The following is a 57671-nucleotide window of genomic DNA, read 5'->3' on the forward strand; positions in this document are numbered from 1 at the left end:
TATTATTTTTTGGAATGAAAAATAAATACAGAATAACTAACTATAAAGTGAACATCTAATATCCAATTAAGGTGTACTTTTTTATTGAAAATAATTGTTATTATCAGTGTTGGTTAATTAAATTCAATATTGAGAGTGATAGATTGAGCAAAACCTGCTGGTGGCTTACCGACAGAGCGGCTTTTTTGTACTGCAAGTAAAGCGGCTTGATCTAATAAATCATTTCCTGAACTGCTTGCTAAGCGAATTAAACTAATTTCTCCGGTTTGGCTTAATTGAAATTGAATAGTTGCGATACCACGGTTTTTCATTTTTTTTGCGCGGCGAGGGTATTGCTTGTTTCGCTCAACTTCTTGGCGCAGTTTTTCTCGATAGGCATTAATTAGTTGGCTATTCGTGTCACTAGTCGCATGTTGGTTTTTGGGGCCTTTAATTCCTGCTGATTGAGAAGAAACAAGGTCACCGGCTTTTTGTTGTTGTGCGATTGGCAAATCATTTTTAATTTCGGAATCAGCTTGTTTGCTGGGGTTTTCAGTTCTTTTAGTGAGTTCTTTGGGTTTTACGGGTTCTTTTTGTGTTTTGATCACCTTTTTTTGCTTTTTAGGCACAACAACGGCGGCATTTTCAATAATTGGGCTGGGTTCTATTTTTACCTCACTAGGGAGTTCTATCGGTTGAAGGAGCTCTTCAGGTTCTGCAACGTTAACCGCTTGAGTTAATGCGATCGATATAATCGGCGCATCCTGTTGTGCTTGGTTTTTTAAGGATAATGATTGAGCCGTAACATAGGTTAAGTACCCAATAACAAGAATATGCAGGGTTATGGATAGCGTAAAAGTGATTAATTTTCGACTCATCATAAGACCTCAATATTCTTTCTTGTTGAACCTAAAGAGGGTAGACCAAAACAGGTCTTAAGTAGTTATGCTTGAGTTATAACTCATAAGATAAAATAACGATTCGAATTATATGTTAATAATTATCAATTGCAAATGATAGTTATTATCAACTTTGATGGGTATATGTTATTTACTATTAATGCATTGATTTTTAATAATATAATTTTAAAATGAAAAAGGCTTGGTGAGTCACCAAGCCTTAATAAGATTAATTGTGTGATAAATCAGTTAAATATCATTCTCTATTTTATTATTTTGTCTGGCTCCTGCTTAAGTGTTGCTGTACAGCGTATTTGATAGAAGGGGATTGGTTGTTTTCGGTAAAACTCAACGCGACTGCGGCTTTTTCATGTCCATCCATTGCTAAAAAACTTTTGCTGATACCATTAATTTTATCTGTTGCTAAATTACCAGCTTTTAGATGTGAATTAATGGCTGCTTGGTTCGCTGCGGACATATTATTTTCATTAAAACTTAATGCAGTAGTGGCTTTTTCATGCGAATTCATCTGTGCAAAAGATTTCGTAATACCTTGGATACCATTAGGTGATAAATTAGCGGCTTTTGCATGGTTAGCAATAGCGATTTGGTTTGCATAAGCGGTATTATTTTCAATAAAACTGAGTGAAATAATGGCATTTTTATGGGTGGTTACGTCTGCTTGAGCACTTAAATTAAATACCAGAAAAAGTGCAGAAGAAATAAATAGTTTGTTCATCTGAATACCTTTAAATAACATTGCCTAAACTTTGGACAAAATAATGGATAACTTTATATAAATGAGTTCTAAAAAATGAAGGAATTTAATGTTTAACTTCTATTTACTGCACTCGAACTTAGGTCTGTTATTGATAGATAAACGCATCTAAGTAGTATTTTTATAAAGTTATCGTAGGACTAATCATTACGATGGCGTCAATATAGGTGATCATGTTCAATGATGAAATTGACATCTATGCATATGATGAGTGCATAAAACGCATTCATCATTTTGCAAAAAAAAAAGAGAGAATTATTTCGGCGTGTTTATCGTATTTATGATACATAAATAACACCGTATAGATAAGCTACACGGTGTTTGAATATTTAATTAAAATTAAGAACGTTTAACCGCTGTTTCTGAGACGCGTATTGCATTTTCTTTATTCGCAAACCAACGCTCACGTAAGATGTCATATACAAGATTAAACGCATAAGTATAAAATAAGAAAAAGGCAAAAAAGCCGATTTCAAGTAAGAATGCGTCTAAGAATGACATTTTAAGTAAAAACGCCAGCATTGGTACACCCATGATCACAAAGCTCAATTCAAATCCAACGGCGTGAAAAATGCGTACTTTGGCTGGGCGAGGCCCTTTGGATAAGGGCCAATAACGATCAAAGACCATGTTATAAAATAAGTTTAATAGCATTGCCAGTGTCGACAAGACAATAGCGACTGTTCCCATTTGGAAAATTGAGCGTCCTAAAAGCCACGCACTGACCGGTGCAGTTATCGCGATCGCGATGACTTCAAATGAAACTGCATGAAAAATTCGTTCAGTTAATGTTTTTGTATACTTGCTCATAACTACCTCAAAGATATGGAAAATTATTTTTTGGGTAAAAATCGGGTGCAATTATTTGCTTTTTTTTATATATATACAAAATGGCAGCCATCGGAAAAAGCGATACCTTATGAATTATTCTATAGAAACATTGCGTACCTTTGTGGAGGCGGCATCCCTAAGGTCATTCTCTGCTGCGGCTCGTAAATTAAATAAAAGCCAATCAACTGTGAGTACGACAATCAGTGGTTTTGAAGACGACTTGGGCTTTTTGTTATTCGATAGGCAGGGACGTGAATCAACATTAACTTTTGCAGGTAGAAAAGTTTTGAGTTTAGTTGAGGATATTTTATCGGCAGATGAGCGTCTTCAAGCGCTTCGAGTTGAACTGCTACCAGATATAGAACCAAGATTAAGCTGCGCTTTTTCAGATATTTATCAGCCCCCTCATGCTGAACATATTGTAACGACATTAGATAGACAATTTCCGCATCTTGAGTTCGAGTTTTTAATTGCAGAAAATAATGCCGTTATTGAAATGATCCAAAACCAACAGGCTCATGTTGGTATGATGGAATCTCGAACAGAATATCCTGCAGATATTTCTTTTTCTCGTTTACCTATTCAAGGTGAATTAGGTTTATATGTATTAAATAGCCATCCATTAGCTAAAGAGAAAAAAATTACTTATCAGCATTTAACAATGACACGCCAACTACGGCTAAGCAGTAGTAGCCAAATTATTATTAATAGTGAAAAGAACTGGTTTGCGCCAAATTATTTACTATTATTAGAAATGGCAGAACAAGGAGCTGGATGGGCAATATTACCGACATGGTTAGTTAAGCAATTTGGCCATAACCGTTTAGTGAGTATTAATTATGATTTATGGCCACGTAAAATTGATGTGGATTTAGTTTGGTCTAAGAATAATCCACCGGGAAAAGCGGGTTACTGGCTGATTAATAAATTACTTAATAGCTAAATTTAAGGAGATTAATTTTAAAATCAATGTGTTTGTGCTATATTTTATTTTGTAAAACAGTCTATATTAAATGTAATAAGATGTTATCTTGTAAATAAACGTAATATAATTTTTAAAGTTGGCTTTATATCGCTAATCTAAACTTAATCAAATTGTTGTTTGAGTTAATTTATTAGAGGATAAAAATGAAAAAATTATTAGTACCTACACTTTTTGCTGTTGTATCTACTATGTCATTTGCTGTTAATGCAGCTACAACTCCAGCAGCAAGCCAATCACAGAAGGCAGAACATAAATTAAATGCTTACGAAGAAATTATGGTAGGCAAAGTCTGGGTAACGACAGAAGCTTTAGATCAAGATAAAAAAGAAGTTAATGCAGAAGATAAACAAGTTGCAAACTTCTTTGGGGTTGCCGAATATTATCCAGACGGGACTTTTAATATGACCACGTTCGATGGCAAACCCAAAATGAAAGGTGACTGGTCATTTGATGAAAATGGCAAAAGCCGTTCATTAACAGCGAAAGATGATGACGGTAAAGTTTTATTTACTCGTGTTGTTGAAAATGTGACAGTAACACCTGAAGAATATACGTATCGTATTTATCCAGAGCAAGATAGCAAAGATAAGTACTTTGATATTGTCCATAAAGTTAAAAAATAACATTTAAACCAATGCCGCAGTCTAGATATAAAGCTCATTGATTGAGTAATTTATTCTGCGGCATTATTGCTCTATTGTAGCTTTATTTAAAACAGGTTTCTGCCCAGCGCGTTAGTCCAGCAGTAACGGAACCAAAATCATCTCCACGTATTATCGGAATATTAGGTAATTCTTGGCTAATTGCTTGGTGTAATACTGGTGAGCGAGCACTTCCACCTGTAACGTAAATAGCATCAGGTTTGACCCCACCTTGGTTGACAGCCTCTTTAACTAATTCAATCATTTTACTTTTTGGTGATTCAATTGATTCCACCATTTGTTCATGTGGAATATTCACTTCTAGTTTTTCAGAAATTAATTTAATTTGAGCTAAATAACTGGAAGCGTCCGATAAAGCAATTTTAGCTTCTTCAGCTTTACGTACTAAGCTATAACCTAATGTTTCATTATAAACTTCTAACAATCGAGATATTATTTGAGGCTCTTTTGCATCTTGTTTTAAGCGTGTTAATGCAGTCAAATTTTGTCGTGAGTAAAATTCTTTTTGCGCTTCAACATTATTGATAGCAATCGGGTTCCAAAATTGTAGAAATGGCATTTTAATGCCTGATAAAGATTGGCTTTCCATTCCAAAAAGTGGCATTAATTGTTTTAATGCTAGGTAAATATCAAGGTCGTTTCCACCCACTCGTTGGCCACTATGTGCAAGTAAGGATTGTGTTCTGTCCTGTGCGCCTCGATAAGTTGGTCCCATTTGAATCAATGAACAGTCTGTTGTTCCACCGCCAATATCAACGACTAAGATGATCTGGTCTTTACTTAATGTGGATTCATATTCAAGCCCGGCAGCAACAGGTTCGAACTGGAAAGCAATATGATTAAAACCTGCGCGTTTTGCCGCACGATAGAGTATGGATTCTGCTTGTTGATTTGAAAGTTCCCCGCCACGCCCATGAAAGTTAATTGGCCGGCCAATGACTGTGTCATCAATAACCTGCTGTAAAGAATGTTCTGCAGTATCCTTTATATTTTTCATCATCGCGCAGACAAGGTCTTCAAAAAAACTAATTTGAGTATCATGTAAGCCTGAAGCCCCTAAAAAAGATTTTGGGGATTTTACATAATAAACATCTCTAGGGGCGCTCAGATATAAATCTAAAGCAGCTTGCCCAAATACAATGTCCTCGGGTAGTAAATCGATCCCTTCATCACGGTTAAACGCGATAGATCTTTTTAAAATTTGTTGTCCGATTTCATTCGAGGGGGAGATTTTACAATGGCGAAATAAATACTCAGAAACTGATTCTCTTGTTGGCGCGCATAAGGTTGATGGAATATAAACGTTATCGCCTTCTAATGGTAATAGTGTGGGTATCCCGTTTTTCATGACTGCGACAGCACAGTTAGATGTACCGTAATCAAAACCAATAAACATTTCGCCTCCAAGAGTAACGACTTTGAAAAAAGGCAGAGACTTTATATCAAGCAGGAATGAATTACTATCGAAAAAATAGTTCGATGCGAAGGGAAAAATCCAAAAGTAGATAGCTTGAATTGATTGTATGTTGTCTAGATGCTCTGAAAGCACAGAGGCTCTATAACAAAATGCAAGCATTATTGAAAGATTGATTTATTGATGTTCATAAAAAGGGCGTAATTAATTTAGCTTAAGGTGGATAAATAAAAATACATATCGATAATATTAAGGTTATTTAAAGCTATTTTTATTTAGAGTGTGGTTTGTGATGTAATATTTTATTTCTCTTCCTCTTTAACATTCTAATGTAATGTTAAAGAGATTCTCAGAAATATCTTATTTAAACAGTTGGGTTTTATATATATTTAACTATTACAATACTTATTCCAAATTATATTAAAATCATTATTAGGAAATTCTTTATCATCTCTATCAATTAATGGAATAGAAACAACATTACGGCCGTCATTATGAAGATAGGTTTTGACCACAAAACGTTTAAATGAATATGAGTTTTGGCTAGTGAAAATAAGCACTTCACCGCATACATAACCTAGCATACCATGGTCTAAGGTTTCTCTTATCTCATGATATTTAACATTTTTATACTCGGCCGTTTTGGGGAATGCTAAAAAATCCTCAACCGCTTTTTGAGATTTTTCTACAATATCTAAATCAGGTGTATAGTTACTTACAACGCCTCCTATAAAGGAAGCGCCTGCAATTAGGCCAACGACTAAAAATGAAAATATTTTATTTTTCATAGTATTTATTTCTTATGTTATTAGTTTTGAATCTCCCAATGAATGCCAAAATATAAAAATTGAATAAAAATTCATTGCCATAGGCTAACTTTTAATTGGTGATTTCACTTACGGAGATATACTTGGATTACATTTGGGATAATTAACGGTTACCAATCTAACATAAGATTATTTGAAGTAATATAGAAGGGAAACAATGGTAACCAATAAGAAACGAAAAATTACACATTTAAATAAATAGACATTTCATAAAAGGATACTTTATCACTATTGTGATAATTCAGTATGTATTAATCCCTAGAGTAACGAAAATATATAGAATAAGATTATTATTTTTTGTTCTTCATTATTTTTGCCATATGAATAGCTTCAATGAGTTGAGAACGATTAATACGAGAACTATTACTATCTAATAATTTTTGCCAAATATCAATTGCTTGTTCATAATTTGCATTCATAAAAGCATCTGAAGCGACTAGCATTAAAGCAGTAATTTCTTGTTTATCAAGGTTTAATGCTTTGTTGATTACCGCTCTGACATCTTCTGTTAGTTGTTGACCTGCTTGGTAATATAAAACGGTTGCAATCGCTGAGTATATCTGAGCATTTTCTCCTCCATATTTTAACGCTCTATGATAAGCAATTAATGCGTTATCATAACTATTTTGATAGAGATAGTATTCACCTAGTGTAGCCCAAAGCTCACTATTTTTAGGAGATTGGCGAATATCATCTTGCAAGCGGAATAAATCATTTTGTTCTTGCTGTAATGGTGTGAATGAGAGTAGAGGATCTGAAATACGTTGGTATTCCTGGTAGGCTAATTCAAACCGAGGCGAAAAAAAGTAACCAATAACAACTGACACCATTAATATGGCGAGTAATTTATTAATATGCCATTGCTTTGCAACTGATGGCGCTGTTACATCATCTGACAATAATTGCTCGAATACCTGCTGATGGTGAAAATTGTTCTCTAAAATCGGCTGTTTTTGTGAGCGATAAAATTTGAAAATGAAATAAAAAATGCCAACTAGAGCAATGCCCGGTAATCCCCAAAGCAGTGCGGTGCCAATAGTCAAGGGAGGGTTATACAGCACGAAATCGCCATATCGCTCGGTCATATAATGCATGATTTGCGCTTTATCTTTCCCCTCTGCAACCATTTTAAAAACTTGGTGGCGCATACTTACTGCAGTGGGTGCATTGGATTCGAGTAAGTTTTGGTTTTGGCACTGCGGACAACGTAATTGTGAGGCTATTTGCAAAGAATATTCTTGTTCTTCAATAGAATTAAATTGCCACACATCAACAATCTGAGCATTGGATATAAAAGAGCAACATAGGAAAAATAGTGCTAATAGGGTTTTAAGCATTTTTTATCCTCCCTTTTATCCAGCTTATTAATAGGCCAAAACACATTACAAACGCACCGCTCCAAATCCATTGAATGCCATCTTGTACGTAAAGGCGTATTGCATAGCTATTTGTTCCCGTTTTCTCACCTAATACCGCATACCAATTACGTAGCCACCCCCAATATATACCGGGTTCAATCATTAATTGCTGGCGAGCAGTATAAAAGCGGCGCTCGGTGATTAGCTGGTGTAATGGTTGGTTAGCTTTGCTAATTTGTATAATGGCTTTTTCGGTAGTGTAATTAGATTTAGCTTCAAGTTGCAACTCGTTGAATTGAAATTGATAATCTGCGAGTGAGATAGATTGCCCAACAGAAAGACTAACACTGGTTTCATGGTGACTACCAATGGATAAGGCAATGCCAGCCGCAAAAATCACAACCCCTGTATGAGCGATAAGGGAAGGGAATTGTTGACGAATAACATCGATGGGTCGTAGCCAAAAGATAAGTAAAATAGCAAATAAAAAACCACAAGAAAGAGCGATAATAATCCCTTTAGACCAAAGAGATAAGCTTACTAATACACTGAGAGGTATAATGAAAAGAATACGCCATTGGGCTTTAATCCGAGTTTTGTTAAGCGGATAAATGGCACTTACCGCCATTATGATTAGCATCAAAATACCAAATGGTAGTAATGCTTGGTTAAAATAAGGTGCCCCAACCGATATTTTTCCCCAACCAAATAACGTGTAAATCATCGGGTAAAGTGTGCCCGTCAGGACAATGAATAATACAGTAGAAAATAGGATTAAAGTGAGTAATAAATAAAGCTGACGGCGATTAGTTTTGGTTGGTAAATTATCAATGTTTTTAGCTTTCCAACCATATATACATAAAGCACCGAAACTCAGGAAACTGAATAGTAAAAAGAGGGGGACAGCCCTAACGTTATCTAAAGCAAACGCATGGACAGACATTAAAATACCTGAGCGTACAATCAACGTGCCCAATAGAGATAAAATAAACGTGAGGATCGCCAGTAATATTGACCAATGACGATAATGACCCGTTTTGTATGAAATGGTAAGGCTATGGAATAACGCAGTTGCACTTAGCCATGGTAACAGTGATGCATTTTCAACTGGGTCCCAAAACCACCATCCCCCCCAACCAAGTTCACTGTATGCCCACCATGAACCCAGTGTGATACCCAAAGTGAGTATGCACCAACTAGGAACGACAAAGCGCCAACAGAGCCTTGCAACTGTTTGGTTAAATTGCGTGCACAGCGTGGATGCAAGTGCTAAGGCGGTCACGACCATTAACCCGCTATAACCTAAATAAAGTAGTGGAGGGTGTAATATCAACCCCCAATGTTGCAGCATTGGGTTGAGATCTCGCCCTTCAATAGCAGGAGGGAAAATGCGAACAAAGGGGTCCGAATAAAAGACGATAAACAGTAATAATGCGGTACTAATAATAGCGAGTAGGGTTAATGTGAGAGGAAATACGGGGTGAGTTTGCCGACGATAACACCATGCAAATAGGCAACTCCAAGCAGAGATAAACAGTAGCCAAAGAAATATTGAGCCTTCATGGCCTCCCCATACTGCGGCAATTTTAATATATAGCGGCGATAGCCGGTGGCTATGTTGCGCCACATACACGACTGAAAAATCACTTTGAATAAAGCTGAGAGTTAAACAAACATAGGCAACGAGCAAGAAAAGAAACTGTAAGTAGGTCCAAAGAATATTCCGAGGCATTTGCCTCGGAATATGGCGGAAGAAACCAATAACTCCAAACAATGCTTGGAAACAGGCAATACAGAGTGCCAATGCGAGGCAGAGAAAGCCAATTTCTGGGAGTATTAGTTCCAATGATTACCCTTATTTTTGAGTGAGTTATGCGACGGTCAACTGCCCTGCGTATAACACAAAGAAGCGTAAGCAGAAGACACCCAGTAAGCTTGCACCACTGATAATCAATACTCTTGCTGCACCTTGTCCTTTATCCATCCATTTTTTGAATAGCAGAGGAATAATAAAACCACACCCGACAACGCCAATCCAAAACCACCAAGTCCAGAAACCACCGCCTAATGCGGCAATTAATGAACGAATTTTCCCGTCATCCCCTAACGCTAGCCCGACAAAAAAGGCTGCTAATAGGAATATCTCGAGCCAAATAACAAAGCCTTCGATACGGTGTAAAAATGCGGTTTCGTCGTTATGGATATTTTTACGGTAGCGTAATGCTATTGCCATTAATGATACCGCGATACCTGACGATATTCCTGAAAATAGGAATAAAGCTGGTAATAATGGATTGTTTAAGAATGGATAAGATTTTAATGCTGAAAGTAAAAATCCGGTATAAGCCCCAAGCAAAACAGCCAAGACTAGCATTACAATATCCAGAGAACGCATCGCACGATTTAGCAGGGTTAATATTCTTGGGATAAGCGTAAACTTAGGCAGCCATTTTTGCTGTAAAACCATGAGCTCTTTTTCATAAATTTTAGCAAGCCAAATAACAAGTACAGCCATATACACTTGGAATAACATTACCCCCATCGACATCACCGAAGTTGGGCTGTAATGAAACATTAATTTCCAGAATGTCCATGGACGCGTCAAATGGAGAATTAAGATCAATAACCCAAAGATGATTGTTGTCGGAGCTAAAATCAGTGTTGTGCGCATGAGAGTGCTATCACTGCCAGCCGCAGTGGGATAATACTGGCGCATAAGTACCGCAAGTACCACGAGCCCAGCTGAAATACCAATTAAGAATAAGTAAACGGCAATGGGCCAGTCCCACACTAAGGATTCAAAATGGAAAGCAGAAGCTGTTGTCATTGGCTAACCTCCCCATATTTGAACGGGACTCGATACATTTTGGGGTGAGTACCGAGTGCAATCTTGAATCGATAAGTCGGTTTTTCTTTTAGCATCAACGAAATATCGCTCTTAGGATCATCTAAATTACCAAAGGTTAATGCTTTGGTCGGGCAAGACTCGACACAAGCTGGTTGCTTACCCTTTTTTAGATTCGTTTTACGACAAAAATCACATTTATCCGCAGTTTTATTGATAGGGTGAATGAATCTGACACGATAAGGGCAGGCAGCAATACAGTATTGGCAGCCGACACATAAGTCAGGGTTTACATCAACAATCCCCGTTGTTTTGTCGATAAAAGAGGCACCAGTAGGGCAAACATCAACACAAGGCGCACTTTCACAATGTTGACAGGAATGGCGAAAAAAACGGTATTTAACATCAGGAAATTGGCCTATGGGCTCACTACGGATGATGGTTAACCGTGAAACACCTTCCGGTACTTGGTTAACCTCTCGGCACGCATCCATACACGCCGTACAGCCGATGCACAGATTTTCATCGTGCACCATGCCGTAGCGAACGCCATCTATTTTCATGGTGTTAGCTAGCGTATGGCTAGCAACCCCTCCTACCGCCGCCAGTGCTCCTGTGTAGATAATGAATTGACGACGAGAACAACTCATGGCTGCTCCTTACGCAATTTCACCGCTGCTGGATTGAAATCAGGGTTATTGCGTTGATCTGAGTGACAGTCGACACATATTTTTACTTTGCCCTTATCAGTCAGTACCTTCATCGTATCTTGTTTCGGATGAAGGTCATGGCAACTGGCACAGGCCACTTTGGTGACGTGGACATCATGAGGCCAGAACGCTTTTTGTAGTTGCTCTGGTAAGTGACATGACAGACAGACACTGTTTTGTTGTTCAACGTTATACATTGGGTTGTTAAAGCGCATGACATCTTTGACGCCTTCACGGTGATCAGGCCCTGGGTTACCGTGGCAGTTGGTACAAGTCACGGGTAAATTATTGTTAGGGTTAATCACTTCTGCGTGAGTGCCATGCATGCCTTCTTGGTCTGGTTTATGACAGTCTAAGCATGCGCTGTCAGCACTGCGTTGCTGCGTGACAACCCAACGGCCTTCTGCATTTTCTTGTGCCATTTGTGGGGTTGCGGATGCGGCTGTTGCCCATAATAAGCCTGTTGCCAGCACCCCAGCAGTTAATAACGAACGTAGTACGCTCATATTCACTCCATTGGTTGTATTGCCCCATTATTTGGGGCAAATCATGGTTATTTGGCTAATAGGTCATTTTTACGAGCTTGGTCATCCCATTGCGGAACGACAGTTTTTAAGAACTCTTGTTTCTCCGCATTGATTTTTTGCATATCTAAACCAATGGCTTGTTGTGCTTTTTCCTTGGTTGAAATATCTGGAATGGCAATTTCATGGGTGATGCCTTTAGAGCCTAACAGGCGAGCGAGTTTGGTACGTGCATCTGCCGCTTTATCCATCGAACCACCTAACATACGTAGGCCTTCATCTGGTGCGTGCATATGAATACCGTGGGAGGCGATAGCTAAATCCCAGCGCCATTGTGCATGGCGAATATCGGTTAAAATTGGTTTCATTTCATCTTCTGTTGCGCCTGCATCCCATGCGGCTTTCGCTTCAAAGTGAGCGCGAACCAATTGGTCTTCCGCTTTGATTTTCATCTCTTGGATAGCGACTTTACGTTCAGCAACCACATCTTGCAGTTGTTGTTTGCTTTGGGTATGGCAAGTGCTACAGGTTTGTTCGAAATTGTCGAATGGATTACCAATTTTATGGCTGGTATACAGTTCGCCTTTTTCGTTTTGCAGTTTTGGCATATGGCAATCAATACAGGTCACGTTATTTTTGCCATGAATACCCGCACTCCAAGTTTCATATTCTGGGTGTTGGGCTTTTAGCATTGGAGCTTTCGACAGTGAGTTGGTCCAGTCAGAGAAACCAATGTTGTCGTAGTAGACTTCCATATCTTCCACTTTGGTGCCGTTATCCCATGGGAATTTCACGGCTTTTTTATCACCAGAGAAATAATATTCTACGTGGCATTGGCCACACACCATGGACTGTTGGTCGAACCGGCTGGCTTTATCAAACGGTTTGCCAATCGCTTCCATTGCACGCTCTGCATAAGGGCGAGAAAGTGTTAGCTCTGGTTTACCTTTTGCAAAATCCTCTGAGTCGGTTTTATGGCAATCTGCGCAACCTAAGACATTCACCACTTCTGGGCCACCTTTTGCCCACTTACCTTCGAAATAGCCATCTTCGCCATGTTCTTGGATAAGCCTAGCCACATCGGGACTTTTACAGCTCCAACATGCCATCGGAAGCGGGCCATCTTGGGCATCTTTCGGAGCACCAGTTCGTAAGGTTTCACGGACGTCGATGATGGCATAGGCGTGACCACGAGGTTTGTTGTAGTCGCGTGAGAATGGGTATCCAGCCCAGAGAACGACTAAGCGAGGGTCTTCCGCTAATGCGTCTTCTCGGTTTGATTGCTCGGATGTTGCTCGCCAAGAGTGGTATTGATCAGGGTGAGCAGCTTCGAAAGTTTCATTTCGAGCGTTGATGGTAGATGTACTATCTTTAGTCGGAGTTTGAGCATGAACAGAGGTAAAGAGAAATATTCCTGCAACCAGACTCAATAAGCATAGTGCATTATTTCTTATGTTTGCCATAAAAAGGGCCTCGAGTAATTTTAGCCAGTCATCCCTTCATTTTTCGAGTTGTTGTTGTAATGTGACCTGTGACTCGAACTATTTTGGGTATCTTTTTGTTATTTAGGTTTGATAGCAAGCTTTCATCTGCTACCAAGACATTGCCAATTTATATGTGTAACAAAAAACCACACTAAAAATATTGTTTTTGATCAAAAGATAATTTGTAATAAGGAAATAGAATGTGAGGAAATAATAAAAAATAGGTATTATTGAAATTGATATAGTTATTTTTCTGTAGTTTTAAACTGTTACTTTTAATAATTAATTAGTAATGATTCTTATTTTGATATTTGGCGTTATCTGATTTTATTTTATTGATTTTAAAATAATTTTTTTATTTTAAATATTTGAGTGCTGTTTTTAAAATAAAGTTAGAAATGAAAGTTGTTTAATATCAAAAAAAATACAGATATTTTTTTGCTAAATGACATTGCACATACCACTTTAGTAGTAGTTTTGAGCTGGAATTATAATTTAAAAAATTAAAACTTGAGTTTAAATTAATAATACATATTAAAAAAATGTTAATAAATAATTAAAAAGGCCTACTTGGTTATCATTTTGGTGCTACTTTTAGCTAATGGTGAGTAAATAACGTAAATGTTGTCATTTCTAGTCGTATACGGGTAATTACCTCTTTTACCCACTTGGTAGTATGTATTTTTATAACCTCTATCGTTAATATTTCTCATAAATACACATATAAAAAATGCGGTTTATCAATACGTTTTAGTTTTTTTGTTGGCAATGTAAAGGAAAAAAACATGGTTGATCTCACCCGTCGGGGAGTATTAACTGGTGCGTGGCGTAGTGCAGCCCCAGTGGTTCGGCCGCCATGGAGTGGTAGTGAAACGCAATTTATCGAATTGTGTACCCGTTGCAATGCCTGTGTTGAAAGTTGCGAAACGGCAATTATCCAACCAGGAGCAGGGGGCTACCCTGTTGTTGATTTTAAGCGTGGTGAATGTACATTTTGCTATGCATGTGCAACAGCATGTCCAGAACCTATTTTCCTACCAAAACATTCCCAACCTTGGGATATCTCAATTTCGATTGGCCAAAATTGTCTTGCTTATCTTTCGATTGAATGTCGTCGTTGCCAAGACAGTTGTGAGCCTGAAGTCATCTCTTTTCGTCCGTCAATGGCCGGTATATACCAGCCAAAAGTAGAAACACCAGGTTGTACAGGCTGTGGTGCTTGCGTCGCAGGTTGCCCAGTTTCAGCCATTACCGTGGAGCATGAACATGCACAGTAACTATCAAGTGTGCAGTTTAATAGTACAAGTAAAAAGTGAGCGACTGTCTACTGTGGCCGAAGAAATTAATCAACTTTCCCATTGTGAAGTGGCGTTAAGCGCCCCGGAAAACGGAAAACTGATTGTGGTTGTTGAAGGGCAAGGTAGTAGAATGTTGTTAGATACTATTGATTTAGTACGCGATATTGACGGCGTACTAGATGTTTCGCTGGTTTACCATCAGCAGGAAGAGCAAGGTGAGGAAGATTATGAAACTCAGTCGTCGTAGCTTTATGAAAGCCAATGCGATAGCGGCCGCTGCTGCGGCGGCAGGTATTGGCGCACCGAGCATTGCGAAAGCAGTGGTTGGTCAACAAGAAAGTATTAAATGGGACAAAGCCCCTTGTCGTTTTTGTGGTACAGGCTGTGGGGTACTGGTGGGCACTCAAAATGGTCGTATTGTGGCCAGCCAAGGTGACCCAGAAGCCCCTGTAAACCGTGGTCTAAACTGTATCAAAGGGTATTTCTTACCAAAAATTATGTACGGAAAAGACCGTTTAACGCAGCCAATGTTGCGTATGAAAGACGGCGAATATGACAAAAATGGGGAGTTCACACCGATTACGTGGGAGCAAGCCTTTGATGTTATGGAAGAAAAAGTCAAAACCACATTAAAAGAAAAAGGTCCTGAAGGGATTGGTATGTTCGGTTCGGGCCAGTGGACAGTTTGGGAGGGCTATGCGGCATCAAAACTGTTCAAAGGTGGTTTCCGTTCTAATAACTTAGACCCTAATGCACGCCACTGTATGGCTTCTGCGGTAGTGGGCTTCATGCGTACTTTCGGTATGGATGAACCAATGGGTTGTTATGATGACATTGAGCATGCTGACGCGTTTGTCCTTTGGGGTTCAAACATGGCAGAAATGCACCCAATCTTGTGGTCTCGTATCACCAACCGTCGTCTGTCTAACCCTGACGTGCGTGTTGCGGTGTTATCGACTTTCAAACACCGTAGCTTTGAATTAGCGGATAACGGCATCGTCTTTACACCACAATCTGACTTGGTGATCCTGAACTATATTGCAAACTATATCATTCAAAATAACGCAGTTAATCAGGAATTCCTCGATAAACACGTGAATTTACGTCGTGGTGCAACAGATATCGGTTATGGATTACGCCCAACTCACCCACTCGAACAAAATGCGAAAAATGCAGGTTCTGATGCGTCTGAGCCAATGACATGGGACGAGTATAAAGCCTTTGTTGCAGAATATACGTTAGACAAAACCGCAGAAATGACCGGGGTTCCAAAAGATCAGTTAGAAGAACTCGCTAAACTTTACGCAGACCCTAAAACGAAAGTGGTTTCTTATTGGACCATGGGCTTTAACCAGCACACTCGCGGTGTTTGGGCGAATAACTTAGCGTATAACTTGCACTTACTGACAGGAAAAATTTCTCAACCGGGTTGTGGGCCGTTCTCATTAACAGGCCAGCCATCAGCGTGTGGTACTGCTCGTGAAGTCGGTACGTTCTCACACCGTTTACCTGCGGACATGGTGGTTACCAATGAAAAACACCGTGAAAAAGTAGAAGGTGTGTGGGGGTTACCTGCTGGGACGATCCCTGAAAAAGTGGGTTTACACGCCGTTGCCCAAGACCGTGCTTTAAAAGACGGTAAATTGAATTTCTACTGGGTAATGTGTAACAACAACATGCAAGCGGGCCCGAATATCAACCAAGAGCGTATGCCTGGTTGGCGCGACCCACGTAACTTTATCGTGGTATCTGACCCATACCCAACGGTCAGCGCATTGGCTGCCGACTTAATTTTACCGACAGCCATGTGGGTAGAAAAAGAAGGGGCTTACGGTAATGCGGAACGTCGTACCCAATTTTGGCGCCAGCAAGTTAAGGCACCAGGCGAAGCAAAATCTGACTTAATGCAGATGGTACTGTTTTCTAAACGCTTTACAACGGATGAAGTGTGGCCTGAAGAGTTACTCGCGAAAAAACCTGAATTACGCGGTAAAACCCTATATGACGTGTTATTCGCTAACCAAGCTGTAACGAAGTTCCCTGTGAGCGAGTTAGCAGAAGACCAACTTAATGATGAGTCTCGTGAATTAGGTTTTTACTTACAAAAAGGGCTGTTCGAGGAATACGCTGGCTTTGGTCGCGGTCATGGTCATGATTTGGCTGATTTTGATGACTACCACAAAGCGCGCGGTATCCGTTGGCCAGTGGTTGATGGCAAAGAAACTCAGTGGCGTTATAGCGAAGGAAATGACCCTTACGTTAAGGCTGGCGCGGGTTATCAATTCTACGGTAAACCAGATGGTAAAGCGGTGATTTTTGCTCTGCCATTTGAGCCTGCTGCGGAATCGCCAGATAAAGAATATGACTTATGGTTATCAACAGGCCGTGTATTAGAACATTGGCATACCGGTAGTATGACACGCCGTGTTCCTGAACTGCACCGTGCTTTCCCTGAATCTCTTGTGTTTATACATCCAATCGATGCGAAAGAGAGAGGTTTACGCCGTGGTGATAAAGTCAAAGTGGTTTCACGCCGTGGTGATGTGACCACGATTGTCGAAACACGTGGCCGTAATAGACCACCAAAAGGCTTAGTTTACATGGCGTTCTTCGATGCTGCGCAGCTAGTGAATAACTTAACACTGGATGCAACCGATCCGCTTTCAAAAGAAACGGATTACAAAAAATGTGCCGTTAAACTGGAAAAGGTGTAATTGCTCATGCCCCAGAAAGCTAAGTCTCAACAGGCTAAGTCCCAGAATAGTCGTCGTCGCTTTTTACGCGATGTCGCCCGTACTGCGGGTGGGTTGGCGGCTGTTGGTGTGGTGCTGGGGCTTCAGCAACAAACTTCCCGTGCGAGTGGCGTCAAGCTTCGTCCGCCGGGAGCCCTTGATGAAAAAGCATTTGCCAGTGCATGTGTCCGCTGTGGACAATGCGTTCAAGCCTGCCCGTATGACATGTTGAAATTAGCGACATTGGCATCCGGTTTGGCTTCTGGAACGCCATACTTCATCGCCCGAGAAAATCCGTGTGAAATGTGTGAGGACATTCCTTGCGCCAAGGTTTGCCCAAGTGGTGCATTGGATAAAGACATTGAGTCGATTAACGATGCACGCATGGGGTTAGCCGTTTTACTCGATCAGGAAAACTGCCTGAACTTTCAAGGGCTAAGGTGTGATGTATGTTACCGCGTATGTCCACTGATTGATGAAGCCATCACATTGGAACTTGAACAAAACCACCGAACAGGTAAGCACGCGCGCTTCTTACCCACCGTCAATAGCAACTACTGCACGGGATGCGGTAAATGTGAACAGGCATGTGTATTGGAAGAGGCAGCTATCAAGGTATTACCAAGGTCGCTGGCGAAAGGTGAGTTAGGACACCATTACCGCTTTGGTTGGCTGGAGGGTAACAATGGCGAATCGTAAACGTGATGCCGGACGTGAAGCTCAGGCAAAAAAAGGCTGGTGGCAGAGCCACAAATGGTTGGTGTTTAGACGTATAAGCCAATTGCTGGTGTTAGCGATGTTCTTGAGTGGGCCATGGTTTGGGGTATGGATTTTACATGGTAACTACAGCAGTAGCTTATTGTTAGACACCGTACCTTTGACTGACCCATTAATCACCTTAGAGAGCTTAGCAAGTGGTTACTTACCGGGGATCTCAGCATTAGTTGGGGCTGTTATCGTATTCGGGGTTTATGCACTGCTGGGTAAGCGCATTTTCTGTAGTTGGGTCTGTCCTGTAAACCCAGTGACGGATGCGGCGGCGTGGTTAAGACGTAAATTTGATTTTAACCAATCCGCAACAATACCGCGCAATATTCGCTATGTATTGCTGGTCGTGATCCTGATCGGTTCTGCTATTACAGGTACCTTACTTTGGGAATGGCTTAATCCAGTTTCATTAATGGGGCGCAGTTTAATTTTTGGTTTTGGCAGCGGTGCATTGGTTTTAGTTGCACTGTTTTTATTCGATTTATTAGTTGTGGAACATGGTTGGTGCGGTCACCTTTGCCCATTAGGTGCGCTATATGGCGTGGCAGGGTGCAAGGGCGCATTGGTTGTTACAGCGGAAAATAAAGAAAACTGTAGCCGTTGTATGGACTGTTTCCACATTTGTCCGGAGCCGCAAGTTCTGCGCGCACCGGTCCTAGATAAACAAGCTCCAGCGCAGATATCCGATAAAGATTGCATCACTTGCGGTCGTTGCATCGATGTTTGTTCTGAGGATGTTTTTAAAATAACACTAAGATGGAGTTCGGGAGCAAAATCATGAAAAATCCTGTCCTGAAAAAGACGATCAGCCGTTGGGTGGCTGGAATGGCCTTTGTTGTAAGCAGTCTTGTTTGGGCTGCTAATGGTGTAGACCTGACCCAATCACCAGAAGTATCCGGTACGTCAGAAGGAAGCATTCATATTCCGAAAGAGCAAGAAAGAATGGCATTAAACTATGTGAATCAACCACCAATGATCCCTCATAGTGTTGAAGGTTATCAAATTACCACCAATACTAATCGTTGCTTGCAATGCCATGGTGTGGAAAATTACCGCACGACAGGGGCACCAAGAGTCAGCCCAACGCACTTTATGGATGCAACAGGCAAAGTCCTTGGCGAAGTTGCACCAAATCGCTACTTCTGTTTACAGTGCCACGTGCCTCAGTCAGACACAGCACCGATTGTTGATAACACATTTACCCCATCCAAAGGTTTTGGGAAATAAGGGGGAATTATGTCAAATAACAATGATAAGCAAACAAATGATGACAAGCCGAAGAAAAAGGGCTTGTTTGGGTTAATCGGCCGAGTATGGCGCTGGTGGCGTAGGCCAAGCCGATTAGCATTAGGAACCTTATTGCTGATTGGTTTCGTGAGTGGTGTTATTTTCTGGGGCGGCTTCAATACCGGTATGGAAATGGCCAATACGGAAGAGTTCTGTATTAGCTGCCATGAAATGCGTGAGAATGTCTATGAAGAATATATGGATACTATTCACTATACTAACCGTAGTGGTGTCCGCGCAACATGCCCTGATTGTCACGTACCGCATGAGTTTGGTCCCAAAATGGTGCGTAAAATTCAAGCGAGTAAAGAGTTATACGGAAAAATTTTTGGCATCATTGATACGCCACAAAAATTTGAAGACCATCGGTTAGCGATGGCGCAAAGTGAGTGGCGACGAATGAAAAATAACGACTCACAAGAGTGTCGTAACTGCCATAACTTTGAGTATATGGACTTTACAGCACAAAAAGGAGTTGCAGCCAAAATGCATGACCAAGCCATCACGGATGGTAAAACCTGCATTGACTGCCATAAAGGGATCGCCCATAAGTTGCCGGACATGCGTGAAGTTGAACCTGGCTTTTAATTCAAGGTAATCATTTTATGATGAGTTACATCGATGAATTATAAGTAATGATCAATAAATAGGCTGGTTATGCGTTTGAGTATGATCAGCCTAAGTTATATTTGTGTTAAATCAATATATTTGCTTTTTTAATGTGTATTGTATGATGCTGTCACGCAGCATTTACTAACAATATAATAAATCAGGGTAATTAAACTATGTGGAAAAAGCTTCATCAACTAGCCATCCCAGTCAACCTTTATCGGTTATGTGGGCGTCTAATACCGTGGTTTATTATATTGAGTGTAATTTGTTTAGCGGTGGGATGGATTTGGGGATTTGGTTTTGCGCCAACCGATAAAGTTCAAAGCCAAAGCTATCGTATTATGTATATTCATGTTCCTGCCGCAATGTGGTCGATGGGAATTTATGCCACGATGGCCATTACTGCTTTTGTTGGGCTAGTCTGGCAAATGAAAGTCTCGGAATTGGCGATAGCGGCGATGGCACCAATAGGGGCGGTATTTACCTTTATTGCATTAGTTACAGGTGCGACATGGGGTAAACCAATGTGGGGTGCATGGTGGGTATGGGATGCACGTTTAACCTCTGAATTAATTCTGTTTTTTCTGTATGTGGGGATTATTGCTTTATGGCATGCGTTTGATGACCGTCGCACCGCAGGAAAGGCCGCTGCAATTTTAGTATTAATTGGTGTGATTAACTTACCTATCATTCATTATTCAGTTGAATGGTGGCAAACCTTGCACCAACCTTCGACTCGCATGCAAGAAAGCATCAACCCTGCTATGCGTACACCACTTCGTTTAGCTATCCTTGGTTACCTATTTCTTTTTATCTCATTAACGTTAATCCGTTTACGTAGCCAATTATTGATGTTAGAACGTAACCGTCCATGGGTATTAGATATTGTGAATAAAAAAGGACGTCAATCATGACTAGCGCATTTGCATCTTGGAGTGAATTTTGGGCGATGGGCGGCTATGGTTTTTATGTATGGCTGGCGGTTGCGCTGACATTAATACCTATTTTGTTACTCTGTTTGCATACGTATATACAAAGAAAAATGATAATAAATGCAATTATTCAACAGCAAGCTCGTGAAGTCAGGCAAAAAGCAGCAAGAGCGCGTAGGGAGGGAGTGTGAATATTCGTCGTCGTAACCGACTTTGGCTGATCTGTTCCATATTGGTTGGTGTGGGGCTAACCCTCGCATTAATTCTCTATGCATTACGCTCAAGCATTGACTTGTTTTATACCCCCGGTGAAATCATTTATGGTAAGCGAGAAACTCAGCAAATCCCTGAAGTTGGGCAACGCTTACGTGTCGGTGGCATGGTCATGCCAGGTAGTGTAGTACGTGATTCTGACCCTGTCTCTAACGCTGTCAATATCACTTTCACTGTTTATGATGCCGAAGGTGAGGTTAACGTAAGTTATCATGGAATTTTGCCCGACTTATTCAAAGAAGGGCAAGGTGTCGTTGTTCAAGGGGAATTACAAGAGAATAATCATATTTTAGCGAAAGAAGTGCTTGCGAAACATGATGAAAACTATACGCCACCAGAGGTTGAAAAAGCGATGCAAGAAAACCATCGCAGGCCAGCTGCTGCCTATAAGGACAATGCATCATGATCCCTGAAATTGGTAGCGTTTTACTATGCTTGGCATTAGGTCTTGCCGTTTTGCTGTCTTTCTACCCGCTATGGGGAGTGGCGCGCAATGATGCACGCTTAATGGCTTCATCACGTCCATTAGCATGGTTACTTTTTCTTTGTGTAACAGGGGCATTCCTAGTATTAGTGAATGCCTTTGTTGTTAATGATTTCTCAGTCACTTATGTTGCCAATAACTCTAATACGCAATTACCTATTTGGTATCGTGTTGCGGCAACATGGGGAGCTCACGAAGGCTCATTATTACTTTGGGTATTATTAATGAGTGGCTGGACATTTGCGGTGGCAATTTGCAGTTATCGCATGCCTCTCGACATTGTTGCTCGTGTTTTAGCTGTTATGGGGATGGTTAGCGTTGGTTTTTTGCTGTTTATCATCTTCACTTCAAATCCGTTTTCGCGCACGCTACCCGCCTTTCCGATTGAAGGGCGTGACCTCAATCCATTACTGCAAGATCCAGGGCTGATTTTCCACCCACCATTGTTATACATGGGATATGTCGGTTTTTCAGTGGCATTCGCCTTTGCGATTGCTGCATTGTTAAGTGGCCGGTTAGATAGCTCTTTCACGCGTTTTGCTCGCCCTTGGACGATGGCAGCATGGTTCTTTTTAACGCTAGGGATCATGTTAGGTTCCGCATGGGCTTATTATGAATTAGGTTGGGGGGGCTGGTGGTTCTGGGACCCGGTGGAAAATGCTTCCTTTATGCCATGGTTAGTGGGAACAGCATTGATCCACTCACTCTCCGTGACTGAGCAGCGAGCCACTTTTAAAGCATGGTCACTATTATTGTCGATTTTTGCTTTCTCATTGTGTTTGCTCGGGACTTTCTTAGTCCGCTCGGGGGTACTGGTTTCCGTACACGCCTTCGCCTCAGACCCATCTCGAGGGTTATTCATCTTAGCCTTCATGGTGTTAGTGATTGGCGGCTCTTTATTAGTGTTTGCACTGCGTGGGCACAAAGTACGCTCAAGAGTTAACAATGCGCTATGGTCCCGTGAATCCATGTTATTGGGCAATAACGTTATCCTAACAGCCGCGATGTTAGTCGTGTTACTCGGTACTTTGCTACCGTTGGTTCATAAACAAATTGGTCTAGGTACGATTTCCATTGGTGAACCGTTCTTTAATACCATGTTTATCGCGTTGATGGTGCCATTTGCCTTGTTACTGGGAATTGGGCCACTCGTACGTTGGGGGCGTGACCGCCCTGCGGCGATTAAAAAGTTATTAATCATTGCAACTGTTTTAACCGTTATTCTCTCATTTGCTCTGCCATTATTGATGGAAGATAGGGTAGAAGCCCTAACGGTTGTCGGCTTAATGATGGCGTGCTGGATTGCTATTCTTGCCTTCGCAGAAATGCGAGTCCGCATCAGTAAGAAAATCAAGCTCACACCAAGTTACTGGGGAATGGTACTGGCGCACTTAGGTTTGGCGGTAACTATCGTCGGTATTGCCTTTAGCCAAAATTACAGTATTGAGCGTGACGTGAAAATGAAGCCGGGTGATAGCATTTCAATTCGTGCTTATACCTTTGTATTTAATGGAGTACGAGAAGCTGATGGCCCTAACTACCAAGGTGTCATTGGCAGTATTTCAGTGAAGGAAAAAGACAAAGTCATCGGTGTTTTAATGCCAGAAAAACGTTTTTATAGTGTTAGTCGAGCTGTTATGACTGAAGCGGCGATAGATGGTGGTTTTACTCGCGATTTATATGCTGCATTGGGTGAGGAAATTGCTAAAGATACATGGACTATGCGCTTGTATTATAAACCGTTTGTTCGTTGGATCTGGTCTGGTGGCGTATTAATGGCTATTGGTGCGTTATTCTGCTTGTTTGACCCACGTTATCGTCGCCGTAAATTACAAGGGGAAACAGCATGAACCGCAAAGTCTTCTTAATTCCTTTTATTATTTTTGCAGGAATTGCCGCGGTTCTGTTATGGCAATTGATGCGTAATGCAGAAGGGGATGACCCTCGTTTATTAGAATCTGCTTTAATTGGTAAGCCAGTGCCTGTTTTTCGTCTTGAGTCATTAGAAAACCCGGGGCAGCACTACGAATCTGATGTATTAACACAAGGGCAACCTATCTTATTGAATGTTTGGGCAACATGGTGCCCAACATGCCGAGCAGAACATCAATATTTGAATAAGTTGTCTGCACAGGGTGTTCGTGTGGTTGGGTTGAACTATAAAGATAAACGGGATAAAGCCATTGTGTGGTTGCGTGAGTTGGGCAACCCTTATGCCTTAAGCTTATTTGATGGTGAAGGGATGTTAGGCCTTGACCTAGGGGTATATGGGGCACCTGAAACGTTCTTAATTGATGGTAATGGTGTGATCCGTTATCGTCACGCAGGGGCAATGGACGAGCGCGTTTGGGAAAAAGAGTTTAAACCCCTTTGGGAGCGCTATAATCAGGAGGCGAACCAATGAGGTATTTACTGGGTTTATTGATGTTAACGTTAAGTGCAACGGTGACATATGCATCGACAGAAGTCTTTACTTTCGATAATGAACAACAAGAGCAGCAATTCCGTAAATTAACCGAGGAACTGCGCTGTCCTAAATGCCAAAACAACAGCATTGCAGATTCTAACTCAATGATTGCACTGGACTTGCGCCAAAAAGTGTATGAGTTAATGAAAGAAGGCAAGAACCGTGATGAAATTGTTGATTACATGGTTGCCCGTTATGGTTACTTCGTCACTTATAACCCACCGCTGACACCGCTAACGGTTATGCTGTGGGGATTACCGTTTGTTGCGATAGCGGTAGGCGGTTGGATCATTTTTGCCCGTTCTAAAAAACGCGTTAGATTAAAACAGGTTGAGCAGGGTGATGAAGAATCATTACCTGAGGCCTCTCGCACTAGCAATTGGGTTTATTTACCCGGTTTTATCATTGCATTAGGTGTTGCGGGTGGTGCTTATTATCAGGTAGGTAGCTACGAGAAAGTGGCGGATTGGAATAATGCCTACCAACAAGCTCCGGCCTTGCTAGATAGAGCGCTAGACCCGTCAGAGCCGCCACTTAATAATGCGGAAATGGAACACCTCGCCTTAGGTCTACGTACTCGCCTTCAAGAAGACCCGCAAAATGTAGAAGCGTGGGAAATGCTAGGCCGTATTGGTATGGTGTTGGGGAATGCGACCATGGCAACCGATGCCTATGGCCGTGCTTATCGCCTAGCACCTAAAAATGAAAATGTAGTGATGGGCTATGCGGAAGTTTTGACGCGCTCTTCTGACCCAGAAGATAACCGTCAAGGTGCGGAACTACTTAAAAAGCTGATTGCAGAAGACCGTACCAATGTGAAAGCGTTGAGCATTTTTGCATTCAATGCGTTTGAGCAAGAACGCTACGCTGAAGCCATTTCTGCTTGGCAAATGATGTTAAAACTACTGCCAGAGAATGACCAACGTCGCCCTATCATCGAGCGCAGTGTTGAACAAGCACTGATGATGGTACACGAAAAGAAAGGGTTGCCAGCGAAAGCGGAATAGTTAACGGCAGTCAATTACTATGACCAAAAGGGAGCAACCGCTCCCTTTTGTTTATCTGGTGAATAATCCATTTACTCAAATTGTGATCCTTCTCTCAACCTATCATTATTTTACCCATAATAGATTATAGCGATTAATCAGGGTTATTTTATCTTATTTAATTAATGAAGATATAAATATAACTTATTAATTTAACTTTGTTTTATTTTAAAGTTTTTATATTTATGAAATATATAATAAATAATCCGAATTATTATATTTACTTATGTACTTCCCTCTTAGTCTAAATTCCATAAAGTAAACTAATCAATTCTTATATTATTTTGATAATAATAGAAGATTTACCTTTAGTTATTCTTTTTTGGTTTTTTTTGTTTTTACTTTTATGCTTTTTGCTTTTTTTTGCTTTGCAGGGAGAACCTATGAGTACAATCACATTAATGTAACAAGGTATAAATTAGAGTAAATGCCATGAGGTAAAATGGCATGAAAGCAGAACGACATAAGAAAATAATTAATATTTTAAAAAATACTGGATCAGCCAAAGTTTCTGTTTTATCGAAAGAACTTAATGTCACTAAAGAAACCATTAGAGCAGATTTAAACTCTTTAGCAAAAAAAGGAATTATTAGCCGTTGCCATGGTGGCGCATACATCGAATTTGAAACACTAGATAAAGTTGCTAAAAAAGAAATAATTCAATTTCTTGAGTGCAATGAAAGTTTTAATGAAAGAACAGATAAGGATGATGCCGTGTTAGGTAAAGTATGTGTATTAGGTTCATTTAACGTAGATATGATTAGTTACTTACCTCGGTTACCAGAGGCAGGCGAATCATTATTATCAAATAAATTTATTTTTTCTCCTGGTGGTAAAGGGTGTAACCAAGCATTAGCAGCGAGTTATTCAGATTCGCCTGTCCACTTTATTACGAAGATAGGAACAGATCAATTTAGTGAATATGCAATAAACTTCATATCGTCATCTAAAATTAAAACTTCGACCATATACCAAACTGAAAAATATCAAACGGGTACAGCATCTATATTTGTATCTGAAAATAGTGGAGAAAATATTATTTCAATATATCCAGGTTCTAATATGGATATTACTGCTGACGAAGTGAAGATTCAAAAAGATAAAATTGTAAACTCAAATATTATTCTTCTTCAGTTAGAAACGAATATTGAAGCGTTAAAGGAAATTATTGAGATTGGTAATGAATATAAAATTCCAATTATTTTAAATCCTGCGCCGTATAACGACATCGTTAATGAATTAATTGAAAAGATTGATATTTTAACCCCTAACGAAACTGAAGCAAGTCTGCTTTCTAATATTAATGTTATTGATTTAGAAAGTGCTAAAAAAGCGGCTGAAGTTATCTATCACAAAGGTGTAAAAAAAGTAGTTATTACACTCGGAAGCAAAGGCTCTATTGCATTTGATGGTAATAAGTTCATTTATTCCCCGGCTTACACTGCTGTTGTTAAGAATACGGCGGGTGCCGGCGATGCATTCAATGGGGCTCTTGCTGCATCTTTGGCGAAAGGTAAACAGTTTTCTTACGCCTTGCGCTATGCATCGGCGTTTTCATCCCTTGCTGTTGAAACAAGTAATGCTTCAGAAATGCCTGAAGATATAAATGTTATGCATCGTATTAATCAAACAACCTATTCTCAGGTTGTGACTCAATCCCCTGAATAAATTAATATTCTGAAAAGAGGAAAAAAATGAAAATTCTATTTATTGGTGAATCATGGCATATCCATATGATCCACACTAAAGGTTATGACAGCTTTACTTCAAGTAAATATGAAGAAGGTGCAACTTTCTTATTAGAATGTTTAAGAAATAAAGGCGTTGAAATTGATTATATGCCTGCACATACCGTGCAAATGGCATTCCCTAAAACCGTAGAGGAATTAGAAAAGTACGATGTTGTCGTTATTAGCGATATCGGTGCCAATACTTTCTTATTACAAAATGACACTTTCTATAATATGAAAGTATTACCTAACGCACTTGGATTAATTAAACAATATGTTAGCCAAGGTGGTGGTTTATTAATGATCGGTGGTTACTTGTCATTTATGGGAATTGAAGCCAAAGCTAATTATAAAAATACATTATTAGCCGATGTATTACCGGTTGAAATGTTAGATGGTGACGACCGCGTTGAAACCCCTGAGGGAGTTTTTGCAACACCCGCTAATACAGGCCATGAATCAATTAAAAACTTTGGTAATTGGCCAATGTTTTTAGGTTATAACAAAGTTGCTGCTAAAGAAAATACACAAGTTGTTTTAAATATTGGTGAAGACCCATTATTGGTATTCGGTGAATATGACAAAGGAAAAACAGGCTGTTTTATGAGTGACTGCTCGCCACACTGGGGAAGTCGTGAGTTTATGGCTTGGGAGCATTATTCAGATATGTGGGTAAATATTCTTAAGCAAATCGCTCGTTAATTAATTCTTTAAAAGTAAAAAATCAAAATAAAGAAAATGGGTGCTGAGTTAATTCAGCACCTTGTAAGCCGATTACAAAAAATAATGACTCATAGTCAAAAATCCAAAAGGAATATTTTATGAGTGTTAAAAGTTATTCTACCCCTTTTTTAATGATAGCGACGGTATTAGCCGGTATGTTATCGCCAATGCAATCCGCAGTGAATGGGCAGCTGGGTGATGTATTAAAAGATGGAAATGCGAGCGCCGTTATTTCATTTGCCAGTGGTTTGGTGGTGATGTTTTTTATCATTATTGCGAAGAAACAAACCAGACAACAATTTGCAGCAATTCCTAGCTTAATTAAAAATAAAAAAATTCCATTGTGGAATTGGTTTGCAGGCCTGTGCGGTGCGATGGTGGTGTTTTCTGAAGGCGCATCCGCGAGTGCATTAGGTATCGCAACTTTCCAAACTGCATTGATTTCTGCACTATTATTATCAGGCTTGCTGTGTGACCGTTTTGGTATTGGTATCGATGAGAAAAAACCATTCACTACCTTTCGTGTATTAGGTGCCATTTTTGCGGTTGTCGCGACGTTGTTTGTGGTTTCACCACAGTGGCATTCAAGTTCTGCCATTTATTTAGCTATTTTGCCTTTTTTAGCTGGTTTGTTAGCAGGGTGGCAACCCGCAGGTAACTCAAAAGTTGCAGAAGCAACAGGTTCAATGATGGTTTCTATTACGTGGAACTTTATTGTTGGTTTTACCGTACTGACGATAGCTCTCGTGATCCGTATGGCATTAGGTCATCTCACTTTAGATTTACCGGGTGTTTGGTGGATGTACCTAGGTGGCCCGTTAGGTTTAATGTCCATTGCATTAATGGCAATCTTAGTCCGCGGCTTAGGTTTGTTGATGCTCGGTGTTGCTTCAACGGCAGGGCAGTTATTGGGTTCGGTACTGATTGACTTATTGCTACCGTCTTTGGGCAATACCGTGTACTTAGTGACTATTATTGGAACAGTATTTGCTTTAGTCGGCGCAATTATTACGACCATTCCTGAGTTTAGAGAAGCCAAAGCGACAAAAGCCGCAGGAGTATAAAATGAAAGGTTATATCCAAACGGTGACAGGGCCCGTTAAAAAAGAAGATATGGGACTGACATTACCACATGAACATCTGTTTAATGATTTATCAACGGTTGTCGATGAGCCATTTTATGACTTCTCACATGTGTTGGTTGATAAAAAAGTCAGTGCCGATATTCAATGGGGACTGAAGCACGACCCATATTGCTGCTGTGACAATATGGATAAAAAGCCAATCGAAGATGTGATTTATGAAGTCAATAATTTTAAGGAACTTGGTGGTAAAACATTGGTAGATGCTACAGGTTCCAAAGCGATTGGCCGTGATGTACATCAATTGCGCGAAGTTGCCATTAAAACGGGTATTAATGTGGTTGCTTCTTCTGGCCTGTATATTGAAAAGTTTGAAGGTGACCGGTTAGTCAATGATATCGATGCTATGGCTAAAATGATTGATGATGAGCTCAATGTAGGCATTGATGGAACGGATATTTGTGCAGGAATGATTGGTGAAATCGGGGTATCTCCTTTTTTTACTGATGGTGAAAAGAATAGCCTAAGAGCGGCATCAGTAGCGCAACTGGCTAATGACCATGTTTCAATGAATATTCATATGCCTGGTTGGCAACGTCGAGGAGATGAGGTTCTCGATATTTTAATCAAAGAAATGGGTGTTAATCCCGCTAAAATTTCATTGGCACACTCAGACCCGTCAGGTAAAGATTTTGACTATCAACGCCGTATGCTTGATAGAGGTGTTTGGCTTGAGTTTGACATGATTGGTCTAGATATTTCATTTCCAAAAGAAGGTGTTGCACCAACAGTAACAGAAACTGCGGATGCGGTTTGTAAACTGATTGAGATGGGGTATGGGGCACAAATCGTGTTGAGTCATGATGTTTTTCTCAAACAAATGTGGGCAAAAAATGGGGGTAATGGCTGGGGATTTGTACCCAATGTTTTTCTCTCGTTATTGGCCAAAAAAGGGGTGGATAAATCGATGATTAACCGCCTTTGTATTGATAACCCTGCAAACTTATTAGCATAGAATACCCTTTGTTATTTTTAGAATTCTTTGGATGGAAAATTAGTAGCAATCACTTGTGGTTGCTACTTTTTTATGGCGCCTTTAAAACAGTTTGCTGACTTAGAGAAATGTACCTAATACTATAAATCAGTCAATTGATTGATTTTTCAATGGGTTTGTATTGATGATAGATAATCAATTTTATCAATAAAGTTCATCTTAAATTAACATTTTCGGTAAATATCAATAACAATGGGTATCTAAATAAGATACAATTCTGCGCTATAAATTCGTACTCAGATGACGGAAAAACGTTGCACCTACGCACTTCAATCAGACAATTTGCTGCCTATCTTGCACTATTGGCTGTGGTTATGCTGTTTATCGCTCCATTGTTCTCTAAATCGATGAGGCTGATGGAACACTGCGTGAGCACTAACCCTAATAGTACAATTGAGCATTCATCAATGGCAGGCCATTCGATGCATTCGCATCAAGGTATGCTGATGCCTGAAAATTGTGACGTTTCTGCACCAATGAATCACATGTTAATGACGGGGATTGGGCAATCTCCGATGGAAGACATTGCATGTGGTTACTGCCAATTATTGATCCACTTCCCATTTCTTATCTTATTTATTGCCGTAGTTATTCGGCAATTAGCGACACTGGCACTATTTATTCCTTTTGAACGTAGTGTTCACATTTGGTTATTTAGACCATGGTCATTACACCTTGCTCGAGCCCCGCCTATTTCCTGATGTCTTAGCATTGTAAATATTACAAATCAATTTATTGCTATTTTGCCTTCACTGGGCAAAACGCGTTCGCTCGCCTTGAATTTCTTTGCTTATTAAGCAATTTATCTGTGGGAGCTGAAATGTGTTTGCAGCCTAAAAGATGAAGGTAGCATCTTCCTTTTCTAAGAAACAGGTGAAAAATGAATACACACGTTTTTAAAGTGGCTCCTATTGCGACACTGGTAATTAGTGCGATTTTTACGGCATCAACATTAGCGAAAAATGAAGTTAATCAAAGCCCTATTTCTGAAAACTCAGTAATGATTGTGACGGCGCCTGTTGATTCGCCATTAACAATCACCACGTCGCCAAAGACACCAAGGCAGCCAGTCCCTGCAAGTGATGGTTCTGATTACCTCAAAACCATTCCTGGTTTTTCACAAATACGTAATGGTGGAACTAACGGTGATCCGGTTTTTCGTGGCATGTTCGGCTCTCGTTTGCGTATTTTAACCAATGATAGTGAAATGTTAGGTGCGTGTCCTTCTCGTATGGATGCGCCGACTTCTTATATTTCACCTGAAAACTTTGATGTACTGAATATGATTAAAGGCCCGCAAACTGTTTTATGGGGGCCAGGAAATTCTGCTGGAACAATCCGTTTTGAGCGCGAAAAGCCGCTATTTACTGAAGCGGGTATTAAAGGCAACGCAAGTGCCTTAACAGCATCTAATGAGCGTTGGGATGGCAATGCAGATATCAGTTTAGGTAATGAAACGGGGTATATTCGTGTCATTGGTAATAAATCACGTTCAAATGATTATAAAGATGGCAATGGTGATAAGGTTCCTTCGAAGTGGGATAAGTGGAATGCAGATATTGCTGTTGGCTGGACGCCTGATGAATACACATTATTAGAACTGACCGCCGGTAAAGGTGATGGGGAAGCTCGCTATGCGGGGAGAGGAATGGATGGGTCTCAATTTAAACGCGAAAGCTTAGGCTTGCGCTTTGAAAAGAGTAATATCGGCGAGGTGTTTGATAAAATTGAGGCTAATATTTACTACAATTATGCCGACCATATTATGGATAACTACTCGCTTCGCTCTCCATCAGGCGGTGGAATGAGCGGTGGCCATATGGGGCATGGAGGCCACGGTATGATGAATATGCCAATGAAAATGCGTGTTGATCGCGAAACCATGGGTGGCCGTACCATGGGAACATGGTTGTGGAAAGATTATGAACTGCGTGCAGGGGCTGACATGCAGACCAATAAACACCGTAAAAACAATAATAATAGCTGGAAAAAAGATGCACAATTCCAAGACTATGGTGTTTTTAGTGAATTAACTTGGCATGCGACTGAACAAGGCAAAGTGGTCAGTGGAGCTCGTTTAGATCGCGTGATAGTTGAAAATAATACAGAAGTAGGTTCTTCAGGGCGTAATACGGTGATGCCAGCGGGCTTTGCGCGTTATGAGCATTCATTATCTGGCACGCCTATTATGCTATATGCAGGTGTCGGCTATACCGAACGCTTTCCGGATTATTGGGAGCTGTTCTCGCCTAAACTTGGCCCAGATGGTAGCAATAATGTGTTTGATAAGCTAAAAACAGAAAAAACGACTCAGTTAGATATTGGTGCTAAATATAGTCATGAAGATACCAATGCCTGGGTTTCTGCTTATGTGGGGCATGTTGATGACTTTATTCTTTTCCGCTATAGCGCAACAAACCCAAGAATGAGTCAGGTTGAAAATGTGAATGCGTTAATCATGGGGGGCGAGCTCGGTGTAGCACAAAAACTCAGTGATGAATGGAAAGCAGATGCAAGCTTGGCTTATTCGTGGGGAGAAAATCGCACAGATGGAAAGGCATTACCGCAGATGCCACCGTTGGAAAGCCGTTTTGGCTTATCATGGGAAAAAGGCGATTGGACCACGACAGGTTTAGTACGCGTTGTTAGCCGCCAAAATCGCGTTGCTATAAACGATGGCAATGTGGTGGGTAAAGACTTTAGTAAAAGTGCAGGTTTTACGATTTTTTCATTAAATACAGCATATACAATTAATGAAAACATGAAGTTAAGCGCAGGCGTTGATAACCTGTTCGACAAAACCTACAGTGAGCACCTTAACTTAGCTGGAAATAGCGGTTTTGGTTATTCATCCAATGTGCCAGTAAATGAACCAGGAAGAAATTTCTGGGCAAAAATTAATGTGACATTTTAATTATTAGGTAAACAACCCGTACAGTTTCCGTATGGGTTGTTTGCTATTTATTAAATAATAACAGGAATATAGTAATTTAGCTCTTGAATAAAATTTCGTGAGTCATTCACAAACGCTTCATAAGAGGGCTTCGATTTCAGGACATATTGTTCTACATCTGGTCCTTCGCCACGGACGATGTCCATTTCAGCAAGTACCTTCCCATAAGCAGTATAAATAATATCATTGTAATCTATACCATGAAGGCTACTGGTTATCTTGATTTCTAAATAATTACCTGCAGGTAATTGTAAATGGGTTGTCTGGGGAAGTGCAATCTCTACATCTTGTTCATCTAGAGCCGTGGTATATAGGAAATGGCCTTCTGTATTCGCACTTTGGTCTACACCATGAATTGCATATAAATGCTGAGTGACATAAGGGTTTTTATCGAAAAAAGCTTTCCAATAGTATCGGCGTAGCTCATCCGTTTTTAGGTTCCACTCATTAATATCTTTAGTGTAACGATGTTTAGTGCCGAGTAAATTAATGGCTGGTAATTGAGTCAATTTAACTCGAACATTTAACTCTTTACTTTCTCGTAGAGGTAAACAGAACCCTTCAATCTTCCAACCTTCGCGTTTTCGATATTCAGAAGGCGTGAGATTAAATTGCTTTTTAAACGCGCGGCAAAAAGTTTGTTGTGAGTCAAAACGGTACCTCAGAGAAATATCCATTATGCTGTCATTTGTTAGTCGTAATGCGACAGCAGAACAAGAAAGGCGTCTTGCTCGGATATAGGAACCAAGCGCGAGCCCTGTTTGGTTCTTAAACAGGCGCTGAAAGTGCCATTTGGTGTATCCTGATTTATCGGCAACAGTATCTAGGGATAGGCGAGATTCTAAATTTTGTTCTATCCAGAGAATGATTTCCCTGATAACACTTTCTTGTAGCATGATTTTCCTTTCAGGTCTCTTTTACTTACCAAAAAAATAATAAGCCATAAAATACATCAAGGTTATGACAGGTAAGTATTCATAGGTGCTCGTAATATGATACCACGCCAACTGACAATTTTATTAAAAAGATGTGAAGTTAAGTAAGTTTTGGGAAGTAAAAAAGTAGGAATATTACCTAAATACACCTATTTAGAGTTTGTGTAATTTATCTAATTTTTACATATTGCAGTATGGACTGAAAGTAATGAACATGGCATAAATAGGGTGAAGTAATTTTATTTTTATCGAAAACAGCCTGTTGAAGTAATCTATTTTTGAGGCTCAATATAAGAGGTGTGTAATGTAAATCATTAATCTGAAAAGGTCATTTAGTATTATAAGCATAATATGAAATATTTTGCTTTATCGTCTAAATTTAATGTTGTAATTCCGACTAATAAATAAAAAAAAACGTCTTTTTTTATGATGTGAAAAAATTCAATTTATTATAATTATCTTCTGGAAACTTATTGATACGCATGAATACAAATTGTCACTAATTTCTTAAGGTTATAACATTAAATCAAGCAAGATAGTTTTATCTAACTGAAGAGCTAAGCTAGAATTTTAGTTAACTTGAAAATACAACTTTTAGTCGTCGACTGATAATAATTTAAATTTAACTATTGATAGTGAGATTAAATAATGTGACCAGCTTCACGAGTTAAATGTAATGATGAAAATCATCTAGCCTTTTTATATCAGTAAGTTAGCTAATGTTTTGGTTTTTTAAATCATAAATGAATGGTCTTTAAATGACTTATTTAATTAGGGTTTTATTATTTTAAGTCAATTTATAAATTTATGGTTGGTGATAATTTACGCGCCGGTTAATTATATTAATTTTAATATTTAGTAGAGGTTATTATGGGGAAAGAAAGTATTGCTAAAATGCTAGGGATAAAAATCCGAAAACAACGAGAAAACCATAAAATATCGATAGAAAGAATGGCGAGTTTAATCGGTGTAACAGAAGAAGAAATGAATCGATTTGAGACAGGAGAGAGTTGTATTGATGTTGATTCATTATTCCAATTTGCATACCTCTTCAATGTTGACCCGGCTTCTTTTTTATATGGGATTGTCAATGTAAATAGTGGAACGTGTAGGTTAATACACTGATTATAAGTAATTTGATTATGTTACATTAAATTTTAGAGTATTATTATATAACCCACTAATATAATAATGTGTTCTGTTTCTATCAGAATAATCTTTATATTTTATGGTAATTAAATATATCCATAGATATTTAACTGTTTTATTACTTTATCTGTTAGCTCATTAGCGCGGCTCCATTGATTAATCTTAGCTAATTTTGTATTACTACTGAGCCTTAAAACAAATTGGTCAAGTTGCTTTACAATGAAATTATCTTGATTAACCTCTTGATATTTTTCATTAAAAGAAAGTTTTTTCTCTACCTCATAGCGGTTATTGCACTGCTTCAATGATAGTTTGTCTGAGATCTTTCCTGTATTAAAAAAGATTTCAAATGAAACCAATAAACCGTTTTCTTGGCGTAAATTAATTATTAAGACGTCGCCATCGGCTCTTTGATTGAAGGGATGCGAGAACTGAATAGAAGGAAGTGAAAGGACAAAATCAGGCATTAGTGATAACAATAATTCTATGCTCTTTGTGATGGTGTTTCGTAATATATTGAATGGTAGTTGGTTTTCTGGCTCTACTATTCGGTGTGTTGTGATACGTAATAACCCTGTTTCGCTACCATGTTTAGGCATTAAAGATGCTTTTATTTGATTGAACTGGTTATCAGAGCTCAAAGGTTGGTTGTAGTCAATAAATACGTCATGGCGCATGGCTTGCTTTAATACTTCATTCAGTTCGCTTTCACTAAAGTTAGGGATATCATTCAATAGAACATCTTTTCCAGCAGTTACCGCTGTCTGAATAGCAAACTTTAGTAATTCATCACTACAAGTGGATGTCACTATGATGCAATCAACGTCATCATTGTTGATTAGCGCTTCTATTTTTTTCTTTTGGCACATGAAGTCAGTCATAGGAGGAAGAGATGGGGACAAATGGCAAATTGACTTTAGCTCACTATGATGGGTGCAGCATTTTATCGCATTTATATAAAGTTGGTTATAAGGTGCAGTGCCGATTAAACCAATACCAGAACGATTAATTGACGTGACAGAATGCTGTTCTTCAAGTAAACGCAGGTGGCCGAGTAAATAAAGAAAGTGTGTATTTAACATGCTTAGCCCTTATTCTTGGTTTATCAAACACGCGATATAATTCCAACATAACAGGGTGAAATAATAATTTCATTTTATTGTTATTTTAGAACTTGTATTTTCTGATGGGATTCACAAATTAAAGAAAAAGATGAAACTTAATTAGTATTCAATAATGACGTTTATGTTAATCAGGGAAAAGGTAGGAAGGGGCTCTGAATTAATGGAGGTGTTTAATTACAGAGCCGCATAACTAGACTAAGCTGCTGCCTTGACGATAGGCTAATGCAACGGTTAGTGATTGTGCTAAACATAAGGTGGCTGACTGCGAACGAAATGCATCTACTTGGGCTTCTTTGATAACAAAACAAACATCACTGAAACTTGCCAATGGGCTGATTTGACTATCAGTAATCACGATTTGCTGTGCACCCGCTTGAGCCGCTTTCTCACTTACCATGACAGTTTCTGAGGCGTAAGGTGTGAAACTGATTGAAATTACAACGTCGTTTTCACTGATCCGACTGATCTGCTCTTTGAACATTCCGCCAAGCCCATCAATAAGGACAGGACGGCATTCCAAATGGCTAAGTGCGTAACTTAAATATGTTGCAACGCTGAATGAACGACGCAAACCGATAATGTAGATATTCTGTGCATTCGCTAAAAGTGATACGGCTTTTTCAATATCTTCAGCAGGGGTTCTGGCTGCCATTTGTTGTAACGCTTGGGCGTTAGAATGAGCGAACTCCTTCAAAATTTGTGAGGGGTCATCACTCAGTTCTTGGGAACCATCCATTTCACGAAACATACGGGCTCTATCTGTGTAGCTGGCCGTTTCTTCCACAAGGTTCATACGAAACAATTGTTTCATTTCATTAAACCCACTGAAATTAAAAGCATTTGCAAAGCGGATCAGCGTCGAAGGCGGAACCTTAGCTTCCTTTGCAATGACGGCAACGGTATCAAATGCCACACTATTCGTATTATCTAATACATAGCGTGCCACTTGCTGTAACCGTTTACTTAGTTCGTCATATCGTGAGCGAACTTGCTCTTGAAACTCATTTAAATTTGATGCACTTGACATATAACCTCCAGAATTTGGCTCTAATTGTAGTTGTTTTACAGCGTTAGTCGAATCTTTTTGAAACACTTAGTTCATATTTAAAAATTTTCTTTTTTTAGGATCGTGAAATAATTTGAATTTGGGATAATAAATTGAACAGCTTACATCAATTTGCTCTCTTATTTTCTTGATTGAAACAAGGCCATGTTTAGCTCAATACAACGGCAAAATAGCCAATAAATAGGTGATGGACATAAGTTTAGGATTGGTATTTTTTTAGTCGCGATTAAAATTTCACAAAAACTTTGTCTAGATCACATAAATTGAATGTTATTTCAAATTTAGTTGTAAATGAAACAAATATTTCATATACATTGAGTAACAAGGTAACTCTGTCAGCTAAAGAGAGGCAACATGGAACAGATTCATAATTTCATTGGTGGTGAAATAGTATCCAGCAAAAGTGGGCGTTTTGCGCCTGTATTCAACCCGGCAACGGGGGAGCAAATTGCTCAAGTTGTACTCAGCAGTGCCGATGAAACAAAAAAAGCCATTGAGATTGCGAATAAAGCATTCCCTAAATGGTCAAAACTATCTCCCCTAAAACGTTCTCGGGTTTTATTCAAATTTAAAGCTTTACTTGAAGAGAATATGGATGAGCTGGCGCGTTTAATTTCAAGAGAACACGGTAAAGTTTTTTCTGATGCGGTAGGTGAATTAACCCGAGGTTTGGAAGTCGTTGAATTTGCATGCGGTATTCCTCACTTACAAAAAGGTGAGCACTCAGCCAATGTTGCTACAGGTGTTGATAGCCACTCATTAATGCAGCCTTTGGGTGTTTGTGCGGGGATCACGCCATTTAATTTTCCAGCAATGGTACCGATGTGGATGTTCCCAGTAGCTATTGCAACAGGTAATACCTTTGTTTTAAAACCATCAGAAAAAGATCCTTCATTAGCATTAGCATTAGCTAGATTATTAAAAGAAGCTGGCTTACCTGATGGCGTATTTAATGTTGTTCAAGGGGACAAAGAATCCGTTGATGTGCTCTTAACTGCACCAGAAGTTCAAGCCGTTAGTTTTGTTGGCTCAACGCCTATTGCTGAATATATTTACACGACGGCATCCGCTCATGGTAAGCGTTGCCAAGCACTCGGTGGAGCGAAAAACCATTGTATCTTAATGCCTGATGCAGACATGGGGCAGGCAGCTAATGCTATTATGGGCGCTGCGTTTGGTGCTGCAGGTGAACGTTGCATGGCATTATCCGTCGTCTTAGCTGTCGGTGATGAAACGGCAGATGCGCTCATTGCTAACCTGAAAGGCCAAATTGCCAAAATGTCCGTGGGTCCTGGTATTACTGACGGTAAAGAAAATGACATGGGACCTGTGATTTCCACGCAACATAAAGCCAAAATCTGTGACTATATTACCAGTGGCGAAAAACAAGGTGCGACGTTATTGGTCGATGGCCGTGACTTTAAAGTGAAAGGCTTCGAAAATGGTTATTTTGTAGGGCCAACATTATTTGATAATGTCACGCCTGAAATGGACATTTATCAAGAAGAAATTTTTGGGCCTGTATTAGCCGTAGTGCGAGTTCCAGACTTTGAAACGGGTTTGAAACTGATTAACCAACATGAATATGGTAATGGAACGGCTATTTTCACCCGTGATGGTGAAACAGCGCGCGAATTCCAAGAAAATGTTCAAGCGGGAATGGTCGGAATTAACATACCTATTCCAGTACCGATGGCATTCCACAGTTTTGGTGGTTGGAAACGGTCTATTTTTGGTCCATTAAATGTACATGGAAATGACGGTGTTCGTTTCTATACTCGCATGAAAACAGTCACTAGCCGTTGGCCTGCCAGTGTTCGCTTAGAGCACCATGAAAGTAGTTTCACAATGCCAACCATGGAATAAACGGAGACCCGTATGAATAAGCAGAAAATGACGACCGCTCAGGCATTGGTTAAATTTTTAAACCAACAATACGTTGATGTTGATGGTGAGCAATATCCGTTTATTCAGGGAGTATTTACGATTTTTGGCCATGGTAATGTTGTGGGGTTAGGTCAGGCGCTTGAAGAAGCGCCTGGTCATCTACGCGTTTATCAAGGATGTAATGAGCAAGGTATGGCGCACATTGCGACGGGTTTTGCTAAACAAAAAAAACGTAAACAAATTTTTGCTGTGACATCTTCAGTTGGCCCCGGTGCCGCAAATATGATTACCGCAGCAGCAACGGCAACTGCCAATCGTATTCCATTATTATTGTTGCCAGGGGATACCTTTGCGACTCGTCAGCCCGACCCAGTATTGCAGCAAGTCGAACAATACGATGATGGGACTATCAGTACTAATGATTGTTTTCGCCCGGTTTCACGTTATTGGGATAGGGTTTCACGGCCTGAACAACTGATGGCGGCGATGGTTAATGCCATGCGAGTGTTAACTGACCCTGCGGATACTGGCGCGGTAACCATTTGCCTACCTCAAGATGTTCAAGGTGAGGCGTGGGATTACCCCGATTATTTTTTCCAAAAACGCATCCATCGTATTGAACGTAGACCACCGACAACGGTGAGTATCGAAGAAGCCGTAAATTTAATTCGTGGCAAGAAAAAACCATTGCTCATCTGTGGTGGTGGGGTACGTTATTCCGAAGCTCACGACGCATTTTTGCAATTTGCGGAAGATTACCGTATTCCATTTGGCGAAACTCAAGCAGGTAAAAGTGCCATCGTTGCTAGTCATCCCTTGAATATGGGCGGAATTGGTACAACAGGTGGGTTAGCGGCAAATTTGTTGGCTAAAGAAACTGACTTAGTGATTGGTGTGGGGACTCGCTTTACGGATTTTACCACCGCCTCTAAGTCGTTATTTAGTCATCCGAATGTGATGTTCTTAAATATCAATGTTGCGGAGTTTGATGCAAGTAAGTTAGATGCATTGAAAGTGGTCGCAGATGCCAAAGAAGCGTTACAAGCACTGAGTGTAAAATTGAAAGATTCTCACTATGAAGCTCAGTGGGGGGATGAAATTCAGCAGGCTAAACAACAGTGGAAAAATGAGCTGGAGCGCTTGTTTAGTATACAGTATCGGCCATTAGATTTTGTCCCTGAAATTGCAGGCCATCTTGATGACAAGCTTGAAGAGTACCGTAAAACGCTTGGTACAGAATTGGCGCAAACACGGGTGCTAGGCTTGATGCAGCAATACATGGAAGACGATGCCATTATTGTCGGGGCTGCAGGTTCATTACCGGGTGATTTACAACGTATTTGGCTACCAAAACAACGGGATACATACCACCTTGAATATGGCTATTCATGCATGGGGTACGAAATTGCCGCTGCTGTTGGGGCTAAAATTGCTGCGCCAAAACAACCTGTTTATGCGATGGTCGGAGATGGTTCTTATTTAATGCTACACAGTGAGCTGCAAACTGCGATTCAGGAGAATATTAAGATCACCATCTTATTGTTTGATAACGCGGGATTCGGCTGTATTAATAATCTGCAGATGAGCCAAGGCATGGGAAGTTTTGGTACAGAGAACCGGCATCGAAACCCACAGACGGGGTTGATGGATGGGCCGTTAGTGAAGGTCGATTTTGCTAAAAACGCAGAAAGCTATGGCTGTAAAAGTTATCGGGTACATGATGAGGAACAATTGATTGCTGCACTGAAAGACGCGAAGTCCCATTCGGGCTGTGTATTGATTGATATTAAAGTACTTCCGAAAACAATGACCGATGGTTATGAAGCTTGGTGGCGCACAGGAACGGCTCAAGTTTCTAAAAAGCCTCAAATAGTTGCTTCCGCTGAAAAAATTAAAGAGATGGTTGAACATAAAGTTCGTCTTTATTAATCAACATATTGCGCTAGTGCCTTATAGTGTCAAAATAACTCGACGGTGTTTTACCGTCGAGGAATGTTTTTCGTTTTCTTAATGAGTCAGATGTGTAACTAAGTAGGGTAGTTACTGGAAACTTAGCAGGGATTGCTTTGGTTTTTATTTGCATAGTGATTATCACTTGCCGTTCTATATTCGTCATACTTCAAGTTAAATGGGCTAGCGTTACGCTCATCGCCAACACAATTCGAATCATTTTGGATTATATACCCAGCTTTGGCTGGGTTTTTTAATGGTTTTTATAGTTTAAAAATTTATTTATTGAAATATATGTTTTATTGCGAGGCAGGAAAAGAACAAAAAAAGAAGTTATGGAAATTTAATATGCCAACAAACACAGACTTTATTGTTAAATGCTATTCGCTTGCATTGTCAATTTGTGATCTGAATAACACTAAAAATACACTTTAATATAACATTTGTTATCTAGAGCCCAAAAATATAATTTTCAAAAAATTATAAATTGAAATGAACGTTTTATTTGGTATATTCCGTAATATCCAAATAGTGGATTTAAGGTATCAAGGAGCATTTGAATGTTCAATATAGCACTATTCGGCGCAGGACGTATCGGACAGGTTCATGCTGTTAATATTGCCGGCCATAAAGAAACCAAACTTTATTCTGTCATCGACCCTTATCAACCGAATGCGGTTGCCTTGGCTGAAAAATACCAAGCAAAAGTACAGACGACAGAAGAAGCAATGCAAGACCCTAATATACAAGGGGTTTTAATCGCTTCAGCCACAGATACTCACGCTGATTTAATCGAACTCGCAGCCAAACATAAAAAAGTGATCTTCTGTGAAAAGCCTGTTCATCTCGATCTTGAGCGTGTGAAACAGTGTTTAAAAAGCGTGAAAGAACATAATGTTCCACTGTTTATTGGTTTTAATCGTCGCTATGACCCTCAATTTCGCCACTTGAAAAATTTATTCCAACAAGGCGCTATTGGTAAAGCAGAATCTTTAATTATCACGTCTCGTGATCCGTCACCACCACCTGCGGAATACGTCAAAGTCTCCGGTGGTATGTTCAGAGATATGACGATTCATGACTTTGATATGGCGCGCTTTATGATTGGCGAAGAGCCTTGCTCTGTCTACGCACAAGGCAGCAATGTTGTTGACCCTGCTATCGGCCAAGCAGGTGATATTGATACTGCATTTATTATCTTAAAATTTCCATCAGGCGCAATGGCGACCATCTCTAACAGCCGTCGTTCAGGTTACGGTTATGACCAACGCATTGAATTACATGGTGAAAAAGGCTTATTAACGGCAGGTAATATTAAAGAGAACAGTGTTGCGCTGTTAAGCGAAGTTGGATGTTTATCTGCCAAGCCAGAGTATTTCTTCTTACAACGTTACCATGAAGCATACCAAGCAGAGTGGCAGCATTTTGTTGATATCTTAGCAGGCCGTGCGGAATCTGAAACGACAGGTACCGATGGTGAATTGGCTTTATATCTTGCAGACAAAGCGCTGGAATCATTAAAAACGGGTAAAGAAGTTAAATTGTAATTAATGCGGTAATACTATTTAACTTAATTATAGACTTGCGGTTAAAAATGTATTTTTAGCCGCAATAGCAAATATATTCATTTATCAATGAGTATATAAAATACTGACCTTACTTTTATTTAATACTCTTTAGGCTTTCAATATTCTGAGATTAATTGAGGCTTTTTATAATCTTACTTTCTTTAATTTAACTGATGTATTTATCGTTTTAAATTCGCGAAAACTATTTTCAAAGAGTTTATCGATCAGGCCTAAAGCTAGCAAAGTAGCGATTCAAACCAGAGTGCCAGAAACTTATTTCATTATTTAACATTTAACATTTAACATTAAACATTTATTTAAATATTGAAAAATTGTTTTTTTGGTAAGACATAATGATTCAAATAATAAGGTAATAATATGTCATTAATCATGAATCTCAATCAACAACAGAGAAAAAGGTTGCACCAAATAACCTTGGTTGCAACCTTTGGTGGATTACTATTTGGTTATGATACTGGTGTCATTAACGGTGCATTTTCATCACTGAAAGAAAACATGGGATTAACGCCAACCACGGAAGGGCTGGTAATGAGTGTCCTATTAGTGGGCGCGGCATTAGGCAGTGTTTGTGGTGGACGTGTAGCAGACTTTGTCGGGCGCCGTACTTATTTGCTTTACCTCTCATTTCTGTTTTTATTTGGGGCATTTTTATCTGCGGCGGCTCCAAACATTGAAGTTCTTCTTATTGCTCGGTTTATATTGGGGTTTGCGGTGGGCGGGGCTTCAGTGACAGCACCGACATTTATTTCGGAAGTGGCCCCGACTGAAATGCGGGGAAAACTTACCGGACTCAATGAAGTTGCTATTGTTATCGGGCAGTTAGCGGCATTTGCTATCAATGCGATTATCGGTTCTATTTGGGGTCATCTACCGGATGTCTGGCGTTATATGTTGTTAGTGCAGGCGGTACCTGCATTGTGCCTATTATTTGGTATGTGGAAAGCGCCTGAAAGCCCACGCTGGCTAATGAGTAAAAACCGTCGTGAAGAAGCGCTGAAAATTTTAAAGCAAATTCGCCCTGAAAAACGTGCTATTCAAGAATATGAAGATATCGTGACCTTATTAGATGTTGAAGCTGCGGAAGCTAAACGTCATCCGAATGCCAATAAACAAAATTTAGCGTTAATTTTTAATACGCCTTGGATTTTTAAATTGGTATTAATTGGGATGGTGTGGGCGGCATTACAGCAAACGACTGGGGTTAACGTTATTATGTATTATGGTACAGAAATTCTCAAAACAGCGGGTTTTTCTGAGCAAACTTCTTTAGTTTTCAACGTATTAAATGGTGTGTTTTCTGTTGGTGGTATGGTGATAGGGGTACTATTCCTTGTTGACCGATTTAAACGTAAGACACTGATTGTTGGTGGTTTTGCTCTAATGGCATCGTTACACTTATTAATTGCAGCAACAGACTACTTCTTAACCGGGGATGTTAAAGCAACATTAATTTGGTTACTTGGCGCGGTGTTTGTTGGGGTTATGCAAGGAACAATGGGCTTTTTAACTTGGGTAGTACTTGCAGAGCTATTTCCACTTAAAATCCGCGGGTTATCTATGGGGATCTCAGTCTTCTTTATGTGGATTATGAATGCGATTGTGAGTTATTTATTCCCTGTATTACAAGCAGAACTTGGTTTAGGTCCAGTATTCTTAATTTTTGCGGTAATAAACTACTTAGCTATCGTTTTTGTGGTGAAGTTATTACCAGAAACATCAAACAAATCATTAGAGCAATTAGAAGAAGAGCTCTCATCAATGTAATTATTACTTATTGGTGGTGTGAATATACCTAATTAACTTAATCGAGGGTTGGATATGATAGAACAACTAACCACAAGTAATTTGCATTTAGGTTGTCAGGCAAGAAATAAAGCTGAAGTACTCAAAATGGTGGGTACGGAATTTAAAAATAAAGGTTATGTTGATAGGGATTGTGTGCATTTCTTAACGGAAAGGGAACAACAAATATCAACATTCTTGGGGAATGGCATTACGTTGCCTCATCTACCTAAGTCCGCCAATGATATTATTTTGCATACCGGTGTTGAAATTTTTCAATTTCCTGACGGGGTGATATGGGACCGAACCAATGTGATGTTTATCGCAATAGGTGTGATTGCAAAATCAAGGGAACACATTGATGTACTTAGGGAAATTGCACTGATTTTCAGTGATGAGTTTATTGCCAATGCATTGTCTTTGACGTCAAGTAAAGAAGAATTTTTAAGCATTCTTCATCGCTAGCTTTGGGTTTTGAAGCGAGTATGGGATCTTTACCTGATCCCATACTCAATAAATTTCATCTTTGGTTATTCTATTTCATTTCATTCCAGGTTATTACCTCTTTATTGTTTTCATCCTCTCTGAAATTAATAATTATTTTCTTATATATTAGCTAATTACATTAAAAGTTAACGTTGGATCACATAATGAAATTAATATTCTCAATAATATTGATAATGAAACAAATGTTCCGTATAACATGATTATTGAAATAAAAATCTGGAACAAGTATTAGGCCAGCCATTGTGTTACAAAAAATGAGCGAGAGGTAGAACAGATGAAAGAGATCCGTATCGGGATGATAGGTACTGGCTATATAGGACGAGCTCATGCCATTGCTTATGCACAAGCAGCAACCGTTTTTCCATTACAGGGAAAATTGGTTCGTGAAATGATAGCAGAAATTACCCCTGAGTTAGCACAGACCCGAGCTCAGGAAATGGGATTTAATCGTGCAACCGATGACTGGCGAAAATTAGTTGCAGATCCAAATATTGACGTGGTGGATATCTGTTCGCCTAATTTCCTGCACAAAGAAATGGCAATGGAGGCAATTAAGCACGGTAAACACGTTTATTGCGAAAAACCATTAGCGCTCAATTCTGAAGATGCCAAAGAAATGGTCGAAGCGGCTAAAAAGGCGGGAGTCTTAACGTTAGTGGGGTTCAATTATATGAAAAACCCTACCTCTCAGCTAGCCAAAGAAATCATTGCAAATGGCGAAATTGGAGAAGTTATCCATTTTTATGGCACCCATAATGAAGATTATATGGCTGACCCTAGCGCGCCGATTCACTGGCATTGTTTTAAAGAAAAAGCTGGCCTAGGTGCTCTGGGAGATTTATCTGCACATATTATTAATATGGCGCAATTCCTCGTAGGGGATATTGAAACCGTTTGTGGTGATATGGAAATTGTCATTAAACAGCGTCCAGAAAAAGCGGGGTCAGCCGTTATGGTTACGGTTGAAAATGAAGATCAGGCGCATGCCATGGTGCGTTTTGCTGGTGGCGCAATGGGTGTCATAGAAACTTCACGAATCGCAGCTGGCCGTAAAATGGGGCTAACTTATGTGGTGACTGGCACCAAAGGAACACTGTCTTTCACCCAAGAAAGAATGGCAGAGCTAAAGCTCTATCGTCATGATGAACCTAGCAATCGTCAAGGTTTTAAAACCATTTTTGTGGGGCCAGAGCACCCGGATTATGCGCCATTTTGTAATGGTGCAGGCCATGGTATTGGCTTTAATGACCAAAAAACAGTTGAAGTGCGTGATTTAATTGATGGCGTTGCAACAGGGCAGCCAATGTGGCCTGATTTTGAAGAGGGCTGGAAAGTATCACGAATATTAGACGCGATAGCACGTTCATATGATGAACAACGTTGGGTTAACGTTAAAGAAATCAATTAATTCTGTTGTAGTTAAGGGGTAATTAATGGATAAGCAGAAGAAGTTAGATGTTATCTGTATGGGCCGTATTGCCGTTGACCTGTACGGACAACAGATAGGTTCTCGTTTAGAAGATGTGAGTTCGTTTGCCAAATATTTAGGCGGCTCTTCTGGAAATGTGGCATTCGGCACTGCAATACAAGGATTAAAATCGTCAATGCTTGCCCGTGTGGGGGATGAGCACATGGGACGCTTTTTACGTGAGGAATTACAGCGGGTAGGCTGTGATACCAGCCATCTTATTACAGACAAAGACAGATTAACGGCATTAGTTATCTTAGGGATCAAAGATCAGGATACTTTCCCATTAATTTTCTATCGTGATAACTGTGCAGATATGGCGATTACGCCAAATGATTTTACGGAAGAATATATTGCATCCGCGCGTTGCTTGGCAATTACAGGAACGCATTTATCTAATCCGAAAACCCGCGCGGCGGTATTGAAAGCGTTGGAATATGCTAAACATAATAACGTCAAAACAGCCATTGATATCGATTATCGCCCAGTCTTATGGGGGTTAACGTCTCTCGGTGATGGTGAAACGCGTTTTATTGCGTCTGATAGCGTGACTGCGCAGCTACAAGAAGTATTATCGCAGTTTGACCTGATTGTAGGTACCGAAGAAGAGTTCCACATTGCTGGTGGCACAACGGATACCGTTCAAGCCCTTAAAAATATCCGTCAATTAACGGATGCAGAACTAGTATGCAAGCGTGGCTCTCTTGGCTGCTCCGTATTTAGCGGTGCAATCCCCGAAACCTTGGACGAAGGGATCACTGTTCATGGTGTCAGAGTTGAAGTACTTAACGTATTAGGTGCTGGCGATGCATTTATGTCTGGTCTACTACGCGGTTATTTAAACGGTGATGGTTGGGAAAAAGCCTGTGCTTATGCGAACGCTTGTGGGGCTTTAGTGGTTTCTCGCCATGGCTGTGCGCCTGCAATGCCAACAAAAATCGAGTTAGATAATTACCTTGAACGTGCTGCGGCAGTACCACGTCCAGATCTCGATCCTATACTCAACCATTTACATCGAGTGACTTCACGTCGCACACAGTGGAATGAGCTCTGTGTTATGGCATTCGACCATCGCATCCAATTTGTTGATATGGCTCGTAATGCTGGTGCTGATATTTCTTGTATTCCTTATCTGAAGAAATTGATTTTCCGTGCCAGTAGTGAAGTGGCGCAAGAAGCAAATTTACAAGGTAAAGCAGGGCTACTTTGCGACAGTACCTTTGGCCAAGACGTATTGAATGACGTGACTGGTCGTGGTTGGTGGATAGGCCGTCCAATTGAGCTACCGGCATCAAGACCATTGTGCTTAGAACATGGCAATATCGGTTCTCAGCTGATCAGTTGGCCAAAAGAGCATATTGTGAAATGTTTGGTATTTTTCCATCCAGAAGACAACCATCCCCTGCGTTTAGAGCAAGAAAAAACAGTTCAAGAAGTTTACAGCGCTTGCTGCCAATCAGGGCATGAATTATTGCTTGAAGTGATATTACCCGCAGATATGGAACGCAATGATGAGCTGTATTTACGCGCAATCAAACGCTTCTATAACTTAGGTATCAAGCCTGATTGGTGGAAATTACCACCACTACAAGCAGAAAATTGGGATGCGGTTGACCGATTAATTCAAGAGCGTGACCCATATTGCCGCGGTGTCGTACTCTTAGGGCTTGATGCGCCACAAGCTGAGTTACAAGCGGGTTTTAATGCCGCAGCTGGAAAATCCATCGTCAAAGGATTTGCTGTTGGTCGTACCTTATTTGGTAAGCCTTCGTTGGAGTGGATGAAAGGTGAAATCAATGACGATGAGCTGGTTCAGAAAATCAAAACTAATTACTTAAACCTGATAGCCCTATGGCGTCAGCGTAAATAATATTACTTTTACCTACACAGGAGCTTCATCATGGCAATCCAACTTGGTATTAACCCGTTGACATGGACGAATGATGATTTACCCACTTTAGGGGCAGAAACATCTCTAGAAACATGTTTAACTGAAGGCCGTCAAGCAGGTTTCGCTGGTTTTGAATTAGGTAATAAATTTCCACGCAAAGCGGAGATTCTAGGGCCGATTTTAAAACAGCATGACTTACAACTGGTTTCAGGCTGGTATTCGGGAGAACTATTATCTCGCAGCGTGGAAGAAGAAATTGAAGCGGTACAAGGGCACTTAGCGTTACTGCGTGATTTAGGCGCTAAAGTGATGGTGTTTGCAGAAGTGACCAACTGTATTCATGGCGACCAAAACAAACCTGTTCATATGCGTCCATTGTTCCCAGCCGATAAATGGGAAGAATACGGTAAGAAACTGACCGAATTCGCGAAATATACCTTATCTCAAGGCGTGAAAATCGCCTATCACCACCATATGGGAACCGTGATTGAGTCAGCAGAAGATGTTGATAACCTAATGAAGCACACGGGCGATGAGGTCGGTTTATTGCTAGATACTGGCCACTTAACCTTTGCTGGCGCAGACCCGGTTGAAGTGGCTAAACGTTGGGCAAAACGGATCAATCACGTACATTGCAAAGATGTCCGTGCAGATGTCCTAAAAGATGTTAAAAACCGTAAAACCAGCTTCTTAGATGCCGTATTAGCCGGTGTGTTCACGGTACCGGGTGATGGTTGCGTTAACTATCCTGACGTGTTTAAGGTATTGAAAAATAGCCAATATGAAAATGGCTGGCTGGTGGTTGAAGCAGAGCAAGACCCTGCGATTGCGCATCCATTAACTTATGCCACATTGGGTTACAACAATTTGTCTAAGTTTGCTAAGGATGCGGGTTTAATCTAAATCGTCGTCATATTTCAGTCTGTGGCGTTGTTGGCTTCGCTTACCCCCTAGTCACATACTTGTGTATGCTCCTAGGGATTGGTGCGCTAGCCGCCTAGCCACAAACTGAACTATTTGATTGATGAAACGGTTAGTGACTAAAAAGAATTGCCTATCTAGAATCTAAAAAGTGTCAGAGGAAAGTTATGTCAAAATTATTGTCGAAATACCATGCTCCAGATGCACATAAGCGTACTCAGCATATCACTCCACAAATCGCTAACTGGGGTTATGTTCACTTTGATGTTTACGAATTAAAACAAGGTGAGTCTATTTCCTTACCTGCTTCTGAAAATGAAATGTGCTTAGTCTTAGTAGCAGGTAAAGCGACGATTAAAACAACTAATCAAACGTTTGAAAACATTGGCGACCGAATGGATCCTTTCGAACGTAAAAAACCCTATGCTGTGTATGTGACAGCCCAAGAGTTTGCTGAGGTCATCGCAGATACCGATCTTGAATTGGCCGTTTGCAGTGCTAAAGGAAAGGGCACCTATCCAACACGTTTAATTGGTCCAGATGATATTGGTGCAGAGCAACGTGGCCATGGTTATAACAAGCGCTACGTGCATAATATTTTACCGGATGATAAAGCCGCTGATAGCTTATTAGTCGTGGAGGTCTTTACAGATGAAGGCTGCACCAGCTCTTATCCAAGCCATAAACATGACACCGATAATGAACCCAATGAAACTTATCTAGAAGAAACCTATTATCATCGTTTAAATCCATCTCAAGGTTTTTGTATGCAGCGTGTTTACACTGACGACCGCGAGTTAGATGAGTGCATGGCGGTATATAACAAAGATGTTGTTATGGTACCAAAAGGGTATCACCCAATGGCGACAGTGGCTGGCTATGATAACTATTACCTTAATGTGATGGCGGGACCAACACGTAAATGGTTATTTACATGGGAAAAAGACCATAACTGGGTGAACAGCGAAATCTATGCAGCGAAACATCGTGAAAAGTAAGTTAAAAACAGCAATATGTGAATGAATTAAGTTCTGTTATCTATCTTTGCCGGTAACTATTTACCGGCTTTTTTATGCTTAAACTTAATAGGCTGCGGTAAATTGTTGGCGAATAAATTGTGAATTATTCACTTCATCAAGAATAGCAACTGCAAAGTCTTCAACAGAAATTTTAGCGGGAGTATTACCATTCATTAATAATTGATTCCCGCCAAGCCGGAAGGTTTCTGTTCTTTCTCCTTCTTCAAGCATGGCGGCAGGAGAAACGTAGGTCCAATCTAATGAATCAATGGATTGTAATTGGTTTTTAAATTCTCTCATTGCTTGGGCGCCAGGCTTTATTTCAGCAGGAAAATCAGGGGAGTCAATTAAATCAATACCTGCAGTGGTTTTTAGACTTCCTGCACCACCCACCACAATGAACCGTTTGACCATGGATTTTTGTACAGCATGTAAAATTGCGAGGTTACCCGCAACAGTATCTTGATACAAATTAGGGTTCTGCCAACCGCCATTAAACGCACTGATGACAACATCCTGCCCCTTTAGCCGAGAGGTTAACCATGGAATATCGGTGATATCTCCAGCCGCGGTGATTAAGTGAGCGTGTTGAGATAGTTGATTACTATGACGAGAAATCGCTGTTACTTGGTGATGCCGAAGTAGCGCTTCAGCAACTAATGCTCTGCCAACAAAACCTGTTGCGCCAATAATCGATATTTTCATCTTCAGTTCCTCTTTGCTTGAATGTCACACTCAAGAATAATGATACTGATAGGGCTAGGCTTTAGGACTAAGACTTCTTTTCCCAATGTGTTCTTTTTTGAGTATAGAACAGACGTTCTTATTGGGGAATATGCTTAATTTTATTTTGTTTCTCTAAATAACTTTAAAATAATACTCGTCATGATGGCGATGGTTCCTCCTAAGGCGGTTTCAAGAACGCGGTCAAACAATAATTCATAGGTTGGGTGACGCCAATATATAACGAGCTCAAGAATGGATAAAATTAAGCTTGTCACGACAAATGTCATAAACGTATATCCATGATGAAAACTCATTGGCATTAAAAAGGCGAATACCACAACTGCAATTAAACCGATGTATGGCATAAGTGGTAGGTTGAATAAAAAATACAGCAATAAAACAGAAATAAGGCTGCCTAAGACTCTCTGCAAAGTAATTTTAACGATGCTTTGTGATTTTGGATGCAATACAAAAACAAAGGTCAATAATGTCCAATAAAAGTGCCCTAGATCTATACTGCGTGGAATGGCAAGTGCGAGTAATAGCCCTAAAGCATAAATCATCGAACGGGGAATAATATTTTTTCTCAACGTAAACAAATTTTGTTCAACTAAAGCACTCGTAATAACGCTATGGCGTGTCATTTTATGACTAAGGAGATAATACGTGATTAGCGTTACTCCACTGCCAATAATAAAACCTAACGCCAAACTTCTTGATATATCAGGTAAAATGGTGCCAATTGTCGACATGATAATCATAAACTTCATCGTTAAATCCATTGCGGGATCTGTGCCATACAATTGGTAATAAATGAACGAAAAAATGGCGAGATAAATATAATACGCCGTACCAAGCCGCAGGGTATCACCGATAAAAATAGCCACTAAAATCATCAATAAACAACAAGCGGTGTAAGCATAGTTTTTATATTCTTTTGCTGCATTGAATAAATTAAATGAATACAGTGTTGAGAATGTCGCCCACATCGCTGCTTGCGCATCTAAAATCACAAAAGCAGTTGCGGCACTAAAAAACATACAGCTGGTAAAAATAATCCCATCATGAATAGCAGGAAACGTTCTCATAATTCGATGCTCGTAAATAGAAGCTTAACTCATTAATTAATAACGTAATTAAATATTATACGGTGTGAAATTTCAAGGCAATCACTCAGTATTTATGACAAGTTACCATTAAATGGTATCAGTGGCGTTGTTAGTATTGATATTCTGTTTTTATGTGACAAAAAAGGCATAATAGGGAAGAGCAGTCGTAGCAATCATAAAGGTAATAAAATGCAAATAATCAATCCTCATGATTTTGTTTGGGTCAGCAGTAATAATGATGTCGCGATAGAATCGCTTCCTGAATGGGTTGGCTCACAATGGAACAGTAAATTACCGTTGACGGTATATCGAAATAAAGCGGATGAGAATAAACTGACTGTCGCAATTCGAGGAATTAAGCCACACCAACGCATCACGACACAAATTGAAAAATCGGCAATCACGCATATTATGAATGTGGAATCCTTGGTGGCAAATTCGGTGGAACTACAACGTTCAATGTTTATTGCTTTACCACCTGTGCAGGTTTTATGGATCATTTCGCAAACTAAATGGCCTTGGCAATGGGGAGTCACAGGCAGCTGTGCTTACACTTTAGCGACAGATATCCAAAGTATGTTGTCAGACTGCGACCTTGATGTGGTCATTCGCTGTCCGAACCCTCAAGAAAAAGAAGATTTTGCTGAGTTTGCTATTAAGGCGAATACACCCTATTGCCCAATCGATATCCATGTTGAAACGCCGAAGGGTGGGTTTTCATTAGCAGAGTGGTTTAAAAATGAACAGGTTACATTACACACACCACTTGGCGATATTATGACAGCAGACCCATGGGATGAAAAATTATAGCTGCTGTTTGTCTGTTAAATAACCGACTGTAGCTTGAATAGCCGACAAATTGATTAAATATTAATTTTGATGTTCGAGCAGGTGATTTTTTACTAATCAAATAAAATCGGAGGCACATAATGCCTCCCCACTCGCTTATTATTAATGCTCAATATTCGGTTCTTGTAAACCTGCGTCATGCCATTCTTTCATTGCAGGCAAAACTAAAACTCGGTCAACCCATTGTTTAGCCGCTGGGCTTACAGGTAAATGATAACTGCGGATTCGGAAGGCAACGGGTGCAAAGAAGGCATCTACAGCCGTAAATTCATTGCCCGCAAGCCAAGGGCCGCCAAATTGGTTCAACCCATCCTGCCATAGTTTCTGCAAGCGGTTTAAGTCAGTTTGTAATTCAATTGAAATATTATTAAGTGGTGCATTATGAGCACCATCCATCGGACACTGCTGGCGTAACGCACTAAAACCTGAGTGCATTTCTGCGCTAGCACTTCGAGCCCATGCTCTGGCTTTGCGATCTTTTGGCCAGACTTGCGGGAAGTCTTCTGCAATATATTCACAAATGGCTAATGAATCCCATATTGTTTGGTTTTCATCGATTAAACAAGGGACTAAACCGGTAGGGGAAAAACGACTGAATTTCTCATGACTGCTTTTACCGTTTTCAAATAAACACAAATTTTCTTCAAACGGGATCTGTAATACCTTTAGTAAAACCCATGGGCGCAATGACCATGAAGAGTAGTTTTTATTTGCTATCCAAAGTTTATACATAGTATTTAACCTATCAGTCAGTTCGCGCAATGTTAAAAGGACGAATACCAATGTATGGGGAAAAAGGCAGACCTACAAATGTTATTTTATCGAAAATAGCTTATATCTATTAGGAATAAGCTAGATTTAATTGAAATTAATAAATAAATGAACTAAGTATTTAGTTACGACCATTTACAAAAGTGGAAGAATCTTTATTCAACTTTTATAATTAAAACTAGACAAAATCAAATAGTAATCTATTTTTCATTATGTTGATCGTATTTGAATGTCTTCAACAAAATATTTGTTTAACTTTGGGATAGGAATAAAATTAATTTCACCTTATGATTATTACGGCTTAGTTAATAAAATATTACCTTCTTCTCTAAATGGTTTTTATCATGCAATGGAAAAATAATGCAAGCCGCTATGGGCATATCTCTTTGCTCGTACATTGGCTAGTCGCAATTGTCGTATATGGAATGTTCGCTTTAGGTTTATGGATGGTGACACTAGGCTATTATGATAGTTGGTATCATCAAGCTCCTGAGATACATAAAAGTATAGGAATATTATTATTTATTGTTATGGCATTTCGTGTGATTTGGCGATTTATTTCACCGCCGCCGAAGCCATTAGCAAGCTACAGTAAATTAACGAAAGCTAGCTCTATTATTGTTCAAATTCTGATTTATATTATTTTATTCAGTATTTTGATCAGTGGTTATTTAATCTCAACCGCTGATGGACAACCTATTAGTGTGTTTGGTTGGTTTGATGTTCCTGCACTATTTACCGGTGCTGCGACACAAGCAGATACCGCAGGTGAAGTTCATTTATATTTAGCTTGGGCAGTGGTTCTATTATCAGTGTTGCATGCTTTTGCAGCTTTTAAACATCACTTTTTTGATCGTGATATTACATTAAAAAGAATGTTGGGTTTTAACCCCGATAAGTAACGTGGAGATAATTATGTTGAAGAAAACGGTTCTTGGTCTGGCTACTGGTGCACTTTTTTTAACGGCAGGTTCAGCATTAGCAGAAACTTACCAATTTGATAAGCAAGGCCAACACGCGTTTATTGAATTTCGTATTCAGCATTTAGGTTATAGCTGGGTATATGGTAGTTTTAAAGACTTTGATGGGTCTTTTACTTATGATGCAAAAGATCCATCAAAAGATAAAGTCGAAGTTACTATTAAGACAGGTAGCATTGATACTAACCATGCAGAGCGTGACAAACATTTACGCAGTGGTGATTTCTTAAATGCAGCCAAATTCCCTGAAGCGAAATTCGTTTCAACAGAAGTGAAGAAAGACGGTGAAGCCTACAAAATCACTGGTGATTTCACTTTAAATGGTGTCACTAAGCCAATTACATTAGACGCTAAATTAATGGGCGAAGGTAAAGATCCTTGGGGTGGATACCGTGCAGGTTTTGAAGCAGAAGGTAATATTAAGTTAAAAGAATTTAACATCAAATCTGATTTGGGTCCTAAATCTCAAGAAGCACAACTGTTGATTTCAGTTGAAGGTGTTCAAGTTAAATAAGATTTTTATCATAAAAAAACCTTCAGGCTTTCGAGTGCTGGAGGTTTTTTTATATCCAGCGTATTATAAATTGTTTCTTTGTGGCAAATTCCCCCGTCTGAACCTCGCAATTTCCCTTATTCCTATAGCTAGACGACTTTAATACAAGCTAAAATAAGCATTATTACTTTTTATCGTTCAATTCGTGGCATTAACACTTTAGATACGTGAATATTATCGGTTTTAGATGCCATGGCATTATATGCAATTGGTTCTACAGTATATAAGTAGCTTGAAAGTGTTTGTGGGGAACCGTTTTACAAGAAAAGGCAGGGTAACTTTGAATACAAATAACTCACGTAAAACCGCATTAATTGTTAGCATTATTTTTATTGCATTTGCATTCGGTTTTTATTGGTTAAGTAAAGATAACAATGTGTTATCTACAGAAAATAATAGTGCAATTCATTCAGAGGCACTTGCTCAAGTTGAAAAAGAATTACCGATTATCGCGACGGTTAAGAAAATAAGCCCTGAAACCTATCAAAGTTTTGAGCATCTAATTACACAATACGACCCAACTAATGAAGATTTACGCCGTCAACTGTTTGACCAAGTAGTCGGGAATGTCATGAAGTTAGTACTAGAGCGAATGGAATATGCCTCTGATGACTCCGTGATTAACTTTACTAGCAGAGTTAATGATTACCTAAAAATCTTATTGGAAGAAGACCCAACGGGAAAAACGTGTTTTTATTCACTATTTCCGCATTTGAGAGAAACAGCAGAAATTATTCCACCACAAAAAAGCCAAGCTGTTTTGTTGAAACAAATTCAGGCAACCAATGAACTTTTAATTTCAAGTGAAGCGGGTGTAAAACAGGCGTTAATGTCCCCGACAGAATATTCTGAGGAACTAACCCAACTTGCTAGTGGGCTTTCTGCAAAGTATGGTGAAGATACTGCAATTCTTGGGAATTTAGAAGCAGGAAAGAAATCACCTGCATTAGCGTGCCGTATTTCTATTAGTTTTTATGATGAAATATTATCTATTCCAGATAATCCGAAAAAAGCGGCATTGTTACGTTCTTTATTTTCATCAGTAAATAATTAATTCTTTTTAGCAAAATGGTACTGATTAATATTGGTACCATTTTGTGTCATTAAGTATTACATTTCATAGCGTTAATCGCACTTTTTTTAATGCATTATTATTTGAGCATAAATAGTTCGTATTTATGTAGTATGCTTATTATATAAATTTATTTTTAACTATTTTGGAGATGGCATGCAATTTATTAAGAAAAGTATCATCGCACTTGCCGCTGCGGCTGCGATATCAATGCCAATTGCAGTAAGTCAAGCTTGTACTCGGGTTGTTTATTTAGGTGAAAATGAACAGATAATGACCGGAAGAACAATGGATTGGAAATACGATATAGGCACTAATCTATGGATCTTTCCTCGAGGTATGGAGCGTGATGGCATTGCAGGACCTAACTCTTTAAAATGGAAATCAAAATACGGTAGTGTGATCGCCTCAGGTTATGATATTTCAACAACTGATGGAGTGAACGAAGAAGGTCTAGTTGCCAATTTATTATGGCTTGCTGAATCAAAATACCCTCAAGTAGATAATAAGCAACCTGCGTTGTCGATATCGCTATGGGCACAATATGTGCTAGATAATTATGCGACAGTGGAAGAGGCTGTTGCAGCGTTAGAAAAAAATCCACTGGTCGTGGCAACGGATAATGTTCCTGGGCAAGATAGGTTAGCGACTTTACATTTGTCATTATCAGATGCGAGTGGCGATAGCGCAATTATTGAATATATTGATGGTAAGCAGGTCATTCATCATAGTCGCAAGTATCAAGTTATGACTAATTCGCCTACTTATGAGAAGCAATTAGCAATGCAGGAATATTGGCAAGGAATTGGTGGTACTGTCATGCTACCGGGGACAAACCGTTCCGCTGATAGATTTGCTCGTGCGCAATTTTATATTAATGCAATTCCTCAGAAAACAACGCCTAATAAAGCGGTCGCCAGTGTTTTCAGTGTCGTACGTAATGTGTCTGTTCCTTACGGATTGACGTCCGAAAATTCACCTGAAATATCGTCAACGCGTTGGCGGACATTAGTTGACCATAAACGTCAGCTCTATTTTTTTGAATCTGCATTGACGCCAAATATTTTTTGGACTGATTTGGCAAAAATTGATTTTTCAGCAGAAACTGGACAAGTGAAAAAGTTGGATCTGGGTGAAGAGCAGAGCCATATTTATTCGGGGGATGCGACCAATAAATATGTGGTTACAAAACCTTTTGAATTCTTAGGGTTAAGTGCGAAACAGTTAGGTTACTAACTTATCCTATAGCGCGTATCAGCCCTCTTTATCTATAGGGGGGTTGATATGAATCAAGTCCTCGATAATTTATCCATGAATGTTTTGCAGATAGCAAACGAACGGTATAAGATGTATTTAAAATGCAACTTATTGGTGATGATATGAATAATCTCGTGTGTTACAAAACCATGCCGGTTTGGAATAAAGAGTCTTTACCGTTAATGTTCCAAGAGCGTCATAATACAAAAGAAGATACATATGCACAGTTGAAAGTGCTAAAAGGCTCTTTAGATTTTATCATTTTTAATGAGGATGGCAGCGAACAACATTTTACTTTTGATATTCATAACCAGCCGCCTATTATCGAA

Annotated in this window: 54 protein-coding genes (1 of these 54 cut by a window edge); 37 read left to right on the plus strand and 17 right to left on the minus strand. The window is 39.7% G+C overall.

What is annotated here, in order from left to right; all coding sequences use genetic code 11:
• Positions 1–113 precede the first annotated feature (113 nt).
• The 3 genes from PR683_RS15390 to PR683_RS15400 form a co-directional block, all read right to left on the minus strand.
• On the minus strand, positions 114–860 hold the full coding sequence (locus tag PR683_RS15390) for an energy transducer TonB (protein ID WP_109912723.1): 747 nt from the start codon (positions 858–860) through the stop codon (positions 114–116).
• Between the two features lie 289 nt (positions 861–1149).
• Positions 1150–1617: a hypothetical protein gene (locus PR683_RS15395; RefSeq protein WP_109912722.1), complete on the minus strand. Its 468-nt coding sequence runs from the start codon at positions 1615–1617 to the stop codon at positions 1150–1152.
• Between the two features lie 378 nt (positions 1618–1995).
• Positions 1996–2466 carry a multidrug/biocide efflux PACE transporter gene (locus PR683_RS15400; protein ID WP_109912721.1) on the minus strand — a complete coding sequence of 157 codons (471 nt, stop codon included), beginning with the start codon at positions 2464–2466 and terminating at the stop codon, positions 1996–1998.
• 109 nt (positions 2467–2575) lie between these two features.
• Between PR683_RS15400 and PR683_RS15405 the strand changes: the two genes are divergently transcribed.
• Together PR683_RS15405 and PR683_RS15410 are read left to right on the plus strand one after the other, a co-directional pair.
• Positions 2576–3430 (plus strand): LysR family transcriptional regulator, encoded by an 855-nt coding sequence (locus PR683_RS15405; protein WP_109912720.1) that lies wholly within the window; start codon positions 2576–2578, stop codon positions 3428–3430.
• A gap of 185 nt (positions 3431–3615) precedes the next feature.
• On the plus strand, positions 3616–4095 hold the full coding sequence (locus PR683_RS15410) for a DUF4822 domain-containing protein (RefSeq protein ID WP_004913390.1): 480 nt from the start codon (positions 3616–3618) through the stop codon (positions 4093–4095).
• A gap of 82 nt (positions 4096–4177) precedes the next feature.
• Here PR683_RS15410 and yegD read toward each other — a convergent pair whose 3' ends face one another.
• From yegD to nrfA, 8 genes are all read right to left on the minus strand, one after another.
• A complete protein-coding gene (gene yegD, locus PR683_RS15415) occupies positions 4178–5530 on the minus strand; it encodes a molecular chaperone (protein WP_272571677.1) in 1353 nt (450 codons plus the stop codon).
• 407 nt (positions 5531–5937) lie between these two features.
• Complete coding sequence (locus PR683_RS15420) at positions 5938–6336, minus strand: hypothetical protein (RefSeq protein WP_117162786.1); 399 nt, start codon at positions 6334–6336, stop codon at positions 5938–5940.
• A 329-nt stretch (positions 6337–6665) separates the two neighbouring features.
• Positions 6666–7712, minus strand: coding sequence for a heme lyase NrfEFG subunit NrfF (gene nrfF, locus PR683_RS20430; RefSeq protein ID WP_123382333.1), 1047 nt, complete (start codon positions 7710–7712; stop codon positions 6666–6668).
• Positions 7705–9579, minus strand: coding sequence for a heme lyase CcmF/NrfE family subunit (locus PR683_RS15435; protein WP_272571678.1), 1875 nt, complete (start codon positions 9577–9579; stop codon positions 7705–7707). Before PR683_RS15435 ends, nrfF begins: the two co-directional genes overlap by 8 nt.
• A gap of 24 nt (positions 9580–9603) precedes the next feature.
• On the minus strand, positions 9604–10560 hold the full coding sequence (gene nrfD, locus PR683_RS15440; RefSeq protein WP_004913373.1) for a cytochrome c nitrite reductase subunit NrfD: 957 nt from the start codon (positions 10558–10560) through the stop codon (positions 9604–9606).
• A complete protein-coding gene (nrfC, locus tag PR683_RS15445; RefSeq protein ID WP_004913371.1) occupies positions 10557–11228 on the minus strand; it encodes a cytochrome c nitrite reductase Fe-S protein in 672 nt (223 codons plus the stop codon). Before nrfC ends, nrfD begins: the two co-directional genes overlap by 4 nt.
• Complete coding sequence (gene nrfB, locus PR683_RS15450) at positions 11225–11794, minus strand: cytochrome c nitrite reductase pentaheme subunit (RefSeq protein WP_004913368.1); 570 nt, start codon at positions 11792–11794, stop codon at positions 11225–11227. The genes nrfC and nrfB overlap by 4 nt, the downstream gene beginning before the upstream one ends.
• A 47-nt stretch (positions 11795–11841) precedes the next feature.
• Positions 11842–13275, minus strand: a complete 1434-nt coding sequence (gene nrfA / locus PR683_RS15455) for an ammonia-forming nitrite reductase cytochrome c552 subunit (RefSeq protein ID WP_109912716.1) — start codon at positions 13273–13275, stop codon at positions 11842–11844.
• An 806-nt stretch (positions 13276–14081) separates the two neighbouring features.
• Between nrfA and napF the strand changes: the two genes are divergently transcribed.
• The 19 genes from napF (at position 14082) to PR683_RS15550 (ending at position 32698) form a co-directional block, all read left to right on the plus strand.
• Positions 14082–14573 carry a ferredoxin-type protein NapF gene (gene napF, locus PR683_RS15460; protein ID WP_004262238.1) on the plus strand — a complete coding sequence of 164 codons (492 nt, stop codon included), beginning with the start codon at positions 14082–14084 and terminating at the stop codon, positions 14571–14573.
• Entirely contained in the window at positions 14563–14841 is a 279-nt protein-coding gene (gene napD, locus PR683_RS15465) for a chaperone NapD (RefSeq protein ID WP_272571680.1), read from the plus strand. The genes napF and napD overlap by 11 nt, the downstream gene beginning before the upstream one ends.
• Positions 14822–17308, plus strand: a complete 2487-nt coding sequence (gene napA / locus PR683_RS15470; RefSeq protein WP_004913361.1) for a nitrate reductase catalytic subunit NapA — start codon at positions 14822–14824, stop codon at positions 17306–17308. Before napD ends, napA begins: the two co-directional genes overlap by 20 nt.
• Before the next feature lie 6 nt (positions 17309–17314).
• Positions 17315–18025 carry a ferredoxin-type protein NapG gene (gene napG, locus PR683_RS15475; RefSeq protein WP_004262231.1) on the plus strand — a complete coding sequence of 237 codons (711 nt, stop codon included), beginning with the start codon at positions 17315–17317 and terminating at the stop codon, positions 18023–18025.
• Complete coding sequence (gene napH, locus PR683_RS15480) at positions 18012–18875, plus strand: quinol dehydrogenase ferredoxin subunit NapH (protein ID WP_110732115.1); 864 nt, start codon at positions 18012–18014, stop codon at positions 18873–18875. Before napG ends, napH begins: the two co-directional genes overlap by 14 nt.
• Positions 18872–19321 (plus strand): nitrate reductase cytochrome c-type subunit, encoded by a 450-nt coding sequence (gene napB / locus PR683_RS15485; RefSeq protein WP_004913351.1) that lies wholly within the window; start codon positions 18872–18874, stop codon positions 19319–19321. Before napH ends, napB begins: the two co-directional genes overlap by 4 nt.
• A 9-nt stretch (positions 19322–19330) precedes the next feature.
• Positions 19331–19969, plus strand: a complete 639-nt coding sequence (napC, locus tag PR683_RS15490) for a cytochrome c-type protein NapC (protein WP_109912715.1) — start codon at positions 19331–19333, stop codon at positions 19967–19969.
• Between the two features lie 197 nt (positions 19970–20166).
• A complete protein-coding gene (locus PR683_RS15495; RefSeq protein ID WP_004913347.1) occupies positions 20167–20907 on the plus strand; it encodes a heme ABC transporter permease in 741 nt (246 codons plus the stop codon).
• Complete coding sequence (gene ccmD / locus PR683_RS15500; RefSeq protein WP_004262214.1) at positions 20904–21116, plus strand: heme exporter protein CcmD; 213 nt, start codon at positions 20904–20906, stop codon at positions 21114–21116. Before PR683_RS15495 ends, ccmD begins: the two co-directional genes overlap by 4 nt.
• Positions 21113–21604: a cytochrome c maturation protein CcmE gene (ccmE, locus tag PR683_RS15505; RefSeq protein WP_004913345.1), complete on the plus strand. Its 492-nt coding sequence runs from the start codon at positions 21113–21115 to the stop codon at positions 21602–21604. Before ccmD ends, ccmE begins: the two co-directional genes overlap by 4 nt.
• On the plus strand, positions 21601–23532 hold the full coding sequence (locus tag PR683_RS15510; protein WP_004913344.1) for a heme lyase CcmF/NrfE family subunit: 1932 nt from the start codon (positions 21601–21603) through the stop codon (positions 23530–23532). Before ccmE ends, PR683_RS15510 begins: the two co-directional genes overlap by 4 nt.
• Entirely contained in the window at positions 23529–24086 is a 558-nt protein-coding gene (dsbE, locus tag PR683_RS15515; RefSeq protein ID WP_004262204.1) for a thiol:disulfide interchange protein DsbE, read from the plus strand. The genes PR683_RS15510 and dsbE overlap by 4 nt, the downstream gene beginning before the upstream one ends.
• The gene (locus PR683_RS15520) at positions 24083–25156 is read left to right on the plus strand and encodes a cytochrome c-type biogenesis protein CcmH (RefSeq protein ID WP_109912714.1); all 1074 of its coding nucleotides are present in this window, start codon (positions 24083–24085) and stop codon (positions 25154–25156) included. The genes dsbE and PR683_RS15520 overlap by 4 nt, the downstream gene beginning before the upstream one ends.
• Before the next feature lie 486 nt (positions 25157–25642).
• The gene (locus PR683_RS15525; RefSeq protein WP_109912713.1) at positions 25643–26863 is read left to right on the plus strand and encodes a PfkB family carbohydrate kinase; all 1221 of its coding nucleotides are present in this window, start codon (positions 25643–25645) and stop codon (positions 26861–26863) included.
• Positions 26864–26889: 26 nt separating this feature from the next.
• Entirely contained in the window at positions 26890–27627 is a 738-nt protein-coding gene (locus PR683_RS15530) for a glutamine amidotransferase (protein ID WP_109912712.1), read from the plus strand.
• A gap of 119 nt (positions 27628–27746) precedes the next feature.
• Positions 27747–28712, plus strand: coding sequence for a DMT family transporter (locus tag PR683_RS15535; RefSeq protein WP_004913337.1), 966 nt, complete (start codon positions 27747–27749; stop codon positions 28710–28712).
• 1 nt (position 28713) lies between these two features.
• The gene (locus PR683_RS15540) at positions 28714–29745 is read left to right on the plus strand and encodes a phosphotriesterase family protein (protein ID WP_004913332.1); all 1032 of its coding nucleotides are present in this window, start codon (positions 28714–28716) and stop codon (positions 29743–29745) included.
• Between the two features lie 407 nt (positions 29746–30152).
• Entirely contained in the window at positions 30153–30485 is a 333-nt protein-coding gene (locus PR683_RS15545) for a DUF2946 domain-containing protein (protein ID WP_371021336.1), read from the plus strand.
• A gap of 179 nt (positions 30486–30664) precedes the next feature.
• The gene (locus tag PR683_RS15550) at positions 30665–32698 is read left to right on the plus strand and encodes a TonB-dependent copper receptor (protein ID WP_004913326.1); all 2034 of its coding nucleotides are present in this window, start codon (positions 30665–30667) and stop codon (positions 32696–32698) included.
• Positions 32699–32748: 50 nt separating this feature from the next.
• On the opposite strand, the gene PR683_RS15555 is transcribed toward PR683_RS15550, so the two are convergent.
• A complete protein-coding gene (locus PR683_RS15555) occupies positions 32749–33633 on the minus strand; it encodes a helix-turn-helix domain-containing protein (protein WP_110732114.1) in 885 nt (294 codons plus the stop codon).
• A 909-nt stretch (positions 33634–34542) separates the two neighbouring features.
• Between PR683_RS15555 and PR683_RS15560 the strand changes: the two genes are divergently transcribed.
• Positions 34543–34797 carry a helix-turn-helix domain-containing protein gene (locus tag PR683_RS15560; RefSeq protein WP_004913320.1) on the plus strand — a complete coding sequence of 85 codons (255 nt, stop codon included), beginning with the start codon at positions 34543–34545 and terminating at the stop codon, positions 34795–34797.
• 110 nt (positions 34798–34907) lie between these two features.
• Here PR683_RS15560 and PR683_RS15565 read toward each other — a convergent pair whose 3' ends face one another.
• Positions 34908–35903: a hypothetical protein gene (locus tag PR683_RS15565; RefSeq protein ID WP_226537880.1), complete on the minus strand. Its 996-nt coding sequence runs from the start codon at positions 35901–35903 to the stop codon at positions 34908–34910.
• Positions 35904–36135: 232 nt separating this feature from the next.
• On the minus strand, positions 36136–36972 hold the full coding sequence (locus tag PR683_RS15570; RefSeq protein WP_004913314.1) for a MurR/RpiR family transcriptional regulator: 837 nt from the start codon (positions 36970–36972) through the stop codon (positions 36136–36138).
• Positions 36973–37365: 393 nt separating this feature from the next.
• Between PR683_RS15570 and PR683_RS15575 the strand changes: the two genes are divergently transcribed.
• From PR683_RS15575 to iolB, 9 genes are all read left to right on the plus strand, one after another.
• Complete coding sequence (locus PR683_RS15575; protein ID WP_004913311.1) at positions 37366–38877, plus strand: CoA-acylating methylmalonate-semialdehyde dehydrogenase; 1512 nt, start codon at positions 37366–37368, stop codon at positions 38875–38877.
• A gap of 12 nt (positions 38878–38889) precedes the next feature.
• A complete protein-coding gene (gene iolD / locus PR683_RS15580) occupies positions 38890–40827 on the plus strand; it encodes a 3D-(3,5/4)-trihydroxycyclohexane-1,2-dione acylhydrolase (decyclizing) (RefSeq protein WP_272571685.1) in 1938 nt (645 codons plus the stop codon).
• A gap of 581 nt (positions 40828–41408) precedes the next feature.
• Positions 41409–42395: an inositol 2-dehydrogenase gene (gene iolG, locus PR683_RS15585; protein ID WP_004262138.1), complete on the plus strand. Its 987-nt coding sequence runs from the start codon at positions 41409–41411 to the stop codon at positions 42393–42395.
• Between the two features lie 399 nt (positions 42396–42794).
• The gene (locus tag PR683_RS15590; protein ID WP_004913304.1) at positions 42795–44201 is read left to right on the plus strand and encodes a sugar porter family MFS transporter; all 1407 of its coding nucleotides are present in this window, start codon (positions 42795–42797) and stop codon (positions 44199–44201) included.
• A 54-nt stretch (positions 44202–44255) separates the two neighbouring features.
• The gene (locus tag PR683_RS15595) at positions 44256–44684 is read left to right on the plus strand and encodes a PTS sugar transporter subunit IIA (protein ID WP_004262128.1); all 429 of its coding nucleotides are present in this window, start codon (positions 44256–44258) and stop codon (positions 44682–44684) included.
• Positions 44685–45000: 316 nt separating this feature from the next.
• Positions 45001–46134, plus strand: coding sequence for a Gfo/Idh/MocA family protein (locus tag PR683_RS15600; protein ID WP_004913299.1), 1134 nt, complete (start codon positions 45001–45003; stop codon positions 46132–46134).
• 25 nt (positions 46135–46159) lie between these two features.
• Complete coding sequence (locus PR683_RS15605) at positions 46160–48064, plus strand: bifunctional 5-dehydro-2-deoxygluconokinase/5-dehydro-2-deoxyphosphogluconate aldolase (protein WP_109912707.1); 1905 nt, start codon at positions 46160–46162, stop codon at positions 48062–48064.
• 30 nt (positions 48065–48094) lie between these two features.
• Complete coding sequence (gene iolE / locus PR683_RS15610) at positions 48095–48988, plus strand: myo-inosose-2 dehydratase (protein WP_004913294.1); 894 nt, start codon at positions 48095–48097, stop codon at positions 48986–48988.
• Between the two features lie 185 nt (positions 48989–49173).
• Positions 49174–50004 carry a 5-deoxy-glucuronate isomerase gene (gene iolB / locus PR683_RS15615; RefSeq protein ID WP_004913292.1) on the plus strand — a complete coding sequence of 277 codons (831 nt, stop codon included), beginning with the start codon at positions 49174–49176 and terminating at the stop codon, positions 50002–50004.
• 84 nt (positions 50005–50088) lie between these two features.
• Here the strand turns inward: iolB and PR683_RS15620 are convergent, their stop codons facing one another.
• Complete coding sequence (locus tag PR683_RS15620; protein WP_004913290.1) at positions 50089–50730, minus strand: NAD(P)-dependent oxidoreductase; 642 nt, start codon at positions 50728–50730, stop codon at positions 50089–50091.
• A gap of 140 nt (positions 50731–50870) precedes the next feature.
• Positions 50871–51839 carry an FUSC family protein gene (locus PR683_RS15625; protein WP_004913289.1) on the minus strand — a complete coding sequence of 323 codons (969 nt, stop codon included), beginning with the start codon at positions 51837–51839 and terminating at the stop codon, positions 50871–50873.
• 210 nt (positions 51840–52049) lie between these two features.
• Between PR683_RS15625 and PR683_RS15630 the strand changes: the two genes are divergently transcribed.
• Complete coding sequence (locus tag PR683_RS15630) at positions 52050–52670, plus strand: malonate decarboxylase holo-ACP synthase (protein WP_004913285.1); 621 nt, start codon at positions 52050–52052, stop codon at positions 52668–52670.
• A 141-nt stretch (positions 52671–52811) separates the two neighbouring features.
• Here the strand turns inward: PR683_RS15630 and PR683_RS15635 are convergent, their stop codons facing one another.
• Entirely contained in the window at positions 52812–53441 is a 630-nt protein-coding gene (locus tag PR683_RS15635; RefSeq protein ID WP_109912706.1) for a glutathione S-transferase family protein, read from the minus strand.
• A gap of 383 nt (positions 53442–53824) precedes the next feature.
• Between PR683_RS15635 and PR683_RS15640 the strand changes: the two genes are divergently transcribed.
• The 5 genes from PR683_RS15640 to tehB all read left to right on the plus strand — a co-directional run.
• On the plus strand, positions 53825–54382 hold the full coding sequence (locus tag PR683_RS15640) for a cytochrome b (RefSeq protein WP_004913280.1): 558 nt from the start codon (positions 53825–53827) through the stop codon (positions 54380–54382).
• Between the two features lie 13 nt (positions 54383–54395).
• Positions 54396–54974 (plus strand): YceI family protein, encoded by a 579-nt coding sequence (locus tag PR683_RS15645; RefSeq protein WP_042851639.1) that lies wholly within the window; start codon positions 54396–54398, stop codon positions 54972–54974.
• 319 nt (positions 54975–55293) lie between these two features.
• Positions 55294–56067 (plus strand): hypothetical protein, encoded by a 774-nt coding sequence (locus PR683_RS15650; RefSeq protein ID WP_004913275.1) that lies wholly within the window; start codon positions 55294–55296, stop codon positions 56065–56067.
• Positions 56068–56241: 174 nt separating this feature from the next.
• Complete coding sequence (locus PR683_RS15655) at positions 56242–57321, plus strand: linear amide C-N hydrolase (RefSeq protein WP_109912705.1); 1080 nt, start codon at positions 56242–56244, stop codon at positions 57319–57321.
• A 122-nt stretch (positions 57322–57443) separates the two neighbouring features.
• Positions 57444–57671, plus strand: partial view of an SAM-dependent methyltransferase TehB gene (gene tehB / locus PR683_RS15660; protein WP_272581882.1) — the start only. 660 nt of this gene lie beyond the right edge of the window; the window shows 228 of its 888 coding nt (coding positions 1–228); the start codon lies at positions 57444–57446; the stop codon falls past the right edge of the window.

The organism is Providencia sp. PROV269, from assembly GCF_028477785.1.
Classification (GTDB): Bacteria; Pseudomonadota; Gammaproteobacteria; order Enterobacterales; family Enterobacteriaceae; genus Providencia; species Providencia rettgeri.

Bases quoted from the DNA above. Each gene is read 5' to 3' on its own strand.
- PR683_RS15390 (WP_109912723.1), bottom strand. From the start codon at position 860: ATGATGAGTCGAAAATTAATCACTTTTACGCTATCCATAACCCTGCAT.
- PR683_RS15395 (WP_109912722.1), bottom strand. From the start codon at position 1,617: ATGAACAAACTATTTATTTCTTCTGCACTTTTTCTGGTATTTAATTTA.
- PR683_RS15400 (WP_109912721.1), bottom strand. From the start codon at position 2,466: ATGAGCAAGTATACAAAAACATTAACTGAACGAATTTTTCATGCAGTT.
- PR683_RS15405 (WP_109912720.1), top strand. From the start codon at position 2,576: ATGAATTATTCTATAGAAACATTGCGTACCTTTGTGGAGGCGGCATCC.
- PR683_RS15410 (WP_004913390.1), top strand. From the start codon at position 3,616: ATGAAAAAATTATTAGTACCTACACTTTTTGCTGTTGTATCTACTATG.
- yegD (WP_272571677.1), bottom strand. From the start codon at position 5,530: ATGTTTATTGGTTTTGATTACGGTACATCTAACTGTGCTGTCGCAGTC.
- PR683_RS15420 (WP_117162786.1), bottom strand. From the start codon at position 6,336: ATGAAAAATAAAATATTTTCATTTTTAGTCGTTGGCCTAATTGCAGGC.
- nrfF (WP_123382333.1), bottom strand. From the start codon at position 7,712: ATGCTTAAAACCCTATTAGCACTATTTTTCCTATGTTGCTCTTTTATA.
- nrfD (WP_004913373.1), bottom strand. From the start codon at position 10,560: ATGACAACAGCTTCTGCTTTCCATTTTGAATCCTTAGTGTGGGACTGG.
- nrfC (WP_004913371.1), bottom strand. From the start codon at position 11,228: ATGAGTTGTTCTCGTCGTCAATTCATTATCTACACAGGAGCACTGGCG.
- nrfB (WP_004913368.1), bottom strand. From the start codon at position 11,794: ATGAGCGTACTACGTTCGTTATTAACTGCTGGGGTGCTGGCAACAGGC.
- nrfA (WP_109912716.1), bottom strand. From the start codon at position 13,275: ATGGCAAACATAAGAAATAATGCACTATGCTTATTGAGTCTGGTTGCA.
- napF (WP_004262238.1), top strand. From the start codon at position 14,082: ATGGTTGATCTCACCCGTCGGGGAGTATTAACTGGTGCGTGGCGTAGT.
- napD (WP_272571680.1), top strand. From the start codon at position 14,563: ATGCACAGTAACTATCAAGTGTGCAGTTTAATAGTACAAGTAAAAAGT.
- napA (WP_004913361.1), top strand. From the start codon at position 14,822: ATGAAACTCAGTCGTCGTAGCTTTATGAAAGCCAATGCGATAGCGGCC.
- napG (WP_004262231.1), top strand. From the start codon at position 17,315: ATGCCCCAGAAAGCTAAGTCTCAACAGGCTAAGTCCCAGAATAGTCGT.
- napH (WP_110732115.1), top strand. From the start codon at position 18,012: ATGGCGAATCGTAAACGTGATGCCGGACGTGAAGCTCAGGCAAAAAAA.
- napB (WP_004913351.1), top strand. From the start codon at position 18,872: ATGAAAAATCCTGTCCTGAAAAAGACGATCAGCCGTTGGGTGGCTGGA.
- napC (WP_109912715.1), top strand. From the start codon at position 19,331: ATGTCAAATAACAATGATAAGCAAACAAATGATGACAAGCCGAAGAAA.
- PR683_RS15495 (WP_004913347.1), top strand. From the start codon at position 20,167: ATGTGGAAAAAGCTTCATCAACTAGCCATCCCAGTCAACCTTTATCGG.
- ccmD (WP_004262214.1), top strand. From the start codon at position 20,904: ATGACTAGCGCATTTGCATCTTGGAGTGAATTTTGGGCGATGGGCGGC.
- PR683_RS15510 (WP_004913344.1), top strand. From the start codon at position 21,601: ATGATCCCTGAAATTGGTAGCGTTTTACTATGCTTGGCATTAGGTCTT.
- dsbE (WP_004262204.1), top strand. From the start codon at position 23,529: ATGAACCGCAAAGTCTTCTTAATTCCTTTTATTATTTTTGCAGGAATT.
- PR683_RS15520 (WP_109912714.1), top strand. From the start codon at position 24,083: ATGAGGTATTTACTGGGTTTATTGATGTTAACGTTAAGTGCAACGGTG.
- PR683_RS15525 (WP_109912713.1), top strand. From the start codon at position 25,643: ATGAAAGCAGAACGACATAAGAAAATAATTAATATTTTAAAAAATACT.
- PR683_RS15530 (WP_109912712.1), top strand. From the start codon at position 26,890: ATGAAAATTCTATTTATTGGTGAATCATGGCATATCCATATGATCCAC.
- PR683_RS15535 (WP_004913337.1), top strand. From the start codon at position 27,747: ATGAGTGTTAAAAGTTATTCTACCCCTTTTTTAATGATAGCGACGGTA.
- PR683_RS15540 (WP_004913332.1), top strand. From the start codon at position 28,714: ATGAAAGGTTATATCCAAACGGTGACAGGGCCCGTTAAAAAAGAAGAT.
- PR683_RS15550 (WP_004913326.1), top strand. From the start codon at position 30,665: ATGAATACACACGTTTTTAAAGTGGCTCCTATTGCGACACTGGTAATT.
- PR683_RS15555 (WP_110732114.1), bottom strand. From the start codon at position 33,633: ATGCTACAAGAAAGTGTTATCAGGGAAATCATTCTCTGGATAGAACAA.
- PR683_RS15560 (WP_004913320.1), top strand. From the start codon at position 34,543: ATGGGGAAAGAAAGTATTGCTAAAATGCTAGGGATAAAAATCCGAAAA.
- PR683_RS15565 (WP_226537880.1), bottom strand. From the start codon at position 35,903: ATGTTAAATACACACTTTCTTTATTTACTCGGCCACCTGCGTTTACTT.
- PR683_RS15570 (WP_004913314.1), bottom strand. From the start codon at position 36,972: ATGTCAAGTGCATCAAATTTAAATGAGTTTCAAGAGCAAGTTCGCTCA.
- PR683_RS15575 (WP_004913311.1), top strand. From the start codon at position 37,366: ATGGAACAGATTCATAATTTCATTGGTGGTGAAATAGTATCCAGCAAA.
- iolD (WP_272571685.1), top strand. From the start codon at position 38,890: ATGAATAAGCAGAAAATGACGACCGCTCAGGCATTGGTTAAATTTTTA.
- iolG (WP_004262138.1), top strand. From the start codon at position 41,409: ATGTTCAATATAGCACTATTCGGCGCAGGACGTATCGGACAGGTTCAT.
- PR683_RS15590 (WP_004913304.1), top strand. From the start codon at position 42,795: ATGTCATTAATCATGAATCTCAATCAACAACAGAGAAAAAGGTTGCAC.
- PR683_RS15595 (WP_004262128.1), top strand. From the start codon at position 44,256: ATGATAGAACAACTAACCACAAGTAATTTGCATTTAGGTTGTCAGGCA.
- PR683_RS15600 (WP_004913299.1), top strand. From the start codon at position 45,001: ATGAAAGAGATCCGTATCGGGATGATAGGTACTGGCTATATAGGACGA.
- PR683_RS15605 (WP_109912707.1), top strand. From the start codon at position 46,160: ATGGATAAGCAGAAGAAGTTAGATGTTATCTGTATGGGCCGTATTGCC.
- iolE (WP_004913294.1), top strand. From the start codon at position 48,095: ATGGCAATCCAACTTGGTATTAACCCGTTGACATGGACGAATGATGAT.
- iolB (WP_004913292.1), top strand. From the start codon at position 49,174: ATGTCAAAATTATTGTCGAAATACCATGCTCCAGATGCACATAAGCGT.
- PR683_RS15620 (WP_004913290.1), bottom strand. From the start codon at position 50,730: ATGAAAATATCGATTATTGGCGCAACAGGTTTTGTTGGCAGAGCATTA.
- PR683_RS15625 (WP_004913289.1), bottom strand. From the start codon at position 51,839: ATGAGAACGTTTCCTGCTATTCATGATGGGATTATTTTTACCAGCTGT.
- PR683_RS15630 (WP_004913285.1), top strand. From the start codon at position 52,050: ATGCAAATAATCAATCCTCATGATTTTGTTTGGGTCAGCAGTAATAAT.
- PR683_RS15635 (WP_109912706.1), bottom strand. From the start codon at position 53,441: ATGTATAAACTTTGGATAGCAAATAAAAACTACTCTTCATGGTCATTG.
- PR683_RS15640 (WP_004913280.1), top strand. From the start codon at position 53,825: ATGCAATGGAAAAATAATGCAAGCCGCTATGGGCATATCTCTTTGCTC.
- PR683_RS15645 (WP_042851639.1), top strand. From the start codon at position 54,396: ATGTTGAAGAAAACGGTTCTTGGTCTGGCTACTGGTGCACTTTTTTTA.
- PR683_RS15655 (WP_109912705.1), top strand. From the start codon at position 56,242: ATGCAATTTATTAAGAAAAGTATCATCGCACTTGCCGCTGCGGCTGCG.